The organism is Flavobacterium sp. 316, from assembly GCF_000967805.1.
In the GTDB taxonomy this organism is placed as follows: Bacteria; Bacteroidota; Bacteroidia; order Flavobacteriales; family Flavobacteriaceae; genus Flavobacterium; species Flavobacterium sediminilitoris.
In genome coordinates this window covers 86,443-143,686 of sequence record NZ_JYGZ01000003.1, presented here as the reverse complement: position 1 = coordinate 143,686, position 57,244 = coordinate 86,443, and the positions used below count along the sequence as shown (strand labels likewise).

Genomic DNA, 57,244 nt, shown 5'->3' with positions numbered 1-57,244 from the left:
TGATAATGTAATGACTGCACCTTTACTAGAACTATAAGCGGCTAATCCTGCAAATTTCATGCTTCCTTGAATACCACCCATTGAGCTGATAGTTATTACGTGGCTTCCTATTGTCATAAACGGAATGCAAATACGTGTTAGTTCTGCAACAGCAAAAACATTTACTTTATAGATGTTTTGAAACTCTTTTGATGTAGTTTGTTCAAACGGTTTATGTAATAAACTTCCAGCATTATTAATAAGAATATCTACTTTCTTCCATGAATTTGAAATAAATTCTTCCGCTTTTTTTAATTCATTTTCATTTGAAATATCAATAGATAAACATGTGATGTTTTTATGTTCAATTAACATCTGAGGTGTTTTTCTTGAAATAGCTAATACATTGTGACCTTCATTAGCAAATTGTAGTGCTAATTCATATCCTATTCCTCTTGATGTTCCTGTGATAACAATATTTTTCATCTAATCTAGATTTTTTGTAAAAGTAAGAAATAAAAAAATCCCGAAGAAATTTCGGGACTTATACCTGATGGATAATAATATATTTGTTAATGTTTGGTTTTTAATAATTTTAAAAACTACTTCTTTAGGACTATTTCCTTTGTTTCAGCATTCATCATTTCTTCTAAAACAGGAATCATTTTATTTACAACATTAGCCATATGAGTAGGGTTCATTAATTCAAATTCATCATCTGGTTGATGATAAAATTGAAAGTTTTCAAAATCAAAAGTAGATACAGTTTGCGCTGGTACTTCAAATTCGTTGAAAAAAGGATAATTGTCTGAAGCTCTAAATAGTTGATATTGTGTTTCTATTGGTAGATATCCTACTAGTTTTTCATTTGCATATTCGTTTATTTTTTGTGCCATATTGCTTTTTCCAAAACCAGTTATATACATTAACATATCACGATCTTTCATTGGAATTCCAATCATTTCGAAATTAAACATGAAATATAAATTCATGTTTTGTTTTTTTAATTTTTTAGCTAAATGTTTTGAACCTAATAGCCCTTTTTCTTCGGCAGAAAAGAAAGCAAAGATTAGGCTTCGTTTATTGCTTTTACTTTTAGCAAAGTATTTCACAACTTCTGTCACGGCAGTAGTTCCAGATGCATTATCGTTTGCACCATTGCCTATATCGTCTCCGTTTACTGCTGCAATTTTACCTATATGATCGTAATGCGCACCTATAATAACAAATTCATTCTTTAATTTTGGATCGTTACCTTCAATATATCCAACAATATTGTAAGATGGTTTATCAAAGTTTGTAAGAGTGTCACGATAGGAATTGAAATATGGTTTTACACCATTCTCTTTTAAAATTCTTTCTAAAAAGATACTTGCTTTTTCAATACCTTCACTTCCAGAATCTCTTCCTTCTAATTCATCCGAAGCTAAAAAGGATAATGTCTTTGCTACATTTTCTGGTTTAGAAAAATTAGTTTCTTTTATTTCAGAAACAATTTGATTTTCAGATGATTGAATCATCTCTTTTTTAGTAGTACATGATAATACTAGGATTGCAGTAAAAGCTAAGAAAAGTCTCATTATTGTAGTTTTCGTAAAAATAGAAAAAAACTTGAAATGTTTTAATAATAGGATAAATATCTTTAGTGAGCTTATGTTGTAAATTTAAAATTTAGAAGATTATGTCTGTTTATATAAATTAAATAAAGACAACAAAAAAAGATAATTAGTGCTAATATGAAGAGTAAGCCGCCATCATTTTGTATTTCGACTCCTAAGAAAAAAAGATGAGAAAAAATAGCGCCTAAAATTGTTCCTAATCCTAAAATAGCACCTATTAATGTAGTTTTAGGAATTATGATTAAAATGGAAATAAGTAGTTCAATTATGCCGATACCAATTCTACCGTATGGTTCTAAACCTAATTCTGAGAAAATATAAACACTTTCTGGAGCTCCAGTGAATTTAAAAAATAAAGTTTGTAAAAGAAGTATGACTATAATTAGTTTTGTAATTAATGGAATATAGTTTTTTTTCATTTTGATTGTTTAATTAAGCTTTTCCAATTTTAAAATAAAAAACAGAATTGTAACCTTGAATAGCAACATTGTTTTCTAAATTAGATTGAGAATAGTTATTTAAAAATGTAAAAAAGAAATATAAGGAGTATAAGATATTGTTTCATAAGCTTTGTTTTTCTAAAACAAAGCTAGAAAGCTTATAATAAAATTATTGTTAGATGTAAAACATAACAAAAACAATTAAAGTACTGAATCTTTTCTTGGATTAATTTTTTTGACTTCTTTTTTAAAATTTTTACCTTTTAAGATATCTTTTTTTTCTCTATATCTCATATAAGTGTAATGGTGCTGAATTGTATTAATAAAGCTAAGAATCATTCCAATTCCAATTACAATATATAAAACCGTAAAAAGTTTTCCAGCATCTGTTTGAGGAGCAAAATCTCCATATCCAATAGTTGTTAATGTTACAACTGAAAAATAGAAAGAATCTATTACGCTCCATCCTTCTAAATAATGATAAGCTAATGTTCCAACTAATAATATGATGGCTGTGGTAATGAGTAAATCTCTATATTCATCATCTTGTAAAAAAGAAATTAGTGTTCTAAAGAAAAACATAAAGTTTAGTTATTTAATGTTCTAAATTACAAATTTTATTTAGATTTATGATTTGTTTAAGGAAATATAGCTTCTAAAAAGGTAAATTTGAAGTAAAAATAGCGATGAAAAAATATTTAATTTTTGGAATGTTTTGTGTGTTTTCAGTTTTAAATGTAAAATCTCAAACAAATAAAACACTCACTTTAAAAAAAGATGATAAAATGAAAGAAAATATATATCAATTTAAAGTTGAAGATATTGAAGGAAATGATTTTGATTTTTCTGCTTTAAGAGGAAAAAAAATCATGATTGTAAATACAGCGTCTAAATGTGGATTAACACCTCAGTATAAAGATCTACAATCATTGTATGAAAAATATAGTAAAGATAATTTTGTAATTATTGGTTTTCCAGCTAATAATTTTGGATCACAAGAGCCAGGAACAAATAATGAAATTGCAACTTTTTGTGAACGAAATTATGGTGTGAGCTTTCCAATAATGGGTAAAATTTCTGTTAAAGGAGATGATATGCATCCAATTTATAAATTTTTAACTCAGAAAGCTAAAAATGGACTTGTAGATAGTGAGGTAGAGTGGAATTTTCAAAAATATTTAATTAATGAAAAAGGGGAACTTGATAATGTGATCTCACCACGAGTATTGCCAACCGATGATTCAATTATTAATTGGATAGAAAACAAGAAATAGCAGCTAGTCTAAAAATAATTGCATTATTATTGAATTAAGCCATTTGTTAAATTTATACCCAGATTCTTTAATATTACCAACTATTTTGAAACCAAATTTTTCGTGAAAATTTATACTGTTTTGGTTTTCGGAATCAATAACTCCAATCATAGTATGGAGTTTTTGATTTTTGGCTAAACGAATAAGTTCAGATAACAAAAGATTACCAATTCCTTTTCCATGATATCTGTTTGAAACGTAGATAGAATGTTCAACGGTAAATTTATATGCTTCTCTAAAACGAAATTCACTATAATAACCAAAACCAATAACTTCATTATCAATTTCGGCGACTATAATGGGAAATTTTTTTTCTAATTTGTCTTCAAAAATCGCAATTTGCTGCTCTAGTGTTCTAACATCATAATCATATAAGGAAGTAGAATGTAAAATATTATAGTTTATAATGTCTAAAATTGATTGACAGTCGGAAATAGAGTAAGCACGTAAATTGACTCTCATTATGTAATAATTTATTTTAAGTAAAAGTATTAAAAACCTTTTCAACTTTATAACTTTGTATTTGAAATTCTTTGTTCACTTTTTTGAACTCTTAAAATATAACCTTGATAGAACAAAATAAATACCCAAAAATACCTTTAGCTCAAAGCTTAATAGAAATTTGTAAAGCCAAAGGATTAAAACATATTGTTATTTCTCCTGGTTCTAGAAATGCACCTTTAACTATTGGTTTTGTAAATAATTCTTTTTTTAAATGTTACAGTATTGTAGATGAAAGATGTGCAGCTTTTTTTGCGTTAGGTATGGCACAACAATTAAAAGAACCAGTAGCTGTGGTATGTACTTCTGGATCAGCAGTTTTAAATTATTATCCAGCAGTAGCGGAAGCATTCTACAGTCAAATACCATTAGTAATAATTAGTGCAGACAGACCTCAAGAGAAAATTGATATAGGAGATGGTCAAACAATTCGTCAAGAAAATGTTTTTGCTAATCATATACTAAATAGTGCTAATTTAACTGAATTAGCTTCAAGAGATAATGATGTTGCTATTCAATACGCGTTACATTTAGCAAAAAATAAAAAAGGTCCTGTACATATAAATATACCATTTGAAGAACCTCTGTATGGGATAATTTCAGAAGTTAGTGTGAATCCAGAATGGGTTGATTTTGATGAGGAAGATGAGAATTTTGTTTTAGGCCAAGAATATATTCAAAAGTGGAATACTAGTGAGAAGAAACTGATTCTTATTGGTGAAAGTAAACCAAACGCAATAGAACAGTCTGTTTTAGAAAGTTTAGCTAATGATAGTTCTGTAATTGTAATGACAGAAAAAACGTCAAATTTACATCATGAGCGTTTCATTTCTAATATTGATACTATAATTACACCTTTTAGTGAAGAAGAGTTTGAGTATTTTAAACCAGATATTTTATTAACTTTTGGAGGAATGGTTGTTTCAAAACGAATAAAAGCATTTCTTAGAAAGTATAAACCTAATGAACATTGGCATGTAGATGAACTAAGAGCTTATGATACTTATGGATGTCTTACTAAGCATTTTAAAACTGATATTGAAGGCTTTTTGAAGCAAATAACCGTAAAAAGAAATAGTTTAGAAGGGTTTTATCAAGCTAAAATGTCTCAAATTGTAAAAGATAGAATGTCAAAATCAGAAATTTATTTAAAAGATATTCCTTTTTCTGATTTTAAAGCTTTTGAAATTATAACTAAAAAACTACCAAAGGATATTCAATTACAAGTAAGTAATAGTTCTGCAATTCGTTATTTGCAACTTTTGAATGTAGATAGATTAGTAACAGTTTATTGTAATAGAGGCACAAGTGGAATTGATGGGAGTACTTCAACAGCAATTGGAGCGGCATTAGCTAGTGAAAAACAAACTATTTTAATAACGGGCGATGTTAGTTTTTTTTACGATAGTAATGCACTTTGGAATCAATATATTCCAAATAATTTTAAAATAATTTTGATTAACAATAGTGGAGGAGGGATTTTTAGAATTTTACCAGGCCATCAAGAAGAAAACACATTTAATACTTTTTTTGAAACCTCTCATAATCTAAAAGCAAATCATTTAGCAAAGATGTTTAATTTTAATTATGAAATTGCTGATAATTCAATAGATTTAGAAATAAAGTTAGAAACGTTTTTAAAATTAGATAATAGACCATCTTTGTTAGAAATAAGTACTCCTGAGAAATTAAATGACAAAATTTTATTGGAATATTTTAAAAAGTTAAAATAAAATTATAATTTTATAAGGATATAATACGTTTTATATAAAATAAAGCGATTGGTCTTAACATTTAAAAACAACATGATTATGAGTAAAAGAGACGAACTGATTACAAAGTACGCAGCAGATTTAAAAGACAAATGCGGTGTAACTGCCGATATGGATTTATTAACTAAAGTAACTATTGGCTGCGGTCCATCAATTTACAATGCTGACTCTTCAACAGTATCAGGTACTGATGAAAAAGAATTAGCAACAGTAAAAAATAATTTTTTAATTAAAAAGTTAGGACTAAAAGATGGTCCAGAACTAGATACTGCAATTGCGGCTGTAATTGATCAATATGGTAAATCGAATAAAAATAAATATAGAGCTGTTTTTTATTATTTATTGACAAAGCATTTTAAAAAAGAATCTGTTTATAAATAGGAATCATTTTATACTAGAATCCCGCATAAGCGGGATTTTTTTATGCTTTTTTTTAAAACAATTGAGTTTGTTAGTTTGAATTCATAACTTAGCAATTAAATTACAAAAATAAGATGATTTCAGAAGCACAATTTCAAAACGAATTAGAGTTGATAATAGAGAATGCACTACGTGAAGACATAGGAGATGGTGACCATAGTTCTTTAGCATGTATTCCTAAAGAAGCACGTGGAAAAGCAAAGTTATTAGTAAAAGATGAAGGAGTAATTGCAGGTGTTGAATTTGCAAAAATGGTTTTCTCACATGTAGAAAAAGATATGATTGTTGAAACATTCATTAATGATGGAGAAAGTGTAAAATATGGAGATGTAGTATTTAATGTTTTCGGAAGTTCTCAAGCTATCTTAAAAGCAGAAAGATTGGTTTTAAATGCTATGCAAAGAATGAGTGCAATAGCAACTAAAACAAAATATTTTGTAGATTTATTAGAAGGAACTCCAACAAAAATTTTAGATACTAGAAAAACAACTCCAGGTATTAGAGCTCTTGAAAAATGGGCAGTAAAAATAGGAGGAGGAGAAAATCATCGTTTTGCTTTGTATGATATGATAATGCTTAAAGATAATCACATTGATTTTGCAGGAGGAATAACAAACGCAATCAATAAAACAAAGAAATATCTTCAAGAAAGTAATAGAGATTTGAAAATAATTGTTGAAGCAAGAGATATAGATGAAGTAAAAGAAATATTAACTTGTGAAGGTGTTTATAGAATTTTATTAGATAATTTTACTTATGATATGACTAAAGAAGCAGTTCGTATGATAGGAGATAAATGTTTAACAGAATCTTCTGGAAATATTAATGAAAAGACTATTCGACAATATGCAGAATGTGGAGTTAATTATATTTCTTCAGGAGCTTTAACACACTCTGTTTATAATATGGATTTAAGCTTAAAAGCAATCTAATGTCTGAATTGATTGAAAATAAGCTTAATAAAATTCCTTTAGTGAAACAATTAGTTGGTTTTGCTAAAAGTATAAGTTTGTCATCTTTGCAAGGGTTGACCCTGTATGATATTATTGAACTCTATTTTTTAGGAATTTTAAGAGGTGCATTTTCAAATAGAGCAAGTGCAGTTGCATTTAGTTTCTTTATGGCATTATTCCCTTTTGCTTTATTTATACTGAATTTAATTCCGTATATACCTATTGATAATTTTCAAGATGATTTTTTGTTTTTTGTAGAAAAGGGAGTACCTCCAAACACATACGAAGCAATAGAACTTATCCTGAAAGATATAATGAGTACTAGTTATAAAAGCTTATTGTCTTCGGGGTTTATTTTATCTATTTTTTTAATGACAAATGGAGTTAATGCTATATTAGGAGGTTTTGAAATGTCAACACATATAACCATAACAAGAGGTTTTTTTAAGCAATATTTTATAGCTTTAGCAATATCAATAGCTTTATCTTTAATCTTAATTGTTACGGTGGCATCAATAGTTGTTTTTGAAGTAATAATTCAAAAAATTAACTTTCAAGGACTTATAAGTAGTGATGTCTACTTAATTGAATGGGGTAGGTATCTGTTTGTTATTTTAATGATTTTAATTACAGTTTCTATTCTATATAAATTTGGAGCAAAAGAAACTCAAAATATATCATTTATAAGTTATGGAGCGGTTTTTACAACGTTATTAATTATTTTAACATCTTACATTTTTGGTATATATGTAGAAAAGTTTGCAAGGTATAATGAATTGTATGGTTCTATAGGTACACTACTTGTATTGATGTTTTATATTTGGATTAATTGTATGATTCTTTTACTTGGTTTTGAATTAAACGCTACAATTAATAAATTAAAAAGAAAAAATTTATATATTTAACAAAAAATTAATACAATTATAAATTATGAGAAAACTTTACTTACTATTAATGTTTTTGATATTACCTATAACTTTTTGTTTTGCTCAAGAGAAAGTCTCAGGAGTAAGTATTTATGAAACCCTTTCGTTTGGAGGTAACAAACTTGTTTTAAATGGAGCTGGAGTTAAGGAAAAAATGTGGATTGATTTGTATGTAGTATCATTGTATTTGCCTAAAAAAAGTACAAATGCAGATGAAATTATAAACAGTGATGATGCATCTATTATTAAAATGAATGTAGTTTCAAGTATGGTTTCTTCTGAAAAAATGATTGAATTGTTAGATGAAGGTTTTTTGAATGCTACAAATGGAAATTTGTCAGCTATAAAGCCAAAAGTCGATAAATTTAAATCTTTTTTTAAAGATGAAATTAAAGAACGAGATGAGTTCATGATTGTGTATAATCCAAAATCAGGAGTTACGGTTTTTAAAAATGGGATAAAAAAAGGAACTATTGATGGTAAGGATTTTAAAAAAGCATTATTTGGAGTGTGGTTATGTATTAAACCGGCTGATGAAAAATTAAAAAGAGCAATGTTGGATAGTTAATATTAATTTATTACTTTTATAAGATTGAATAAAGAAAAAACTATGAAAAAACAATTTTTTACATTTTTAATGGTGGCTATTTTAACATCATTTTCGATTAATGCACAAAAAACAGTTTCAGGAGTTAAATTAGATAACTCATTGACTGTTGAAGGTCGTAACTTAACATTGAATGGAGCAGGAGTTAGAGAGAAGTTTTGGATAGATCTTTACGTAGGATCTTTATATCTTCCTAAAAAAAGTACAAATGCAAATGAAATTATGAATAGTACAGATGCAGCTGTGATAAAATTGGATATTGTTTCTGGAATGATTACTTCAGAAAAAATGATTAATGCCGTTAATGAAGGTTTTGAAAACTCTACAGGAGGAAATACAGCACCACTTAAATCAAAAATTGATAAATTTAAATCTTTTTTTAAAGATAAATTTAATAAAGGAGATTCATTTACAATTGCAAATCTACCAGAAGTTGGGATTGTAGTTTATAAAAATGGTACAAAAAAAGGGACTATTGAAGGGCAAGATTTTAAAAAAGCGCTGTTTGGAATCTGGTTGTCAGATAAGCCAGCAGATAAAAAATTAAAATCGAGTATGTTAGGGAAATAAACTTCCAATAAATAAAAGTAAAAAGCACTTCTATAGAAGTGCTTTTTACTTTTATTTATTGTTCTCTTCAATTAAGAAGTTTTCAATTTCATTTATCACATTCTTATCTCCTAATATTTTTCGATGTCCTAAGTTGGTAGTCAGTATTAACTTACTATTTTTTATGTGCTTTTCTATGTTTTCTGAAGCAGTATATGGCACATCTTCATCATATTTATCGTGAATAATAAGAGTTGGAATGTGAACATCTTTTGCAGCTATATAAGCAGAGAAGCTTTCCATTGGTATTTGTAGGTCTTTCTCAAAAGATTCTCTCATTTTTACTGCAATTATTGGTTTTAAATTTAACTTAGATACAAAATCAAATAATATGTCATTAACACTATCTCCACTTCCTATTATTACAGCTTTTTTTACTTGTAAACCTTTCTTTATTGCATTTAAAATAGACATACTTCCAAGAGAATGACCTATTGCAAATTCAAATGGGCCAAATTTCTTTTCTAATTCTAAGATGCTTTCAATAAACTCTATCATTAATGATGATTTCCCTGATGATTTCCCATGAGCTGGTGCATCAAAACTTATTGTTGAAAATCCTAATTCTAATAATCGATCTGCAATTTTTACAAGTTGAGTTCCTCTTCCAGACCATCCGTGAACAAGAAGGATTTTTTTAGGACTATTACCATAATGGTATACCATAATTTTTTTATCTATTGATGGGATATGAAATAATTCTTGTTTAGAATTATTATCCATTTCAAATTCTCTTTTTGGAATTTTATATTTTATAGGTTTTGTAAAGAGTTTTTTAGCAAATTTAACAGTAAAAGTGTGTGAGATTCTCTGTAATGAACCTGCTAAAAATAAAATTGATGATGGAATTGAATTACTTGAAATATTTTTTCGTCTTTTTGACATTTTTTTAATTGCGAAATTACTATTTATAAAAAAGATTAATTATTAATATTATCTTAAAAATATTTTTTGGGCTAATATTTGATATGATTTTTTAAATGTATTAACTTTGTATAAAATAGAATGTGATGAATAATAAAATAAAAATTGTTTTAGTATTGTTTTTTGGGCTAGTATTATCGTGCGCAAAAAATCCATTTACAGGAGAACGAACTATGGCATTTGTACCAAATAGTCAAATTTTTCCATCTGCTTTTCAACAATATGGACAATTTCTGTCTGAAAATAAGGTTGTCAAAGGAACAACTGATGCAAAGAGGATTGAAAATATAGGAATGAAGATAAAGACAGCTGCAGAAAGATGGCTAAATGCAAATGGAAAATCAGATTATTTAGAAGGGTATGCTTGGGAGTATAATTTGGTAGAAAGTAAAGAATTAAATGCATGGTGTATGCCTGGAGGAAAAATTGTTTTTTATACAGGAATATTGCCAGTCTGTAAAGATGATGCAGGAATTGCGTCCGTAATGGGACATGAAGTTGCTCATGCATTAGCAAATCACGGACAACAAAGAATGAGTGCAGGCTTATTACAACAATTAGGAGCTGCTGGAGCACAAGTTGCAGTAGGGAACAAAGATCCTCAGACTCAAGCGTTAGTTATGCAAGCTTATGGAGTTGGTTCTCAAGTAGGAGGTATGTTACCATTTAGTAGAAAACATGAAAGTGAAGCAGATATGATTGGCTTAACTTTAATGGCAATTGCAGGATATGATCCTGTTAATGCTGTAAAAGTATGGGAAAGAATGTCTGCATTGTCTTCAGGTTCTGCTCCACCAGAAATATTAAGTACACACCCAAGTAATGAAACAAGAATTAGAGAAATAACATCTTTAATTCCGCAAGCAAAAGCAGAAGCGGCAAAGTTTGGGGTTACTTTTAAATAATTTAAATATAATATGTATATTCGAAGTCCTGCAAAGCAGGACTTTTTTAATTTATTATTTATGACTAAAACATTACAAAAAGGAAGTAAGAAATTGCTAAATTCTTGGGCATTTTATGATTGGGCTAATTCGGTATATTCATTAGTGATTTCATCATCAATTTTTCCATTGTATTTCGGATTTATATTTCCTAAAGATGGTCCAGATTTAGAATTCTTAGGAATGCTGTTTAAGCCTACTTCTTTAATAAGTTATGTAACGGCTTTTGCTTTTTTAACAGTTGCTATATTGTCTCCATTACTTTCAGGTATTGCGGATTATGTAGGTAATAAAAAGCGTTTTATGCAATTTTTTTGTTATTTAGGAGCGTTTTCATGTATTGGATTATATTGGTTTTCTGAAGAGAATATTTACTTTGGAGTTGTCTGTTTTTATTTTGGATTAATAGGTTTTTGGGGAAGTTTAGTGTACTATAATTCATACCTGCCTGATATTGCTTATAAAGAACAACAAGATAGTTTAAGTGCTAAAGGATATTCATTAGGATATATAGGAAGTGTTTTGTTGTTGTTAATTTGTTTGTATTTAGTGTTAGGGAAAGAAGGAGGAGAGGCATTAGATGCAATGCGATTGTCTTTTGTTCTTACAGGGATTTGGTGGTTATTGTTTAGTCAATACACTTTTTATTACTTGCCAAAAGGAAATCATTCAAAACAAAAAGTTACTAGAGAAATTTTATTTAATGGATTTAAAGAATTAAAAAAAGTTCAAAAACAATTGTTTCACAATATCCGATTAGAAAGATATTTAGTCGCTTTTTTTGTTTACAGCATGGCAGTACAAACAGTAATGCTTGTAGCTACATATTTTGGAGAACAAGAGATAAACTGGGCAACAGATAGTGAGAAAACAACAGGATTGATAATAAGTATTTTAGTTATTCAATTGGTAGCAGTTGCAGGAGCATATATGACATCTAAATTAGCTGCTAAGTTTGGAAATATAAAAACACTTTTGTTTATTAATATTATTTGGGCAATAATATGTGTTTTTGCGTTTTTTGTAACTGAACCTATACATTTTTATATTACTGCTGCTTTTGTAGGAATAGTAATGGGGGGAATTCAGTCATTATCACGATCAACTTATTCAAAATTTTTACCAGAAACAGAGGATACAGCTTCTTATTTTAGTTTTTATGATGTAGCTGAAAAAATAGGAATTGTTATTGGAATGGGGATATTCGCAACAATAGATCAAATATCTGGGTCAATGAGAAATGCTATTGTGTTTTTAACATTATTTTTTATTATAGGGGTCTTTTTGCTTTTAAGAGTGCCTAAAAAATAAAATATTATGTTATTTTTGAAAAAATTATTAAAATTAACCTTGATGAAAAAAATAAATTTACTTTTTGCTTTTACTGTATTAGCAACTCTTTTTACATTAAATTCTTGTAATATAGAACCATTAGATCCAGCTTTGTCAAATCAAATTGATAATGGAAATGGAGGAGAAGATAATGGAGATGGAGGAAATAATTCTGGGGCTAGTGTTTTTAAAGTTGATTTTGATGGACAAACATGGAATAATGCTTCAACTATACAAGCGATAGTGAATTCAGATTACATATCTATTTCAGCAATGAAGAGTGATGGAAGTTTTTTTCAAATAACAATTCCTCAAGGAACTGTAGGAACTTATAATTGGGCTACGGCAACATCTATAACTTCTCTTGGGTTAGTTTATTCTGCTGGAAGTGGTCAAGTGCCATATGTTAGTCTGAGTAATTCTGATGCAACAAATCAAGGTTTTACAAATTATGCGGATACAGCTGAATTAGTTATTACTTCAATTAATACGACTACAAATATAATAACAGGAACTTTTAAGTTTACTGGTGTAAGGTATGATAGTACATTGACACAAACGCAGACAAAAGGTTTTACAAATGGTCAATTCTCAGTTCCTTTTACTGAAAACAATACTTCACCTTCAACAAATAGTTTTTTTTGTAAGTTAGATGGTTCAGATTTTATTCCTACAAATGTTGATGGTATACAATTTAATAATTCTATAACAATAATTGGTAGAAGAGGAAATATAGAAAATATTTCTTTGAGCTTAGTAGGAGGAATGACTCCAGGTACATACGATTTAGAGGATTTGCCTTTAGGTACCAATAATATAGGATTGTATAATCAAGATGCTTCTGGAATGAATTCATTTGGTGCTAATCCTGGTACGGTAACGATTACTACTCATGATGTTGGAGCAAAACATATAGTTGGTACATTTCAGTTTACTGGAACTAGTCTTACTAGTGCTACAAGTCATAGTATCTCTCAAGGAGCTTTTGATGTTTATTATCAGTAAGAAAATCATAAAAAGAAAACCGAAATCCCGAATTTATACTTCGGGATTTTTTTTATGGCATAAATCTTGATTTCATATATAGCTTATAAATAATGAATTCTTTTATTAGTATTGATTTTCAGTCATTTAATAGTGGTTTTGAAAGAATATATAAGCCTAGTTTTAATATAATTAATGACAAAATGACCCTTTTATAGTTATGCCAAATCAAAAAATAATAACACTTGACAACTTGTCACTTCAAGAAATAAATAGTGATGCTGAATTAATTCCTTTATTGACACCTGAAGATGAAGAGGAAATGAATAATGAAGTGTTGCCAAATGATCTACCAATACTTTCCTTGAGAAATACAGTTTTGTTTCCTGGAGTTGTAATTCCTATTACAGCAGGAAGAGATAAATCAATTAAATTGATTAATGATGCTAATGCTGGAGGAAAAGTAATTGGTGTAGTAGCACAAAAAGATGAGAATGTAGAAGAACCTACTCCAAATGATGTACATCATATAGGAACAGTAGCTCGTATAATTAGAGTCTTAAAAATGCCTGATGGAAATACAACAGTAATTCTTCAAGGTAAAAAAAGATTTGAAATTGATGCATTTACTCAAGAAGAACCTTATTTAAAAGCAAGAATAAAAGAAGTAAGCGAGGTTCGTCCAGAAAGTAATGATGCTGAATTTAATACAATAGTTGAATCAATAAAAGATTTGGCTATTCAAATTATTAGAGAAAGCCCAAATATTCCTACAGAAGCTACTTTTGCAATTAAAAATATAGAAAGTAATCCGTTTTTAATCAATTTTGTTTCTTCAAACATGAATTTGTCTGTTACTGAAAAACAAGATTTACTTTCTATTAATAATTTGAAAGAAAGAGCATTGGAAACGCTACGTTTTATGAATTTAGAGTTGCAAAAGCTCGAATTAAAAAATGATATACAATCTAAAGTTCGTTTTGATTTAGATCAACAGCAAAGAGAATATTTTCTGCATCAACAAATGAAAACTATCCAAGAAGAATTAGGAGGAGTTTCTTATGAGGCAGAAATTGAAGAAATGCGTGAAAAAGCAAAATCAAAAAAATGGAATGAAGACGTAGCAAAACATTTTGAAAAAGAAGTGTCAAAATTGCAACGATCTAATCCTAATTCACCAGATTTTGGAATACAAAGAAATTATCTAGAGTTGTTTTTAGATTTACCATGGAATGAATATTCAAAGGATAATTTCGATTTAAAAAGAGCGCAAAAAATATTAGATAGGGATCATTTTGGTTTAGAAGATGTTAAAGAGCGAATTATTGAACACTTAGCTGTTTTAAAACTTCGAAACGATATGAAATCCCCTATTTTATGTTTATATGGTCCTCCAGGAGTTGGTAAAACATCTATTGGGAAATCAGTAGCAGAGGCATTGGGTAGAGAATATGTTCGTATTTCTTTAGGAGGAATGAGAGATGAAGCAGAAATTCGCGGACATAGGAAAACATATATTGGTGCAATGCCAGGACGTATTATTCAAAGTATTAAGAAAGCAAAAACATCAAATCCTGTATTTGTTTTAGATGAAATCGATAAATTGTCAAGTAGTTTTAATGGAGATCCATCTTCTGCATTGTTAGAAGTTTTAGATCCAGAACAAAACTCGGAGTTTCATGATAATTTCCTTGAAATAGGTTATGACTTATCTAAAATAATGTTTATCGCTACTTCAAATAGTTTGTCAACCATTCAACCTGCACTTAAGGATAGAATGGAAATTATAAACATGTCGGGTTATACAATTGAAGAAAAAGTGGAAATTGCTAAAAAACATTTACTGCCTAAGCAATTAAAAGAGCATGGATTAACAACCGATGATTTGCAAATAGGGAAAAAACAATTAGAGAAAATTGTTGTAGGTTATACGCGTGAATCAGGTGTTCGTGGTTTAGATAAAAAAATAGCGCAAATGGTTCGTAATGCTGCAAAATCAATTGCAATGGAAGAACCTTATAATAAAGTATTAACGGATGAAGATATAATTGAGGTGTTAAAATCACCAAGATTAGAAAGAGATAAATACGAGAATAATGATACAGCAGGTGTTGTTACAGGTTTGGCTTGGACTTCAGTAGGAGGTGATATTTTATTTATAGAATCTACTATTTCAAAAGGGAAAGGAGCTATGACTATGACAGGGAATTTGGGAACTGTAATGAAAGAATCAGTTACGATTGCGTTAGAGTATATAAAATCTAACAATGAATTATTAGGAATATCAAATGAAATATTAACAGGGAATAATATTCATATTCACGTTCCAGAAGGAGCTACTCCAAAAGATGGACCAAGTGCAGGAATTGCAATGTTGACTTCTATGGTTTCTACTTTTACGCAAAAAAAAGTGAAGAAAAATTTAGCCATGACTGGAGAAATCACATTAAGGGGAAAAGTATTACCTGTTGGTGGAATTAAAGAAAAAATATTAGCAGCAAAAAGAGCTAATATTAAAGAAATTATTCTATGTCATGAAAACAAGCGTGATATTGATGAAATAAAACCTGAATATTTAAAGGGATTAACATTTCATTATGTTGATAAAATGAGTGAAGTGCTTAATATTGCAATAATAAATCAAAAAGTAAAGAGTGCTAAAAAATTAGATAATTAAGTTTTTTTGAGTTGATAATCTTTGTTTTTTAACATTTAACTAGAAATATATGGTTAACTTTGGTAAGTAGTCTGAATTTACTTATTGTTTTTTCAGTAATATTAATCTATAATCTATTTTTATTATGTTAAAAAAAATCTTAAATCAAAAGGGAACTAAAGAATTGTCTAGGATGGATAAAAAAAGTGTAAAAGGAGGAGGGCATCCTACTTTGTGTGCTGACTATGTGATTTATTGTCAAAACCTTCGAACATATGATCCATGTGAACCAATTACAGATACTAATTTCCCTTGTTAATAAGGAGTATTGGAGTTTGCAATAAATGTAATTATGTTGATAAAATGAGTGAAGTGCTTGATATCGCAATAATAAATCAAAAAGTGAAGAGTGCTAAGAAATTATAGTGTTAATCATTTTCAAAATAATAAAATTCCGATTTAGAAATAAGTCGGAATTTGTTTTTAATATATTCGTATATAATTTTATCTTCGCAAAAGCGTTTATAGCTTATATATAAAAAATAATGTTTAAAAAAAGTGTACTGTTCTCTTTGTTGTTATTTTCTACTGTTCATTATGGGCAAATAGGAGGTAAATATGTATATCAGTTTTTAAACTTAGCGCAATCACCGCGTCAAGCAGCATTAGGAGGAAAAACAGTTACTGTGGTTGACTATGATGTAAATCAAGCATTTTATAATCCAGCAACAATAAATCCTGAAATGCATAAAAGATTATCTACAAATTACGGAAGTTATTATGGAGAAGTTTCTTATGGAACTGCTGCCTATGCTTATACTTGGGATAGACATGTGCAAACTTTTCATGCAGGAATAAGTTATATTAATTACGGAGATTTTGAAGGAAGAGATGAATTAGGGAATTTAACTTCTAATTTTACAGGAAGTGAAGCTGCTTTATCTATGGGTTATGCTTATAATATTCCATGGACAGATATGTATATTGGAACTAATGTGAAATTAATTTCTTCCACATTAGAATCGTATAATTCATGGGGAGTTGCTACAGATTTAGGTTTTTTGTATGTTGATGATAAAAATGATATTAATTACGGATTCACTATTCGTAATATAGGGTTTCAAATAACACCTTATCAAGATGTGAGAGAGAAATTACCACTTTCAATAGATGCTGGAATTTCTCAATTGGTTGAAAATGTTCCTATTCGATGGCATCTTACTTTAGAAAATTTACAACAATGGAATATCGCTTTTTCAAACCCAAATAGAGCAGAAAATACTTTAGATGGGGAAACCAATGAAGAGAAGGTATCCTTTTTTAATAATGCATTGCGACACGTTATTATTGGAGCAGAATTATTTCCAGAAAAAGGATTTAATGTTCGTTTAGGATACAATTTTAGAAGAGGGCAAGAATTAAGTATTGTAGACCAAAGAAGCTTTTCAGGAATCTCAGCAGGATTTGGATTGCGATTTGGAAAAATTAAATTTGATTATTCCTATTCAAGATATACCGTTGCTGCAAACACAAGTTTATTTGGATTAATGATAGATTTAGAATAAATTTTTAGAAAAAAATAGAGAAAAACGAATAGATTTTCTAAGAAAATTAAAATGAAAAAAATTACAATAGCAATAGACGGATTTTCGTCAACAGGAAAAAGTACGTTGGCTAAGCAATTAGCAAAAGAATTAGGTTATGTATATGTAGATACAGGTGCTATGTATAGAGCCGTGACTTATTTTGCAATGCAAAACGGTTTTGTTGGTGAAAATCATTTAAATAAAGAGGGTTTAATTAATGAATTACTAGCAATTAAATTAGAATTTCGTTTTAACCCTGATTTAGGTTTTGCTGAGATGTATTTAAATGGTGAAAATGTAGAACAACCTATTCGTACTATTGAAGTTTCTCGAAACGTAAGCCAAATAGCTGAAATTTCTGAAGTGAGAGCTAAATTAGTAGAACAACAACAAGCTATGGGTAAAAATAAAGCTATTGTGATGGATGGTAGAGATATTGGAACCGTAGTTTTTCCAGACGCCGAATTAAAATTGTTTATGAATGCTTCTGCGGAAACAAGAGCGCAAAGACGTTTTGATGAATTAGTAGAAAAAGGACAAAACGTGACTTATCAAGAAGTACTAGAGAATGTACAGCAACGCGACTATATTGACACACATAGAGAAGATTCTCCTTTGGTAAAAGCAGATGATGCTATTGAGGTTGATAACTCTGCGATGAATAAAAAAGAACAATTTGAATTAGTTATGAAGTTAATAGAAGAGAAAATTTAATTAATAGATCTAATTTAAAAAATGTTATTCTGAATTTATTTTAGAATCTTTTTTATCTTCTTTAATAAGAGTCTTTTTTTTACAAATGTTTGGTAGTTAATAAATTATTCGTAATTTTGCACACCTTTTGACGGAATTGGGTTTCCATTAGGTATCAATCATTTATGTAAACACTGTTGCTGTTTTTAATCTGTATAAGAAACCCTATAAGAACAGAGCATACAAATTTTTAAATCAGCATGTCTGAAATTAACAAAACACAAGAAGAGTTTTTAGCAAATTTTAACTGGCACAATTACCAAGAAGGTATTGATGTAGTAGATGAAAAAAACTTACAAGAATTTGAAGAATTAGTATCTAAAACTTTCATCTCTACAAAAGACGAGGAAGTTGTAGAAGGAATTGTAGTTAGAATTACAGATAGAGACGCTATCGTTGATATCAATGCTAAATCTGAAGGTGTTATTTCTTTAAACGAATTTCGTTACAATCCAAATTTAAAAGTTGGTGATAAAGTAGAAGTACTTATCGATATTCGTGAAGATAAAACAGGTCAATTAGTATTATCACACAGAAAAGCGAGAACTATCAAAGCATGGGATAGAGTTATTGCTGCTCATGAGTCTGGTGAAATCGTTAATGGTTTTGTAAAATGCAGAACTAAAGGAGGAATGATCGTTGATGTATTTGGTATTGAAGCTTTCTTACCAGGTTCTCAAATTGACGTGAAACCAATCCGTGATTACGATCAATATGTAAACAAAACTATGGAATTCAAAGTTGTGAAAATCAACCACGAATTTAAAAACGTAGTAGTTTCTCATAAAGCGCTTATCGAGGCTGATATTGAAGAACAAAAGAAAGAAATCATTGGTCAATTAGAAAAAGGACAAGTTTTAGAAGGTGTGGTTAAAAACATTACTTCTTACGGTGTGTTTATTGACTTAGGTGGTGTAGATGGATTAATCCATATTACAGATCTTTCTTGGTCTAGAATTAATCACCCAAGTGAAGTTCTTGAATTAGATCAAAAATTAAATGTTGTAATCCTTGATTTCGATGATGAGAAAACAAGAATTCAATTAGGTTTAAAACAATTAAATGCTCATCCATGGGATGCTTTAAGTGCTGATTTAACTATTGGTGATAAAGTAAAAGGTAAAGTAGTTGTTTTAGCTGATTATGGTGCTTTCATTGAAGTTGCTGAAGGTGTTGAAGGATTAATTCACGTTTCTGAAATGTCTTGGTCAACTCATTTAAGAAGTGCACAAGATTTTATGAAAATTGGAGATGAGGTTGAAGCGGTAGTTTTAACTTTAGATAGAGATGAAAGAAAAATGTCTTTAGGTATTAAGCAATTAACGCAAGATCCTTGGACAGATATCACTGCTAAATATCCAGTAGGTTCTAAGCATACAGGTATCGTTAGAAACTTTACAAACTTTGGTATCTTCGTGGAATTAGAAGAAGGTATTGATGGTTTAGTTTATATTTCTGACTTATCTTGGACTAAGAAAATTAAGCATCCATCAGAATTTGTGAATGTTGGAGATAACATGGAAGTAGTAGTTTTAGAATTAGATGTAGATGGTCGTAAACTATCTTTAGGTCATAAGCAAACTACAGAAAATCCATGGGATAAGCATGAAGATGCTTTCGCTGTTGGTACTATTCATAATGGTGTTATCGGTGAAATCGTTGACAAAGGTGCAACTGTAGATTTCGGTGATGATGTTGTAGCATTTATTCCTACTCGTCATTTAGAAAAAGAAGATGGTAAAAAATTGAAAAAAGGTGAATCTGCTGACTTTAAAGTTATTGAATTTAATAAAGAATTCAAAAGAGTAGTGGCTTCTCATACAGCTATCTTCCGTGAGGAAGAAGAAAAAGCAGTTAAATCTGTAGAAACAACTTCTTCTAACAATAATGTAGAAAAATCAACTTTAGGTGATATTGATGCATTAGCTGAATTAAAAGCAAAAATGGAAAAAGGAGAAAAATAATCTCTAAATTCTTTTAAATACTAAAAAGTCCTGATGAAAATCAGGACTTTTTTTATACTATATTTTGTAATTTCATTATTATATCGTAATATTGCAATATAATAATAAATTTATGGGAGTTTCAAAAACCGAATTCTTTACAGAAGATCAAAACGAAATGGCGAGTTTGTTTAAAGCGATGTCTCATCCAGCGAGAATTGCAATTGTTCAATATTTACTAAGTGTAGATTCTTGTATCTGTGGAGATATTGTAAACGAATTGCCATTGGCTCAGCCAACAGTTTCTCAGCATTTAAAGGAATTAAAGAATGCAAATATTATAAAAGGAACTATAGAAGGAACAGCAATTTGTTATTGTCTTAATCCAGAAATAATTAAGAAAATTGAATCTTATTTTGGAAATATTTTAAATCATTTGAGTCAAAAATGTTGCTAACGATATAATTATTAATAACTAATTTTAAATAAAATGAAATTATCAGAAATAAATGAAGTGTTGAAAAAAGTAGAAACAATTGCTTTTCAGCTTCCAAATGGAAATTTAGTTCCTTCGCATTTTCATGTTACTGAAGTGGGAAAAATAACAAAACACTTTATTGATTGTGGAGGAACAACTCGTTTAGAAGAAGTGGCAAATTTTCAGTTATGGGAAGCAAATGATTATGATCATCGTTTACATCCAGAAAAATTAATTCATATTATAGAACTGTCTCAAAAGGTATTACAAATTCCAGATTTAGAAATAGAAGTAGAATATCAAATGAAAGATACTATAGGTAAGTTTAGTTTGGATTTTGATGGAATTAATTTCTTGCTAATTTCAAAATTAACAAATTGTTTGGCTCAAGATAAATGTGGGATTCCATCTGGAAAACCAAAAGTTAAAATAGGAGAATGGAAATCAAAAGCAAGCTCATGTGAGCCAAATTCTGGGTGTTGTTAGAGAATCATTTTACCTCTACCTGAGCTAAAACTAAAAACATGATAACAAAAATATCTGAAACTATTGAAAAATTTCAACTTTCATTAATTTCTAAAGAGAGAAAAGAAATACTTCAACCATTAATTGATTATATTCAGTTAAAGCTAGATAAGAAAGAAGCAATAAATTTAAATTTCATTTGTACACATAATTCAAGAAGAAGTCATTTGTCTCAAATTTGGGCACAAACAATAGCCTTTTATTATGGTGTTCAAAGAGTAAAGTGCTATTCTGGAGGAACAGATGTAACAGCGATATATCCAAAAGTTATTGAAACTTTACAGAATCATGGTTTTGAAATTCAAAAATTAAGTCATGAAAAAAATCCTATTTATGCTATTAAGTTTTCAGAAAATGAGTTGCCAATTATAGGGTTTTCAAAAGTTTTTGATGACAATTTTAATCCAAAGTCAAATTTTGCAGCAATAATGACATGTTCACAAGCAGATGAAGGCTGTCCGTTTATTATGGGTGCAGAAAAACGATTCCCTATTCGTTATGATGATCCAAAAGAATTTGATGAAACAATTCTAATGAATGAAAAGTATGAAGAAAGAAGTTTACAAATAGCCTTGGAAATGACGTATGTTTTTTCAAATCTAAAAAATGAAGAATAGCAAGCATTACTTTAGTGAATTTATTGGTACATTTTTGTTAGTCTTATTCGGAACAGGCTCAATAATCATTAGTGAAGAATACAACGGAATCATTCAAGAATTTGGAATAGGAATTGTTTTTGGGTTAACCGTTTGGATGCTTGTTCATTTCCTTGGTAAAATATCAGATTGTCATATAAATCCAGCAGTTACAATCGGTATGATGTTGGATAAAAAAATAACAATTAAAAAAGCATCTTGGTATATTTTATTTCAATTAATAGGTGCTTTATCAGCAAGCTGTTTTTTATACGTGTTATTTCCTGACAATCTTAAATTAGGAAATACATTGCCTAGAAATCTGTGGCAAGAAGCTTTTCTTTATGAACTCTTCCTTAGTTTTATTTTAATGTTAGTCATTCTAATTTCAACAAATCGTTCTTTTTTAATAAAAAGAGCTTCATTTTTAATTGGTTTTACTGTTTTTCTAGAAGCATGGTTGGCAGGACCAGTTTGTGGTGCTTCAATGAATCCAGCCAGAACATTTGGACCTGCTATTGTTTCTGGAAATAGTAGTGTTTTATGGTTGTATTTTGCAGCACCAATACTTGGAATGGCTTTGGCAATGTATATTTTTAAATTTAAGTTGAGTGTATTAAAATGAAGAGTCTTTATTATTCTTTTATAATTTTAATAGTTTTAGTTTCATTATCATTCTCTAATGAAATAAAATAAATTCCCTTTGCATAATTAGATAAATCAATTTTATTTTTTGTAGAAGCATTTGTGTTGACTCTAATTTCAAGTAATTGACCTAGTGTTGTATATAAACTCATTTTTGTGAAATGAATATTTTCAATATTTAAAATATCTTTAACAGGGTTAGGATAGAAAACAATACCTGTGTCTTCAAAAGAATTTGTAGAAAGTGTTGTTGTAATTGAGAAATTATATGGAGTTTGATAATCAGAATTAGTAGGTGAAAGACTAGAAAGCTTTAAATAATAAGTTCCAGAGCTTAAAACATTATTCACAATCAAAGAAGAGCCATTGTTGTTTTCTATAGTTCCAATTAAAATTCCAGATTCATCCAAAATTGAAGCTTCCATTTGACTTGTACTAATATTGCTAACTTCAACAGTAGATAAAATATTTTCAGTAACATTAAATCTGAAATAGTCATTGTCAATAAGGGAATTAGTGTCTTCTTGAACGGTAGTAAATCCTGTATAATTTACATTTGTGTCAATTTCATAAGCTAATTCTTTAAAATTAGGTTCATCTAATCCTTGAATTAAAAGTGAGTACTGGCTAGGTAAAGTAGTGTGTACTTCAAGACCAGAAGAGGTGTAATAAAAATATTTAGTAGGATATGTTAACCCAGTTATAAAATTATCCATAGTTGCAGATTCTTCGGTAACAACGCCATCGGTTGGATTTCCATTTAATCGTCCAATGATACTAGAAAAATCAATTAAATTATCAATAGATTTTTGATTTAAACCAATTATGTTATCGCCAATAGTCCCATTGCAATTAACATCAATATTAAAAAAATCACTTCCAAATAAGTGTTCGTTCATATTTGAAGAATTATTGATTTCAATACCACCAAATAAATAGCGACCTGGATCACTGCTATAATAATAAGTTGTTTTTAAATCTCTAATAGCTTCTGAATGTGTATCAATACCTACAAAAACGCCAATACCAGAATCGCTGGAATTACTACCTCCGTTTGGTGTGCCGACTGTTAATAATTTGGCTACATGATGAGCATTATCTGCTTGCCAGTTAGAAGAATTTTGGATATATTCTCTAGAAGCTAATCCACCCATACTATGACCAACAAGTATTACTTTGTTTTTACCTGTTAATTCTAATACACGCTCAATGGCTTTTTTTAGTGCAACTCCTTGTTTTGTTATAGCGCACTGATTGCTTAATGCATCTGTTCCTATTGTTCCATCCGGATTCACATTAAAGTTCACATAATAATAATCGCCATTTTGCATTATTGTGGTTTCAAATGCAGCAATATCAGCTCCAGAAACAGGATAGAAATTAGTGTTTGCTATAGTATTGTCATTGTCAGCATTTAAGCAGAAATCAAATCTGCCTCCAAATGTAAAAGAATACTGAGAATCTAAATAATTAGAAGTTGTGTTCCATGTTTCAGAACTAGAATTAAGACCATGAATAAAAATTATAGGATATGGTAGTTTGTTAGAGGTTGTTACTCTTAATGAATTAGTAGTAGCTATTGGCATTTTTATAGAAAGAACGCTATCTCCTAATTTTCCTATTGATTCAAATTCGATAGGTCTTGGTTTTATTTGATACTCTTCATTTTGTGAAAATAAGTTTAAAAATGAAAAGAAAAATATTGAGCTAAGTAGTAGAGTAGTTTTATTCATATATGAAAACGGGTTAATGTTGTACAATATATAAATAAAATGTTAAAAAAATATAAAATATATGTTTTTTTGTTATAAAAAAGCTCTCATGTTTTGAGAGCTTCAATTATTCTTTATCAATAGATCCGAGAACACGTTTCATAAAATTATTTAGTGCTGTTTTTTTATCAGCACCTTCTTTAATCAATTTTTGAACTTCGAGAGCTCCATACATATTTGAAATTAATTCGCCTATAACATCCAGCTCTTCATCTTTTAATGATGAAACCTCTGTAAGGTTTTCTAAAACCTCAATGGTTTCAATAAGATAATCAGCGTCATTGTCTTCAATAAATTGAGTTAATTGTTTTATTACGGGTAATTTCATAAAATATTAGATTACTTCGTTTATTAATTCAGTTAAGACTTCTAATTTATTAGTTTGCGTTTGATTAACTAATTTTCCATTTTTAAAAGTTGCAAAAGTAGGTAAATTATCAACTTTTGCTAATTTTCTCGATTCAGGAAATTGTTCAGCATCTACAATATAAAATGCAATCGATTCGTTTTCTGAAGCTAGTTTTTTAAATTTAGGTTTCATTATTCTACAATTTCCACACCATGAAGCTGAGTATTGTACAATTATGGTATCATTTGAGTTTACAATCTCTTGTAAATTATCTTGGTTTAATTCTTGTATCATTTTTTTTGTTTAAAAAAGGCAACCGTAATATAAATTAATTCATTACGATTGCCTTAAGTAATTATTTAATAAAATTAGTTTTGGCTTAAGTATGCAGCAGTACTTAATCTATCAGCATTCATAGCCTCTTTCCCTTCTTCCCAATTTGCAGGACAAACCTCACCTTTTGTTTGAACATGAGTATAAGCATCAATTAAGCGTAAATATTCGTTTACATTTCTACCTAATGGCATATCATTTACACTTTCATGGAAAATTTTTCCATCTTCGTCAATTAAATATGTTGCTCTAAAAGTTACGTTTGAACCTTCAAGGATTTCTTCTCCTAAATTTTCATCATAAACCCATTCAGCATCAAGAATCTCTAAAGCAGCAGATAAATTTCTTGTAGTGTCAGCAATTAAAGGATATGTAACGCCTTCAATTCCACCATTGTTTTTCGGAGTGTTTAACCAAGCAAAGTGCACTTCATTTGTATCACAAGAAGCACCAATTACAATTGTGTTTCTTTTTTCAAATTCACCTAAAGCAGCTTGGAAAGCATGTAATTCAGTAGGGCAAACAAAAGTGAAATCTTTTGGATACCAAAACAATAAAACTTTCTTGTTGTTTTTTGTAGCTTCTTCTAAAACGTTGATTCTTAAGTTATCTCCCATTTCAGAGATTGCATCAACTGTAATGTTTGGAAATTTTTTTCCTACTAATGACATAGTTTAAAATATTTAATGGATTATTAATTCTAATATTATGTGGCAAAAATAAGCTCTATTTTAGTATTGTTGAATAGGTTTTGATTGTAATTTTCTATTGTATTATAAGTATTATCTTTTAATTATTTTTTTAGGATTTTTTTTAATAATTTATTAATAAAATTTTAAAATAAAAAAATTAAATTTATAACAGCTTTTAATTCAAGTATAGTTTTTATCTATTATAAAAATAATTTCAATAGTTTTTAATAACTAATTTAGCATGGAAAGTTAATCAATAAAAAACAATAGTATTATGGAAAACAACAAAAAACTGAATGGTGAAAGTAAGTGCCCATTTTCTGGAGGAGCGATGAAACAAAGTGCTGGTTTTGGTACAAAGAATAGTGATTGGTGGCCTAATCAATTAAAAATTAATATTCTAAGACAGAATTCGGCTTTATCTAACCCGATGGGAGAAACATTTAATTATGCTGAGGCTTTCAATAGTTTAGACTTAAAAGCAGTAAAAAAAGATTTATTCGAATTAATGACAGATTCTCAAGATTGGTGGCCTGCTGATTACGGGCATTACGGGCCGTTTTTTATTCGTATGGCTTGGCATAGTGCGGGAACTTATAGAATTGCAGATGGTAGAGGAGGAGCGGGTTCAGGAACACAACGATTTGCACCATTAAATAGTTGGCCTGATAATGTTAATCTTGATAAAGCTCGATTATTGCTTTGGCCAATTAAACAAAAATATGGTAAGAAGATTTCATGGGCAGATTTAATGATTTTAGCAGGAAACTGTGCTTTAGAATCTATGGGACTTAAAACTTTTGGTTTTGCAGGAGGAAGAGAAGATGTTTGGGAGCCAGAAGAAGATGTGTATTGGGGGTCAGAAAAAGAATGGTTAGGAGATAAACGTTATAGTGGAGATCGTGAATTGGAAAACCCATTAGGAGCTGTACAAATGGGATTGATTTATGTGAATCCGGAAGGGCCTAATGGAGTTCCTGATCCACTTGCTGCTGCTAAAGATATTCGTGAAACTTTTGGCCGTATGGCAATGAACGACGAAGAAACAGTTGCACTTATTGCAGGAGGACATACTTTTGGTAAAACACATGGTGCTGCTGATCCAAATAAATATGTAGGGAAAGAACCTGCAGCAGCAACTATTGAAGAGCAAGGTCTTGGTTGGAAAAACACATTTGGTAGTGGTAATGGAGAAAATACAATTAGTAGTGGATTAGAAGGAGCTTGGACTACTACTCCAACAAAATGGAGTAATAATTTTTTTGAAAATCTTTTTGGATTTGAATGGGAATTAACTAAAAGTCCAGCAGGAGCACATCAATGGAGGCCAAAAAATGGAGCAGGAGCTGGTACGGTTCCTGATGCACATAATTCATCTAAGAGTCATGCTCCATTTATGCTAACAACTGATCTTTCTTTAAGAGTAGATCCTGTTTATGAAAAAATATCAAGGCATTTTTATGAAAATCCTGATAAATTTGCTGATGCGTTTTCAAGAGCATGGTTTAAATTGACACATCGAGATATGGGGCCAGTTGAACGTTATTTAGGACCTGAAGTTCCTAAAGAAGAATTAATTTGGCAAGATCCTATACCTGTAGTTAATCATGAATTAGTTAATGATGAAGATATAGTTGAACTTAAAGTTAAGATAACAGAATCTGGATTATCTATTTCTCAATTGGTTTCAACTGCTTGGGCTTCTGCATCTACTTTTCGTGGTTCAGATAAAAGAGGCGGAGCAAATGGAGCTCGTCTTCGTTTAGCTCCACAAAAAGATTGGGATGTTAATAACCCAGTAGAATTATCAAATGTTCTAATGAAATTAGAGGCTATTCAAAAAGAATTTAATGCAAATCAGTCAGGAAATAAGAAGGTTTCAATTGCAGATTTAATTGTATTAGGTGGTTGTGTAGGAGTAGAACAAGCTGCTAAAAATGCAGGACATGATGTGAAAGTTCCTTTTGCTCCAGGACGTACAGATGCATCACAAGAGCAAACAGATATAGATTCTTTTGCTATTTTAGAACCAAAAGCAGATGGTTTCCGAAATTATATGAAAACCAAATATAGTGTGTCAGCTGAAGAAATGTTAATTGATCGTGCTCAACTAATGACGTTGACTGCTCCAGAAATGACTGTTCTTGTAGGAGGATTACGTGTTCTAAATGTTAATCATGGGCAAACTAAACATGGTGTGTTTACAAAAAATACAGGGTCATTGACAAATGATTTCTTTGTTAACCTTCTTGATTTTGGAACAACTTGGAAAGCAACTTCGGATGTTCAAGATGTATTCGAAGGGCGTGATCGTAAAACAGGTGAATTAAAATGGACAGGAACAAGAGTAGATCTTATTTTTGGGTCTAATTCGGAACTTAGAGCGCTTGCTGAAGTATATGGTTCTAAAGATTCTCAAGAAGATTTTGTGAAATATTTTATCGCTACTTGGAATAAAGTAATGAATCTTGATCGTTTTGATTTGAATTAATAATTTGATTATATAAACAAAATAGAGGTCTAAAAATTTTAGACCTCTATTTTGTTATTAGACTTATCACGTAAATGTTAGTTTTTTACACTAGAAGTTAATTGTTTAATTTTAATGTTGAATGCGGCAAAAATTAAAGTCATGAATGGACTTATAATATTAAAGAAAGCATAAGGTAAGTAATCAAATGTATCAACGCCCAATGTTCCAGATTGATAAGCTCCACAAGTGTTCCAAGGTATTAAAACAGAGGTAACCGTTCCAGAATCTTCTAAGGTTCTACTTAGATTTTCAGGAGCTAGCCCTTTATCTTTGTATGCTTTTGAAAACATCTTGCCAGGTACAACAATTGCTAGATATTGATCTGACGCGGTAATGTTTAGAGCTAAGCAACTTCCAACAGTTGAAGCAAATAATCCGAATGTAGATTTTGCCATTTTAAGAAGAGCTTGGCTAATTCTTGATAATGCTCCAATTGCATCCATAATTCCACCAAAGACCATAGCACATAAAATTAACCATATTGTGCCTAGCATTTTTTGCATTCCTCCAGATTTGAACAAGTCTGTCAATGTTTCATTTTTTGTAGGGATTACAGAGTCTGTAGTTATAGCATTTAATATTCCTTTATATGCATTTGCGAAATTTAAACTTTTCCCACCTGAAAGCATTAAAACAATTTCTGGTTGGAAAATAATTGCAAAAATTCCAGCTAAAAGTGTTCCAATTAATAACGCAACTAATGGTTCTGTTTTCTTTACAATTAGTCCTATTACAATAATAGGTACTAAGAATAACCATGGAGTTATATGAAAAGATTTTTGAATATCGTTTAAAAGAGTTGAAGAATCAGCAATTCCACTTGTTTCAATGGTTAATCCTAAAATGATAAATAAAATTAATGTTACTATATAACTTGGAACTGTTGTTAATGACATGTACTTTATATGTGTAAACAAGTCTGTTCCTGCCATTGCGGGTGCTAAATTAGTAGTGTCGGACATTGGAGATAGTTTGTCTCCAAAATAGGCACCAGAAATAACAGCTCCTGCAATCATTCCTTTATCGAAACCTAATGCTCCACCAATACCTATTAAGGCAATACCAACAGTAGCTGAAGTAGTCCATGAACTTCCTGTAGAAATTGAAATTACAGAGCAAATGATTAAAGTAGCAGGTAAAAATATTGCTGGACTTAGAATTTGTAAACCATAATATATCATAGATGGAATAATACCGCTAACTAGCCATGTTCCAGCAAGTGCACCAACCATTAATAAGATTAAAATGGCACCAGTTGTAGATTTAATGTTTTCAGCTACTTCATCAAGCATTTTTGAAAAACTTACTTTGTTGAAGTAACCAACTATTGCAGCTACTGTTGCGCCGAGTAATAATATGAATTGATTACTGCCTCCTAATGCGTTGTCTTCAAAAATATAAACATTATAACCTAACATTGTAATTAGAGCTGCAACAGGAATCAATGCTTCCCATATACTTAACTCTTTATTTGAATTTATTTTAGTGTCCATTTATTTTTTTTTGAGGATGCAATATAGAAAAAAGAGTTAGTAATGACAAAGTTGCGTGACATCAAAAATGATTTATTTTATAAGAACTTGTTATTTAGTGTCATTTGTTTTAATGATTCTAAGTATAATTTTATTTTCCTCTGTATTGTTGTTAAAAAAGCAAATTTTGTTTTTACTTAAAAGTGAAAATAATTATCTCTTTCTAAATGTCTCTTTGATAATATCATTAGGGAAGACTATGGGGCTTTCGTGACCATTTTTTCCTACTGTTGATACTCCAAAAAAATAATTATCAATAACAATACCTTCTAATTCGAAATTATCAATATTGCCAACAAATCGACTAAATTCCCATTGTGGAGAAGTTGTTAATCTCCAATATATTTTGTAGCCTAATATACTAGTGTCTGAATTTTTTTCCCAACGTAGTTTTACATTTGGTTTTACAATTCCACCAATTAAAACATTTTTTGGAGCAGGAGGAGACCAAGCAAGAGCTGCTAAATTAATAGCATTCACAGCAGTTAGTTTTTTTACATATTCAAAATTAACACCTTCTAAAACATCTCCATATTTTATTCCGTTTTCTTCTCTGATATTTTGATGTTGACGATTATAATTTTCATGTGCTTCCATTATCCGAATACCTGCAAAACCTAAATCATTAAAAGGTCTGTGATGACCACCTCTTCCAAATCGATCTAATCGATATATCATCATTGGGTTCATTTCGGGCATATAAGTTTTAGTTGTTCTTTCAATATATCGAGCTAATTGTCTAGAAATACCGTCAACTTCACCTCCATAAAAGCGTCTCATATTACGTTCTTTTTCGGTTTCAGTTGTGGATGTTGGTTCTGAAAATATTCTAAAAGTTCTATTGTCAATTACTCCATCAATGCCTTCAATATTACCAATCATATCATTATTTAAAACGCCTATAATTTCCCAGTTTTTATTTTTTGCATAATTAGCTAGCCCTTTTCCTCCAAATAGTCCTTGTTCTTCTCCAGAAAGACCTACGTAAATAATACTGTTTTCAAATTTATGTTTAGATAAAACTCGTGCAGCTTCAATTGTTCCAGCCATTCCAGAGGCATTGTCATTTGCACCAGGAGCGTCAGTAGTAAAGTCCATTGTGTCTGAATTTCGACTATCAATGTCACCACTCATTATAATATATCGATTTGGGTATTTTGTTCCTTTTTGTATCGCAACTACATTTACAATCCAAGTATCTTTTGGAACGCGTTCTCCATCATTAGTTGTTACAAAATCTTTTTGATAAAATACGTCTAAGCAATTTTTGCATTCTTTTGAGATTGTTTCAAATTCAGATTTAATCCATCTTCTAGCTGCTCCAATTCCTCTTGTTTTAGAGATAGTATCGCTAAATGTGTTTCTTGTGCCAAAATTTGTTAATGTTGTAATGTCTTTTTGTATTCTTTCAGATGATATTTGGTTGATGATGTCGTAAATTCTAGAGTCGGTTTGTGTAAATCCTAAAAGAAAATGGAATAAAGTTAAAATTAAAAGGGATTTTTTCATTTTTAGTCTTTCTTTCAAAGGTAAAAAAAATCCAACTACATATTCTGTAATTGGATTTTATCACAAATTTGCTTTTATTTATTATAAAATGTGTAATTCTTTCATGCAATCTTTCATCATACTATACGTTCTTTCAATGTTATTGTCTAAACCAACTGAAAAGCGTATTAAACCATCGGTTAATCCCATTTCTACTTGTTCTTCTAGTGGAATTTCAGAAGAAGTAGATGTTCCAGGTGCGCTAAATAATGTTTTGTAAAACCCTAAGCTAACTGCTAAATATCCTAAGTTACGTTCCTGCATTAATTCCATTAATTCATTAGCCTTATTTAAAGAACCCACATCAATAGTCATCATTCCTCCAAAACCATATTCTGGATTTATCATGTTTTTATATATTTCATGACTAGGATGACTTTTTAATCCAGGATAAACTGTTTTAATTCCGTCTTTTTCAAATTTTTCGGCTAAATAAGCTGCATTAGTACTATGTTGTTTGATGCGTAAGTGTAATGTTCTTAGGTTTTTCATTATACTAGCGCTACGCATACTGTCCATTGTTGGACCTAATAGCATACTTGCTCCAGAATTTACATTTTTTAAGTCATTTATAAAGTCTTGTGAAGCACAAATTACTCCACCTACAGTATCACTACTGCCATTTATATATTTTGTTAAGCTGTGAATTACAATGTCAGCACCTAGTTTAATTGGAGAAACAGATAATGGTGAAAAGGTATTATCGACTACTAATTTTAAATTGTGTTTTTTTGCAATTTTAGATAAACCAGTTAAATCTGCCACTTCTAATAATGGGTTACTTACAGTTTCACAATATAGAACCTTTGTGTTTGGTGTTATTGAAGCTTCTACTGTTTCAAGTTTTGTAATATCTACAAAAGTGGTTTTGATTCCCATTCTTGGAGCAAAATTCTTAAGAAAAGCGTATGTTCCTCCATAAATAGTTCTACTAGAAACGATATGATCTCCGTTTTCACATAATTGTAATAGAGTAGGGGTAATAGCTCCCATTCCAGATGCAGAAACGTTTGCAGATTCTGTTCCTTCCATTGCTGCAAGAGCTTTGTCTAAATATAAATTACTAGGAGATGAGTGTCTGGAATATAAATAACAGCCTTCTGCGTTACCTTCAAAAGTATCAAACATTGTTTTTGCAGAAAGGAATGTATAAGTTGAAGAATCAGATATAGAAGGATTTACTCCTCCAAATTCTCCAAAATATTGTAAATCTTGTATTTTGTCAGCGGGATTAAATGAATTCATGATTTTGATTTTAGGTTTATAAATCAAATATCATTATTCGGCTTCATATTTTCAACATAATTACTAAAAAACAGTTTTTAATTCTTTATATTTTGTTTTTATTAGATTTTTATTCTTAATTATTGTAATTTTGTCAAAAACAAACAAAAATGAAGTTAGATAAAATTGATGAGAAATTATTAGAATTATTACAAGAAGATACAAAAAAGACAACAAAAGAATTGTCTTTAAAATTGAATCTGTCTGTAACAGCGGTCTATGAAAGAATTAAAAAATTAGAACGTGAGAAGGTTATAAGTAAATATGTTGCTGTTTTAGATAAAGCAAAGATAGAAAAAAACTTTGTTGTTTTTTGTCATGTGAGATTAACACAGCATAATATAGATCTTATTTCGCAATTTGAAAAAGAGGTTGTTAAATTAGATGAGGTATTAGAATGTTTTCATGTAAGTGGAGATTATGACTATATTTTGAAAATCTTTGTAAAAGATATGGAAGCATATCGGGAATTTATGGTTACCAAGTTAACAACTATTCAGCACATTGGAAGTACTCATAGTACGTTTATGATTAGTGAAGTTAAAAATACAACATCATTTAGACTAAATAAATAATTCTGTATATTAGTTATTATTAACATAAATAACAAACGTATCATGAAAAGTAAATTACTAAACATTTCAGAAATTAAAGTTTTAACTAGAGAAAACTAAAAACAAATTTTTGCTAGAATTTCTGATTCTATAAATTTGTCAAAATGTGGATGTTCTTGTAGTGGATTAGTAACAGGCCTTTTTATTGTAGTAAATACTTTGCATGTCCTCAAGTATATACTTGTTAAGATAAATTTATTGTATTGTTTATTATATAATATATTTAGGTAATTGATCCGTCCTAAATATTCAATACAGATTATTATATAAAAATAATTAATTAAACACTTGTGAAAATGTTTTACAAGTGTTTTTTTAGTTTAATTTGGTTATTATTTTTTATATTTGATAATATTTTAACACAAATAGATGAAATTATGAAATCAAAATTATTAAGTATCTTAGAAATTAAAGTTCTAACTAGGGAAAATCAAAAACAAATTTTTGGAGGCATTTTGGAACCTGTAGACTTGTCAAAATGTGGATGTTCTTGTAGTGGATCAGTAACAGGACCTTTTTACTGTCGTAGACATATATATTGTCCGCAAGTTTATACATGTAACGAGTAAATGTCCTTAGATTAATTTTGAAATTGTTTTATTTTTTTAAATAAATAATGATTATGTGTGTTAAAATTTTTATATTAGACGTTATTTTAACACAAAAACAAACAAAATTATGAAAAGCAGATTATTAAGTATTTCAGGAATTACTAAATTGACTAGAAAGAATCAAAAACAAATTTTAGGAGGGATTTCTGGTCCTGTAGATTTATCAAAATGTGGATGTGATTGCGCAGGTTCTGTAACTGGACCATTTTATTGTAGTCAATATATTGGTTGTCCTCAAGTTTATACATGTAAAGACGAACAAGAAATGTAATTAACAAACGAATGTTTTGTATGAAACCATTTAATTTAAATTAGATGGTTTTTTTGTAAAGTATTTTTTACATATTAAAAGGGAAAATATGAATATTTAATTTGTTTGGTTATTATTTTTTTCTATATTTGATAGAATTTTAACACAAAAACAAACTAAATTATGAAAGCTAAATTTTTGAACATTTCAGGAATAGAAGTATTATCAAGAGAAAACATGAAGCAAATTAAAGGACAAGCTAAATTGGATTTTTCAAAATGTGGATGTGATTGCAGAGGTTCTGTAACAGGTCCAGATTATTGTAGAATTTATTTTGCATGTGCTCAAGTGTATACTTGTCAAGAAGAAATGTAATTTCTAGAAATAAATTTTAAAAGTAGCCTTGATTATTTCAAGGCTATTTTTTTGTTCTTTGTAAGGAATTATTTGAATAAGAAAAAGTGTTATATTTTCAAAATAAACTAAAGTCGTGTAAACTTAATTCCTTAATTTTGTACCACAATTTATTTAAACACAACATTAATAAAGATAAATACTATGAGTTCATTTGACGTAGTTATTATAGGTTCAGGTCCAGGAGGATATGTTTCAGCAATTCGTTGCGCTCAACTAGGGTTGAAAACAGCTATCATTGAAAAATATTCTACACTTGGAGGTACATGTTTAAATGTAGGATGTATTCCTTCTAAAGCATTATTGGCTTCATCACATCATTATCAAGAATTACAACATTTTGCTGATCACGGAATAGAAGTTTCTGGTGAGGTTAAAGTAAATCTGGAAAAAATGATTGCTCGTAAACAAGCGGTAGTTGATCAAACCTCTGGTGGGGTCAAATATTTAATGGATAAGAATAATATTACTGTTTTTGAAGGGATTGGTTCATTTGAAGATGCTACACATGTGAAAGTGTCTAAAAATGATGGAGCGTCTGAAATAATTGAATCTAAAAATATAATTATAGCAACAGGTTCAAAACCATCTTCTTTGCCATTTATTACATTAGACAAAGAACGAGTAATCACATCTACTGAAGCTTTAAAGTTGCCAGAAGTGCCAAAACATTTAGTGATTATTGGAGGAGGAGTTATTGGTATTGAGTTGGGCCAAGTGTATTTAAGATTGGGAGCTCAAGTTTCTGTTGTAGAGTATATGGATAGAATTATACCAGGAATGGATGCTGCTTTATCGAAAGAATTGACAAAAGTGCTGAAAAAACAAGGAATGAAATTTTATACTTCTCATAAAGTTCAATCTGTTGATAGGAATGGAGATGTTGTAACGGTAAAAGCGGAAAATACAAAAGGAGAAGTAATCACTTTAGAAGGAGATTATTCATTAGTTTCTGTTGGTCGTCGTCCTTATACTGATGGATTAAATGCTGATAAAGCTGGTGTTAAAATTTCTGATAGAGGGGTTGTTGAAGTAAATGATCATTTGCAAACAAATGTGTCAAATATTTATGCGATAGGTGATGTAGTTAGAGGAGCAATGTTAGCTCATAAGGCAGAAGAAGAAGGTGTTATGGTAGCTGAGATTTTAGCAGGTCAAAAACCTCATATTGATTATAATTTAATTCCAGGTGTGGTTTATACATGGCCAGAGGTTGCTGCTGTTGGTAAAACAGAAGAGCAATTGAAAACAGAAGGAGTTGCTTATAAAAGCGGAAGTTTTCCATTTAAAGCATTAGGAAGAGCTAGAGCAGGTGGAGATGTTGATGGTTTTGTGAAGATTTTGGCAGATGCTAAGACAGATGAAGTTTTAGGAGTTCATATGATAGGCGCTCGTTGTGCAGACCTAATTGCAGAAGCAGTAACTGCAATGGAGTTTAGAGCAAGTGCGGAAGATATTTCAAGAATGAGTCATGCACATCCTACATTTGCAGAAGCGATTAAAGAAGCAGCATTAGCTGCAACAGATAATAGACCACTACATGTTTAGTTTTAAGCTTTTTGGTATGTAGTAAAAATAGAAAAACCGAGAAAATGATATTCTCGGTTTTTTTATGTAATGATATTTTAAGTTAGGGTGAAGATATAAAAAAAGTCGCAATAATATTGCGACTTTTTTATGAGACAGAAATAGAAGATTATCTTCTTCTTTTTTCTTTGATTTTTGCTTTTTTACCAGTAAGTTCTCTGAAGTAGAATATACGAGCTCTACGAACTTTACCTCTTTGGTTAACTTCAACTTTTTGTAAAGCTGGCATGTTCACTGGGAAGATACGCTCTACACCAACAGCTCCAGACATTTTACGAATTGTAAAAGTTTCAGTTAATCCTGCACCTCTTTTTTGGATTACTACACCTTTGAAGAACTGAGTTCTAGTTTTTTCACCCTCTTTGATTTCATAATACACAGTAATTGTGTCTCCAGCATTAAATTCTGGGAAATCTTTTTTTGTTACAAATTCGTTTTGTACGAAATCTACTAAATTAGCCATTTTGAATAAAATAATTGTTTGATTTAGAGCAACATACACGTCTATCGCTAGAGGTTGGTCCAAATATGGCTGCAAAATTATAAAATAATTATGAATTATAAACCATAAAAAAAGATTATTTACTTTAATAAGATATAATTATGATTGTAAAGACGTAATTGTTATTCATTTAATAAATCGGGCCTTCTGTTTTTTGTGTGTTCGTATGCCTTTTGTTCACGCCATTCTTCAATTTTAGGAAAATTACCACTTAAAAGAATCTCAGGAACTTTCCAACCTTTGTAATCTGCTGGTCTAGTGTAGATAGGTGGAGATAATAAATTATCTTGAAAACTATCTGTTAATGCCGATGTTTCATTGCTTAATACTCCAGGAATTAAACGGATAACGCTATCGCAAAGTATTGCTGCTCCTAATTCGCCACCACTTAAAACATAATCACCAATTGAAATTTCTCTTGTAATGAAATGATCACGTACTCGTTGATCTACACCTTTGTAATGTCCGCATAGAATAATAATATTTTTTAACAATGACATTCCATTTGCAATACTTTGATTAAGCGTTTCTCCATCAGGTGTCATGTAAATAATTTCATCATATTCGCGCTCATTCTTTAATTTAGTAATACAATCGTCTATTGGTTGTATATTCATAACCATTCCAGCTCCACCTCCAAATTGATAATCATCGACACTTTTTTGTTTGTTAGTAGTGTAATCCCTTAAGTTGTGAAAATGCACTTCTACTAGTCCTTTTTCAATAGCTCTTTTCAGAATAGAAGCTTCAAATGGACTTTTAATTAATTCAGGTAAAACAGTTATGATGTCAATGCGCATTTTTACTTTTATTAGAAGTTTAGTTTTTCAAGTATGAATATAAGGTGCAAATTTAGTTAACTTTAAATCTGAAACAAAATTAAACTCTAAACTGTATTGTCGTTTTCATCAAAAATACTTTCATTTTGAATCATTGTTTTATGGGAATAGCTTCATTAGTTCTTTTTATAAACTTTTGATTAGGATCAAAATATAAATACAGCGGTTTTTTATCTAAAATTATTTTAAAGTCAAGATTGTTTTTAAATAATGCTGTTTGTATTGTTTTTTCGCTTCCATCTATAAAATGAAAGAATATTTCAACATTGTCATTAAAAAATGTTTTAGATATATTGCCCTTACCGTCTTCATAAAATTTATTTGCAATAATTTCAAAAGATACTTCGTAAAGACCCTTTTTCTCTTTTACAATTATGTCTTTGGTTTGAAAATCGTAAATAGTAATTTTCTTGAACAAATCATCGATTTTTGGGTGCAAATTTTTGTCAGTAATTGCATATAATTCATTAATAAAATCTGTAGAAATAGGATTTAAGTTTGGATAGGTATTTTTTTCTAGGAAGTTTTGTAACGCTAAATTTATTTTTTGTTCTCCTATTATTTCGCTAAGTTGATACATAATAACCAACCCTTTTGAATAATTAATATGCGTATCATAATGATTTACTTTGTATAATGGCTGTTCTATAGTGAAACTTCTTTCATCAAGATAGATTCCTAAGTGTAAGTCGACATTTTCTAAAACTCTTTTTTTACCATACATTTTTTTTACCAACATCAATTCGGTATACATGGCTAATGTTTCTGTTAGCATCGTATAGCCTTCTCTATCGTCAGGATTAATTTGATTATTTCCCCACCAAATATGGGATAATTCGTGGCCGGCTAATTCGTTAATAACATCTTGTTGTTTGTCTGCTTTTATATTAGTATGAAATACTATGTCTTCTGTCATAAAGGTGCTTCCTGGATAAGCTGTAGCGGCAAAACCTTTAGTAAAAGCGGAAACTTCAGCAAAACGAATTGTTTTAAAAGGATATTCTTTAAAATTGGTTTCACAATAATCTAATGTTAACTCAATATTCTTAAGTAAATGTTCTACATTTTCATAATGTGATGGATGATAATAAACTTCAATTTTTTTACCATTATGAGTTGTTGTTTTTGTAGCATATTTAGCTGAAGAAACTGCAAAACGAAAAGGAATAGGAGAGGTTGTTTCGTAAATAAAATAATTTCGCCCTTTATCTTTCCATTGTTTGATTAGTTCTCCTACACCAATAACTGTTTGATTTCCTTCGGTAGAAATAGTCATTTTTAAGTTAATAAAATCATCAACTAGAGTCTTTGCTTCATCAAGTTTACGAATTGTAGTAGCATTTTGAAGCTGGAATTTTTTTCTATCTTCTTCTTTTTCTATTTCGTTTTTAGATAAATATCCAAATTGCGGATAATATCTGCTGATTCGCATAAAAGAACCATTTTCTACGATTGAATTAAAGGATTTGTGTCCATTAACAGGAACCCATTGGTAATTTAAAATAAAATAAAAATGGGCCTTTTCATTTGGTAATAAGGGTTGTTTTAAGTTTAATATTTCATATTGTTTTGTAGTATTATATACTTCGTTATTATGATTTAAAGTTGCTTTTTTAATAGTGAAACCTTCTTCAAAATTTATCAAAATTTGAAAAATAGGTTGTTCAGTTTTGTTTTGAAGAGTATAAGTTCCATTTATTTCATAGTTATTTTGAAGTGGAAATAAAGCTATATTAGTAACGACATCTGTAATAGATGGTTGGGGAATGTTTTCAAATTTGCGATATTTTCTTTCATAGTTAGCTTGTTCTTCTAGTTTCGTTTTTGGATTTTCAAATACATAGCCATTTGTAAAAATTATACCAGAAATATAAGCTACTGGAAGTAAGAGTAGAAATAAAATTAATGAGGTAAACTTTAATTTTATTCTTTTTGTTTTTAGGTTAAGTATAAAAAAGATTAGTATAATGGCTAAACCAAATAGATTGCGCAAACAAAATGCAGAAAAGTAAGTTCCATATTCATTCATGTCACTATAAATTCCTTTGAAAGGCAATTGAAAACGAAGTAAAGGATGAATTAAAATTGATTTTCCAACAGGAGTTGCAGTAAGAAGAATAAAAACTGATGAAATAGTAAGTCCAATATATTTGTTGTTAATCCATTTTTGAATGATACAAATAAGTCCAGCACTTAAAATTAAAGGGAAACTAACAAATATATATATACCTAAATAAGCTTGCCAATCAAAGTATGGATAAGTGTACAAGAATTGGAAAACTACACCTAATAAAAGCATTAATGTGCTTAAAAACACTATGATTATTGATAATGAGAGCCATTTAGACAGAAAAATTGTGGTTTCATTTAGAGGAGTTGTATTTTCAATAAGATGAAAATTACTATTTCTGCTTCTCCAAATAATTTCATGAGCATAAAAAAGAATAACTATTAAACCCAGAAGAGGGAATGTGTCAATAATTGCATTAGCCATTAATCCAGATGATGCATATTTTTGAGGTAAACGAATTCCTTTTTCAATAGCATCATAGATTTCCATAGAAACACTAAATAACAATCCAAAACATATTAAAATGAAAGGAATTCCTTTAGTGATATATGTTAAGTCTAAATGTACGAAAGACAGCAGTTTTTTTAGTGTGTTTCTTTTATTAAAGATTGGGGATATAGGTTTTAATGGAATAGTTTTATTTGTATTAGTGTCATTTAATTTTAACGTGTCTTTTTTGGTTCTCTTTTCGGAATTGCTAAATGAAAATAGTTTAAAAGCAATAAGTAAAAAGAGTAGTGAAATTCCAATAACGCCTAATCTGTTTATTAAAAATAAATCAGTTGGAAATAATAAATCAGTATTTTTTTGAAGAATTGAATAATGATTTGTTTGCGAAAAGAAGCCAGAAAGTCCAAAAGGATCTAAAATAGCAGAAATTTTCATGGCTTCTTTTGATTGTGGCATTGATTTAGCCATTAAAGGTGAGCCAGAAAAGAGTAACATTACCATGTATAAGATGTAAATGAACAAACCAGAAATGTAAGTTGTTAATTTATTTTGGGTTATCCAACTAACACTGCAAATTACAGCACTGCAAAATAGAGTATTAATAAAGCCAAACAATAAAAAAGGTAAAAGATAAAATGATAGAACGAAATTAGAATAATTAGATTCGTTTAATTTTAACGATTGACCTATTCCAAAACCTAATATAACAAGAATAAGAAAGAAGACGCTTAATCCAAAAATTAGAAAAAAACGATTCCATAAGTAACTTGTTTTTGTTATAGGTGTTGCATATAATATCAAACTAAAGTTGGCTTCTTTCTCTTTAAATAAAATTTGTGAAGCTAAAAGAGTTGTAAAAAGTATGGATAAGAGACTTAGAAAACCTATCATATAAGCAATTGTATATGATGAGTTTTTATAGATATCAGGGCTAAGTGAAATTGAAAAAGTAGAACCAGTAAGGATTCCTATTCCAATTAGAAAAACGACTGTTACATAGAATCCTATTTTCTTAAAATAAGATTGTAATTCAAAATATAATAAGGTATTCATGTGATTATTTATTTTGATTTAGAATGGAAAAATAGACGTCTTCAAGATTAGGTCGAATTAATTCAAAACTGTCATCTGGTTTGTTTTTAGCTCTTACATGAATAGTAGATTTGCCCATGTTTAACTGAGTTAAAATAACATCATGTTTTTGTTCATATTCGAGAATTTCTTTCTTGTCAATTGTTTTTTGCCATAATTGTCCGTTTAGAACTTCAATAAAATCATTTGGTTTGCCTTGAGCTAAAACAGTTCCTTTTTCAATAATTGCCATTTGTGTACAAAGATTTTTCACATCTTCTACTAAATGAGTTGAGAGAATAATAATAATATCTTCACCTATTTCATTTAGTAAATTATTGAAACGATTTCGTTCTTCAGGATCAAGTCCTGCTGTTGGTTCATCAACAATAATAAGTTGCGGGTTTCCTAATAAAGCTTGTGCAATACCAAATCGCTGACGCATTCCTCCAGAAAAAGTATGTACTTCTTTATTTCTATGTGAAGTAAGATTTACTTTTTCTAATAAAATGTTTACTTGTTCTTTTCGCTCATTTTTATTAGTTAATCCTTTTAAGATAGCAATGTGATTTAATAAATCTGTAGCATTAATTTTTGGGTAAACGCCAAAATCTTGAGGCAAAAAACCCAATTGCTTTTTAATAAAAGAAGGGTCTTTGATAATATCTACATTGTTAAATAAAATAGAACCACTATCTGGACTTTGTAAACCTGCAATAGTTTTCATTAAGGAAGATTTTCCAGCTCCATTTGGTCCTAATAATCCAAACATTCCATTTGTTATATCAAGCGATATGTTGTTAGTAGCTGTGACTCCATTTTTATATGTTTTTTGGAGATTTTTAATTTTTAAACGGTTCATTTTTGATTGATTTTGATGATTTTTATTTTTAAATTTTAAACAAAAGAATTCCTGTCGACGGTTTTTTGTCGAAAAAAATAGAATTATTTTAAGTAGTAATTATTCTGTAACGAATTCCAAAATATCACCTGGTTGACATTCTAGAACTTTGCAAATAGCTTCTAAAGTTTCAAAGCGAATACCTTTCGCTTTTCCTGTTTTTAGAATGGATAAATTGGCTTGAGTTATTCCAAGTTTTTCTGCCAACTCTTTACTTTGCATTTTACGTTTAGCTAGCATAACATCAATGTTTACAATAATTGGCATATCTAAATAATTAAGTCTTGATCAGTTTGTAAATTTACACCTTGTTGGAAAATAGCTGCAATAAAAAAAGCAAAAATTCCAATGATGGCATGAGCAACTATCATAGCTAAATAAGGAAAATCTTCTTTGGGTTGTATACTTATAATTCCAAAAACAATAGGAGCTATTAGAAGATTGGTTATGTAAAATGTTTTCAAATGAAAAACTCCTTTACACGTAAAAAGTTTTGTCTGTTTGAATGCTTTAAAAACATTACTTAAACCAAAGAAAAACAGACTGTAAAAAGCTAGTGTGACAACCATTTCAATGATGTAAGCAAGATTATATTCGCTACCTAAAATAAAATTCTTATTAGTAAATGGATAGCATACAGCAAAACGATTGTTTTCTAATATCCTTAAAGCAGTTGTTTTTAAGCTAGTTACAATAATAATGTAAAGAGTAGTTGCAAAATAAAAAAGTGAAATTATTCTTACTAAGTAGAATAAAAATGCAGAAATGATTCTAGTAGTTTTCATAAAACGAATAAATTATTACTGTAAATATATAAATAATTATTGTTTTACGATAATTAATCGCTTTTTTTATGAAATTATTTTTTAGAGCATTTTAAACTATACATCATTGGGATTCTATTTTCTAAATGTTTTATTCTGAATTTTCTAGGTTCAAACTCAACTGTTTCGTTGAAACAATCGTAATTGGAATAATCATATTCATTAAAATGTTCTATTTGTAAACCATTTTTTAATAAGGCTTGAAATACTTCTGAAAGAGAATGATTCCAACCTATATAATTGGTGGTAATTTCAGCTTCTTTGTTGGCATATGTTCCAGTGTATTCTTCAATTATAGGTTGCTCATTGTGATAATGGTACTGAATTTTGGTAAAATTGTCATCAAACATCCACAAAACGGGATGAAATTCTACAAAAACAAATTTTCCATTGGGTTTCAAAGCTCCAGAAATAACTTCTGCCCATTTATCTAAATCAGGTAACCAACCAATTGTTCCATAACTGGTATAAACGATATCAAATTTCTCTTTTAAATGTTTTAAAGTTTCATAAACATCACAACAAATAAAAGAAGCATCTAATCTTAATTGGTTATTTAATTCTCTTGCTTTTTCAATAGCTTTGTCTGATAAATCTATTCCTGTAACTTTGGCTCCTAGTCTAGCTAAAGAAAGAGAATCTTGACCAAAATGGCATTGTAAATGCAAAATACTTTTTCCGTTGATATCTTCAAGTAGTGTTATGTCTATTTCTGGAAGAGAGTTTTTACCTTTTAGAAAATTTTCCATATCGTAAAATTGAGAATCAATATGAAAAGGAACTTTATTATTCCATGTTTTTTTATTGATTTCAATGTAATTTTCAACTTTCATCTGTGTTTATATTAAGGTCTTAAATGATTTTTCAATTTACAAAAAAAACAGATAACTAAAGATATGTTTTTAGTCATCTGTTTTTATTGAAAATTTTGTCTTAAAACTATGGGTTAGTTGACCATAATGATGCGCTTTTTAACATGGCTCTTCTAGGTAATTGTAAACTTGTTACAATTAGTTCAGCAAAATCGTCAGGTTGTAAAACAGTCTCTGTAGAATCTTTACTCGCAATTCCTAGTTCAATTGACATATCTGAAGCAATAGTGCTTGGTGTTAATGTACAAACTCTAATGTTATTTTTGCGTACTTCTTTCATTAATGATTCAGACATGCCTATAACTGCAAATTTTGAAGCAGAATAAGCAGATGTGTTAGGGTTTCCACTTAAACCAGCAGTTGAAGAAATATTAATAATGTCTCCTTGGTTTTTTTCAATTAAAAAAGGAAGTACTTCTTTGGTTACATAATACATTCCCATAACATTAGTCTGTATGATTTCGTTCCATTTACTTACTTCCATGTCATTAAATGATCCAAAAGCGGCAATTCCTGCATTATTAACTAGAATATCTACAGAACCAAGAACGCTAATAATTTTTTTAATTCCATTTTTAACCTCTTCATAATTACTTACATCAAATATTGCATAGGTTGCATTTACACCTAGAGCTTTTAATTCTGAAACAGTTTCTAATAATGTTTGTTCATGTCGTCCTGTGATGGCAACATCTATCCCTTCTTTTGCAAAAGCAATAGCAGTTGCTTTTCCTAAGCCTCTACTTCCTCCAGTAATAATTGCTTTTTTTCCTTTTAATTTTCCCATTTTAGTAATTTTATTTGGGGTAAAATTAAGTATTTAGCAGTTAATAGATCGGATTGTAGTTTAATTTTAAAATAATTTTATGATTGAAAAGGATATGCGATTTAAAAATTGAAGTTTATCTGGTTTTAAAATAAAGAATAAAATACTTTTAAAAATGTATTCAATTTATAAGTTTTAGGGTAATTTTTTTTCTCTAATAAAATCACTAATTTTGTGACATATAATTTAAATTCAATAAAATGCAAGACGGAATTTACGCAAAGTTTAATACTCCAAAAGGGAGTATTTTAGTAAAGCTAACACATGATAAAACCCCAGGAACTGTAGGTAATTTTGTAGGACTAGCAGAAGGACAGTTAGAGAATAAAGCAAAATCAATGGGAACACCATATTACAACGGATTGAAATTTCACCGTGTAATTCCTGATTTTATGATTCAAGGTGGTTGTCCATTAGGAACAGGAACAGGAGATGCAGGGTATAAATTTGATGATGAGTTTCATCCAGAATTAAAGCACGATAGACCAGGTGTGTTGTCAATGGCAAATGCAGGTCCTGGTACAAATGGATCTCAATTTTTTATTACACACGTTGAAACAGGATGGTTAGATGGTAAACATACTGTTTTTGGACATGTTGTTGAAGGACAAGATGTGGTTGATGCTGTTGCTCAAAATGATGTGATTGAATCTATAGAGATTGTTAGAGTTGGTGATGAAGCTAAAAACTGGAATGCAATTGAAGCATTTAGAACTTTTGAAGGATCTAGAGAAAAAAGGTTGGCTGATCAAAAAAGGTTGGCTGRAGAAGCATTAGAGAAATTAGCAGCAGGTTTTCAAAAAACTGAAAGTGGATTACGTTATCAAATTATTCAAAAAGGAAATGGTACTCAAGCAGAGAAAGGAAAAAAAGTATCTGTTCACTATCAAGGTGCATTAGAAAATGGACAAGTTTTTGATTCTTCATATAAAAGAAAACAACCTATTGATTTTCAATTAGGAGTTGGACAAGTTATTGAAGGTTGGGACGAAGGTATTGCTTTGTTAAAAGTAGGAGATAAAGCACGTTTTGTTATTCCATCATATTTAGGATATGGTTCACGTGGAGCAGGAGGAGTTATTCCACCAGATGCAACTTTAGTGTTTGATGTTGAATTAATGGATGTAAAATAAATTTATTATACTAAATTCGTTAAACCGCCTTTTAGGCGGTTTTTTTTGTTTTTATACTGCATTTGTTCTAGAAAAATAACGCAAAAAATATGTAAAACTCTTTTTTTTATAGAGTTATATAAATTTTATTTTTTATTTTAACGTTTTATTATGATTTTATTGTGAGTTTTTTCCGTAAAAAAATACTAAATTCGACATCAGTTATTTGCAAATAAACTAAAAATTAAAATTAACTTTAAAAAACAAAAACATGAAGAATCAAAATTTGAAAAAGCCATTTTTCGCAAATTTTTTAGAAAGCCAATTGACTAAAGAAGAGTCAAATGAAGTACAAGGTGGAGCAAAAGTTACTTCTATTTTAGAAGATGTAGCTCATACTTTAAAATATCCTTCAGATTCTGATGATGATACTACTACTCCATTATCAGACCAAGTTCATACAATGAAGCACCCTTCAGATTCTGATGATGGTGGACCAGTTGATTTACTTTAAAAATTATAAGAGTAACGGTTTAACCGTTACTCTTTGTTTTTTTAATTTATTAAAAACAAACAATAAATAATATGCAAATTTTTCTGATTCTAAATAAATTATTATGATTTTATGTATAAGTCATAGTAAAGATTACTATACAATTGATATTGTAATAAAACGATTAAAAGAATTAGGTGAAAGTGTTTACAGATTAAACTCAGATGATTTTTCTAGTAAATTGTCGATGTCTTATAGAAACACATCAGGTAAGCCAGTATTAGAAATAATTGATGGGACAAATCGTTTTACTTCAGATTCTATTGAAGCGGTTTGGTATAGAAAATTGTGGGGAATTACTATTCCTGAAGATTTAGATAAAACATATCAATCAATATATCTACAGGAATATAATACTATGAGAAGATTGTTTTTTGAATCTTTAAAAGATAAAGTTTGGATTAATCCAATAGATATAGACCATAGTATAGGTGAAAATAAATTTGAGCAATTAAGATTAGCTCAAAAAGCAGGACTTACTATTCCAGAAAGTGTTTTTACTAACAATGAGGAGGTAGTTAAGCATTTTTTTTATGATGTATGTGATAAGCAAGTTATTGCTAAATTACATGGTTCATTGTCTAGAAGTATGAAAGGAAATACTTCTTTTTTTCCAACAACACTTCTTGTTGAAGATCATTTGCAACAATTAAAAAATAGTTTAGAATATTGTCCAATGATTTTCCAAAAAAAGATTGAAAAACAATATGAATTAAGAATAATTTATATTGATGGTGATTTTTTTGTGGGTAAAATAAATGCAACATTGTCGGAAACAGGTAAGATAGATTGGCGAGCAACAAAAGAAAAAAATGTAGGTTGGGATGTTTATGAGCTACCAAAAAATGTTTGCTCTTCAATTACTGAGATGATGAAAAGCATGGGATTGTTTTTTGGAGCAATAGATATGATTAGACAAAAAGATGGACAATATGTTTTTTTAGAAGTAAATCCACAAGGAGAATGGGGAATGCTTCAAAGGGACTTAGGTTATCCTATAGGTGAAACAATTGCCGAAAAACTAGTGAATAGAAAAAATAATAGAAATACATAAAATAAGAAAGTGTGATTTTTTTTATTTATGGGAATTCTGTTTTCTAATAAAATTTGATAATTTTTTAATTTAAGATATATGAAAAAAGTATTGATTATTACCCATACTAGGGATAATGAATGCATAACCGTTATTTCTAATAAGATTAAAGAGATGGGAGGATATCCTATTCGCTTTAATGTAGACGAGTATCCTACTAAATATTCATTAAGTTCTTGTTATGAGGATAAACAATGGAAAGTTTTTCTAGATTATGAAGGACATAGAGAATCTATACATGATATTGAAGCTTTGTGGTATAGAAGAAGTCATCATTTAGCTCAAGGATTAAACTCTATTCTTGAAGGAGAATATTTAAGTAGTGTTCATGGGGAAGTTCGAGTTACGTTGTATGGTATGCTAGAAAGCTTGAATTGTTTCCAAATAGGAAAATATAGCTCTTATAGACGATTAGATAGTAAAGAAGAACAAATGAAAATAGCTTCATCTTTAGGTCTGCTTGTTCCTGAAACATGTATAACAAATAGTCCAGAAGAAGCTAAAAGATTTGTGAAAGCACATCCAAATGGAGCTATTGCTAAGATGCAAAGTTCTTTTGCTATTTATCAAGATGGTTTAGAGAATGTTGTTTTTACAAATATAATTAAAGAAGAAGATTTAGAATCAATAGATACTCTTCAATATTGTCCAATGCAATTTCAGGAGAAATTAGAAAAAGCAGTTGAGTTAAGAATTACTATTGTAGGAGATGAAGTTTTTGCCTTTGCAGTAGACTCTCAAAAATTATCAAATGCAAAAGTAGATTGGAGAAGAGAAGGAACTACATTGTTGAATGATTGGGTTCCTTATGAATTACCATCAGATATTGAAAATAAATTGTTAGAGTTGATGGATGTTTATCAAATAAATTACGGTGCGATAGATATTATTGTAACGCCTGATGGTCAACATTATTTCTTAGAGATTAATTCAGCAGGTGAGTTTTATTGGCTAGATTTATTAGTTGATGGAGCTATAACAACTCAGTTAAGTAAGGTGTTGTTAGGAGAGAAGCCTAGACGTTATAAGCCAGTCTTAGAAACGGCTGTTTATTAATTTAGTCATTATATAAAGAGAGAAAACCACTTATTAATTCTTTTAACAAGTGGTTTTTGTATATAAAAGATGGTATTATTTTTGATTTTGTATTTTTACCAATATTATTTAATTTATGAAACGTTTATATTCTTCTTTTTTTCTTCTTTTTTCTTTAATTACATTTAGTCAAATCCAACACTGTGGTTATGATTTCACATCGTATATAGTAGTAAATGTGCATGAAAATGGTAAGACGGAAAATGAAAAAGATTTGAAAATAACAATTGTTAATGAAAACGAAATTGAAGTTATTAATATAAACAATATGTATAGTTGGAATAATAGCAATCAGCCTCTTACTTTTAAACAAAATTATTTGATTAATAAAGAAGAAGAAAAAGATCGTTATTTTTTTCCATATGCAAAGGATAATTATTTTATTTCTGTGAGTAATACATTTCCTGCTAGCACTTTTAGTATAAAAATTGAAGATGTTTCAGGAATATTTAAAACTCAAATAATTCCGTTGCAGAGTTATAATATGTATATTTTGTGTTCTAGCGAAAACGAAAAACAATCACGTCAATTTGGTCCAAGAACAAATAGACCTATTGAGGTTATCTTGGAAAGAAAATAAAACTTATTTTTTATTATTCACTGAAATAAATTACTTCCATTTAATATTGCAACCAATACTAGGTTTTTGAGGTTCAACTACTTTTCTGTTATAAATAATGGCATCAATAGCATTTCTTAAATCACTTCCACTTACAGGAATTGCATTTGCTGGACGAGAGTCGTCTAACTGTCCTCTATAAACTAATTGATCACGGTTGTCAAACAAATAAAAATCTGGAGTGCAGGCAGCATTATAAGCTTTAGCTACTTCTTGAGTTTCATCAAAGAGATAAGGAAAATCTATTTTATTTTCTAAAGCAAAATCAGCCATTTTTTCTGGTGAATCTTGTGGATATTTTATAATATCATTACTTGAAATAGCAACAATTCCTAATCCTTGTACACGATAATCATTGGAAATCATGACAATTTCATCAATTACATGAAGTACAAACGGGCAGTGATTGCAAATAAACATAACAAGAGTCCCTTTATTTCCTCTACATTCATCAAAATTAAAATTTGTATTAAAATTAGTAGCAGGTAATAAAAAATCAGGAGCTTTTGTTCCTAATGGTAACATGTTTGAAGGTGTTTGTGCCATGATGAGGTTTGTTTTAAGGATATAGACTTTAAAATGTTACATCTATATTAGTTATACGTTATAAAACCTAAATATGTTACAGAATGTTTGAAAATTCTTATTTTTGAAAAAAAACAAAAAACATGAAACCAGAAATTACTTGGAACGATTTTGAAAAAATAGATATAAGAGTAGGAACAATCATTGAAGTTAACGATTTTCCTAAAGCTAGAAAACCAGCATATCAGTTGCAAATTGATTTTGGAGTCGAAATAGGGATTAAAAAATCATCTGCTCAAATAACAGATCATTATAAGAAAGAAGATTTAGTAGGGAAACAAATTATTGCAGTTGTTAATTTTCCTAGAAAACAAATCGGAAATTTTATGAGCGAATGCTTGGTATTAGGACTATTAGGAGAAACTAATGATGTTGTGTTGCTTTCTCCAAATTTTAAAGTAGAAAATGGTCAAAGAATGGCATAAAAAAAGCCTGAAATAAATTATTTCAGGCTTTCGTATTTTTAAAGTATGCGATTAAATATCGTCAAAACTTACATTTGTGAAACTATCAGTAGATGGTGTAGTATCATCTGAATCGTTGTAAACTTCTTTCTTGAAGTCTTTTTGATGTCTTTCAGAAATTACTTCTTCTCCCTTTTGAGATACTACAAAATCAGTCATTTCATCTAAAATTTCTTTAAAAGCCACAAAATCTTCTTTGTATAAATAGATTTTATGTTTTTTAAAATGGTAAGATCCATCTTCTTCTGTAAATTTTTTACTTTCAGTAATGGTAATGTAATAATCATCAGCCTTTGTAGCTCTTACATCGAAGAAATAAGTCCTTCTTCCAGCTCTTAATACCTTAGAAAAGATATCTTCTTTTTCTAACATTTCATTTTCTCTCATAATCCAACTGTCAATTTATTGTTTTATAGTTTACCAAAAGTCTAAAAAAAAAATGTATAAAGCAATAGTTTATACATTTTCTTTTTCTGAAAGTTGTTTAAAATAGAGTTCTTTGTAATATCCATCTTCAACTATTAATTGATTGTGAGTACCTTTTTGTATTATTTTCCCTTGCTCTAATATTATTATTATGTCTGCATTTTTTGCAGATGATATTCTGTGACTTACAATAATTGTTGTTTTATTTTGACAAAAAGACATTAAATTATTTAAAATTGCTTCTTCTGTTTCTGTATCAACTGCACTTAAGCAATCATCTAATAATAAAATAGGAGCATTCTTAATTAAGGCGCGAGCAATAGAAACACGTTGTTTTTGGCCACCAGAAAGCGTTATGCCGCGTTCTCCTAACACTGTTTCATATTGATCGGTAAAAGCTTCTATGTTGTGGTGAACTACTGCTTTTTTTGCAACGTCTATTATTTCATTGTCAGAAGCATTCTCGTTTCCAAATTTTATGTTATTCTTTATAGAATCAGAAAATAAAAAAGCATCTTGTGGTACAACTCCAATATGATTTCTTAAATCATTAAGATTTACTTTTTGAATAGGTTTTTCATCAATCAAAATTTGTCCATCTGTTACATCGTATAAACGACTAATTAAGGAAAGAATCGTTGATTTTCCTGAACCAGTATTGCCAAGTATTGCTAATGTTTCCCCAGGATTTACAGTAAAATTAATGTTTTTTAAAGCTTCAATATTTGTATCATCATAAGTGAAAGAAACATTTTTAAATTCAATCTTACCTATTATTTCACTTCTAGTGCTTATTTCATTTGTAATTGAAGGTTCAATTTTTAAAAATTCATTTATTCTTTTTTGTGAGGCCTCAGCTTCTTGAATTAAAGAAGAAACCCAACCTAATGATGCTACTGGCCAAGTTAGCATATTTATGTATAATATAAATTGCGCAATAACACCTATGTCAGGAATAGTGCCTTTAATGTACATCATTCCACCTACATAAATTACCACTAAATTACTTAATCCAATAAGTAAAATCATTAAAGGTCCAAAAAGCGAATTGGTTTTGGCTAAACTCATTGCTTTTTTGTTACTGTCATCTGTTAGTGTTGAAAATTCATTTAATTTATGTCCTTCAATTGCATAAGCTTTTATCACTCTTATTCCAGAAAACATTTCTTGTGCAAAAGAAGATAATGTGGATAAGTTTTGTTGAAACAAACTACTCTTTTTATGAATTTCAGAACTTATTTTAAAAATGCCATATGATAAAAGAGGTAATGGTAGTAATGAATATAGTGTTAATTTCGGTGAAATATTATACATGTATATAATAACTACTGTAAATCGAATTAATGTGTTGAATGAATACATTATTGCGGGACCAACATACATTCTTACTTTACCAACATCTTCACTAATACGATTCATTAAATCACCAGTACGATTTTGCTTGTAAAAGCTTTGACTAAGTTTTTGATAATGATTAAAGATTTCGTTTTTTAAATCAAATTCAATATATCTCGACATTACAATGATAGTCTGACGCATTAAAAAAGTAAAAAAACCAGCAATTATTGTAGTTACTAAGATAAGTAATATGTTTTTATAAAGAGCGGCTTTTATTACATCAATAGAAGTGTCTTTATGTTGTGTGTATTTTTCAATTGCTTTTATTGAATTACCTATCAACTCAGGAGTGAATAGTGAGAATATTTGTGCAGCAATTGTTATAAGGATACCAAGTAAAAATCGGTATTTATATTTTGCAAAATATTTATTTAAGTATTGTAGTTCTTTCATTTAAAAGTGCAAAGATGTAAATATTTGTGTAAATAAGATAAAATTTTATGATTTATTTAAAATATTGTAAATGTCTGATTTATAATAATTAATTATCAAATCATTAAAAAAAGCATAAAAAAACAATTCATTTTAATTTTATTCGTAATATTGTGATTAATTATTGAATAATTTTCAACACAAATTACATGTCAACAGATTTATTACTAGCAAAAGAGCTACATAAAGTTGATCCTGTTTTTGGTCAAATCTCATTTGACGGACATGAGCAAGTTGTATTTTGCCATGACAAAGATACAGGATTAAAAGCAATTATTGGAATTCATAATACAGTTTTAGGACCAGCTCTTGGTGGAACTAGAATGTGGAATTACACTAATGAATGGGAAGCGTTAAATGATGTTTTACGTTTGTCAAGAGGAATGTCTTTTAAATCTTCAATTTCAGGTTTAAACCTTGGAGGAGGAAAAGCAGTTATCATTGGAGATGCTAAGACACAAAAAACGCCAGAATTAATGAGACGTTTTGGACAGTTTGTAGATTCTCTATCAGGGAAATACATTACTGCCGAAGATGTAGGAATGGAAACTAAAGATATGGATACTGTTCGTGAGGTTACAAAATACGTAACAGGTATTTCAGAAGAAAAAGGAGGATCAGGAAATCCATCTCCTATTACTGCTTATGGTGTTTTTATGGGGCTTAAAGCGGCAGCAAAATATCAATTTGGAACAGATAATTTAGAAGGTAAAAAAGTATTAGTCCAAGGAATTGGTCACGTAGGTGAAGTCTTAGTACAACATCTAACCGAAAATGGAGCAATTGTGACTATTTCTGATATTAATGAGCAACGTCTACATGATGTAGGTGCTAAATATGGTGCTAAGATTTTTACAGGAGATGATTTATATGGTGCAGATGTTGATATTTATGCTCCTTGTGCTTTAGGTGCAACTATTAACGACGATACTATTGGTAAATTAAAAGCAAAAGTTATAGCTGGAGCTGCAAATAATCAATTGGCAAATGAAGTAGTTCACGGAAATATCTTGAAAGAGAAAGGAATTCTTTATGCGCCAGATTTCTTAATTAATGCTGGTGGAGTAATTAATGTTTATTCTGAATTGGCGAATTTAACAAAAGCTCAAGTAATGGAAAAAACAGAGAATATTTATAATACTTCTCTTGAGATTTTTGATTTTGCTACTAAAAACAATATTACAACTCATCAAGCAGCAATGTCAATTGCACAAAAGCGTATTGATGATAAGAAAAACGAAAGTTTAAAATAAGACGATTGTAGAATAATAATAATTTCTGATTTCAGAAATTGTATATTCTAAATCTTTATGAACTTTCAACCTAAAATAAAAAAAATATGTATTTTTGCAAAGCGAAAGATTTTCTTTCGCTTTCTTAATTTTTAAAAGTTCTTAAATTAGTATGTTAAATAGAAGACATATACGAGTTAAAGTGATGCAAAGTATATATGCAATGCACCAACATCAAGGAGAAAGTCTTGATAAAGAGGAAAAATTCTTGTTTCAAAGTATTGATAATATGCATGATTTGTATCTTTTGATATTGTCTGCATTAATTGAAATCAGAGAAAAAGAACTAGAATATTTAGAATTAGCTTCTAAAAAACATTTGGCTACTAAAGAAGAGCGCAATCCAAGCAAAAAGTTTACTGAGAATAGAGTTTTAAAATTGTTATCAAATAGTAATTCATTGATTGATGCTATAGATAGTAGATCTATTACAAATTGGAAAAGAAATGATGATATTATTTTATTTCTACTTGAAGCTATAAAAGCAAGTAGTCTCTATTTAGAATATATGTCTTCTCCAGAGAATTCGTTTAATGAAGATAAAGATTTTATTGCTGATTTATTTACAGAAGTGATTGCTCCAAATGAAAAATTATATGATTATTTAGAAGAGCATAAATTAACATGGTTAGATGATTTACCTTCTGTGAATACATTGATTTTAAAACAATTGAAGAAATTTAGAGCAACTGATGATGATTTTCTGATTTCTAAATTATATAAAGATATTGATGATAAAGAATATGTGAAAAGTTTATTTAGAAAAACGATTTTAAATGAAACTGAATTATCAAAAGAATATCTTGACAAAACACCAAATTGGGATTCAGATAGAATTGCAGAAATAGACACAATCATTTTAAAAATGGCAATTTGTGAGTTATTAAAATTCCCATCAATTCCAGTTAAAGTAACAATTAATGAATATTTAGAAATTGCAAAAGAATATTCTACACCAAAAAGTAGTATTTTTATAAACGGAATTTTAGATAATTTAATTAAAGAATTTGAAAAAGACAATCGCCTAAATAAAGCGGGAAGAGGATTATTATAAACAATTAATTTTTATAGTTATGTTGAAAAAAACGTTAAGCTTAGTCACTTTATCATTTTTATTTTCAGTCGTTTCTTGTAAAGAAAACGCGAATTTAAAAATAACAGACGAAGACATGAAAGTTGTGGAAGCAGAAAAAGCAATGGTTGGTAAATTACCGAAAGTTGAATTTGATAAAGCAGATCACGATTTTGGAACTATTAAATCTGGTGATAAAGTTAGTACTGAATTTATAGTGAAAAATATAGGTGAAAGCGATTTAATTATTTCAAATGCTGAGGCTACATGTGGATGTACTGTTCCAGATTATCCTAAGCAACCTTTAAAGCCTGGAGAAACAGCTCCTATAAAAGTAACATTTGATTCATCAGGTAAATCTGGACAACAAAGTAAAACAGTTACGTTAACAACTAATACAGAATCTGGAAAAGAAACTTTCACGATTAAAGCAAATGTATTAGGTAAAGAAGCTAGTCCTATAGTAAATAAATAATAAACACATAATTAAATAAGAGAAATATGGATGCTATGGTAATAGGACAAATATTGTTAATGATTGCAATATTTTATTTTTTAATGATAAGACCAAATCAGCAAAGAGCAAAAAAGGAAAAAGCTTTTGAAGCGGCTTTAAAAATAGGAGATAAAATAATTACTAAAGCAGGGATTCATGGCAAAATAGCTGAATTATCTGAAACAACAGTTATAATTGAAACAATGGCTGGAAAAATTAAGATGGAAAAGTCAGCAATTTCTTTAGAGATGAGTGCAAAACTTGCAGAAAAAAAGTAATAAAAAAGTAATAAAAAAGTATTACTAAATGAAAAACCTCAAATTTTGAAAAAAAATTGAGGTTTTTCATTTATAAGAAATGATACTATCTGTATTTGTCATTTAGTCCAATGTTCGCTAATATCATTGGTTTAATTTTTTCAAATCTTGAAAGCTTCGTTTTTTCTTGTTTAGCAGTTTCAATATATTCAATAAATTCATGCTGTTTATATGGAGAAAATTTTTCAAATGCTATTTTTAAATTTAAGTCTGATTTAAATTCATTTTGTAAAAAAGCAGAAACTAATTGTTCTTTTTTTTTGAGGCTTTATAGAAAGACCATTTTCTTCTACTTTAATGGCTTCTGTAAGATACTCTAGAATAATTTTTTCATTAATATCTGCTTTAGACTGAAAACGCATTTGGCGAAGTGATTTTGTAGTCCCTTCTTGAGCATTTATTAAAAGATTGTGCTCGTCTTTTAAAAATACACCATTAAAAAACCAAAGTCCAAAATAAGATTTAAAACCTCCTATGCCAATAATGTTTTTATTATTATGTGTATAGACAGATGTTCCCCATTTTGTAGTTTCAATTAAATTAGTAGTATTAATAATAGATTTTAGAAGTTCTAATTCTTCATTCCATTGATTCGCTTTATCCCATATTTTTTTATCAGTCATATACTTTATAAATAATAAAGCGGAAATTAATTTCCGCTTTATTATTAATTATTTGCTGTTAATTCTGCAATTTTTACAATTACTTGGGTTGCTTTTATCATACTTTCTACCGGTACATATTCATATTTACCATGAAAATTATGTCCTCCTGCAAAAATATTAGGACAAGGTAATCCTTTGTAAGATAATTGAGAACCATCTGTTCCTCCACGTATTGGTTTAATAATAGGAGTGATATTTAATTCTTTCATTGCTTTTTCTGCAATTTCTACAATATGATATACAGGTTCTACTTTTTCACGCATATTGTAATATTGATCTTTTACTTCGGCAATACAAATATCTTCTCCAAATTGTTTTGCATATTGCGTATTTATTTGATTAGCAATTGTATGAATTAGCTCCTTTCTAGCTTCAAATATTTCTTTATCATGATCTCGGATGATTAATTCTAAAACAGTTTCTTCAAGTGTTCCATTTAAATGATGCACATGGAAAAATCCTTCATAATCAGTTGTTTTTTCTGGAACTTCATTAGATGGAAGAGAAGATATAAATTGATTTGCTAAAAGCATAGAATTAATCATTTTTCCTTTTGCATAACCAGGATGAACACTTTTTCCTTTGAAAGTTATTTTTGCTCCTGCTGCATTGAAATTTTCATATTCAAGTTCACCTATTTGGCTTCCATCCATGGTATAAGCCCAGTCACAACCAAATTTTTCTACATCAAATTTATGTGCACCACGTCCAATTTCTTCATCTGGAGTAAAACCAACACGAATTTTACCATGTTTTATTTCAGGATGTTGAATTAAGTATTCCATGGCGCTCATTATTTCAGTAATACCAGCTTTATCATCTGCTCCAAGTAGAGTTGTTCCATCAGTAGTAATGATAGTTTGTCCTTTATATAGTAATAAGTCTTCAAAATAATTTGGAGATAAAACTATATTCTGTTCAGCATTTAAAATAATATCTTTCCCATCATAATTTTCAATAATTTGAGGTTTTACATTGGCACCTGTAAAATCTGGAGTAGTGTCAAAATGTGAAACGAAACCAATAGTTGGAACTTCATGGTCAACATTACTTGGTAAAGTAGCCATTATATAAGCGTTTTCATCAATGGTAACATCTTGCATTCCCATTGCTTTTAATTCTTCAACTAATTTATTAGCTAAATCCCATTGTTTTTCAGTACTAGGAGTTGAACTTGAGTTTGGATCAGATTCTGTATCTATAGTT

Annotated in this window: 62 protein-coding genes (2 of these 62 running past the window's edge); 35 read left to right on the top strand and 27 right to left on the bottom strand. The window is 29.3% G+C overall.

The annotated features are described in order from the left end of the window. The 4 genes from SY27_RS06970 to SY27_RS06955 all read right to left on the bottom strand — a co-directional run. Nucleotides 1-465, bottom strand: the 5' portion of a protein-coding gene (locus SY27_RS06970; RefSeq protein WP_045968599.1) for an SDR family oxidoreductase. Its footprint begins 213 nt before the window's first position; the window shows 465 of its 678 coding nt (coding positions 1-465); the start codon lies at nt 463-465; its stop codon lies off the left edge, out of view. A gap of 116 nt (nt 466-581) precedes the next feature. Continuing rightward, nucleotides 582-1,559 (bottom strand): M20/M25/M40 family metallo-hydrolase, encoded by a 978-nt coding sequence (locus SY27_RS06965; protein ID WP_045968597.1) that lies wholly within the window; start codon nt 1,557-1,559, stop codon nt 582-584. 71 nt (nt 1,560-1,630) lie between these two features. Next, nucleotides 1,631-2,017 (bottom strand): DoxX family protein, encoded by a 387-nt coding sequence (locus SY27_RS06960; RefSeq protein WP_045968595.1) that lies wholly within the window; start codon nt 2,015-2,017, stop codon nt 1,631-1,633. Between the two features lie 222 nt (nt 2,018-2,239). Beyond that, nucleotides 2,240-2,620, bottom strand: a complete 381-nt coding sequence (locus SY27_RS06955; RefSeq protein WP_045968593.1) for a potassium channel family protein — start codon at nt 2,618-2,620, stop codon at nt 2,240-2,242. A 104-nt stretch (nt 2,621-2,724) separates the two neighbouring features. Between SY27_RS06955 and SY27_RS06950 the strand changes: the two genes are divergently transcribed. After that, nucleotides 2,725-3,312, top strand: a complete 588-nt coding sequence (locus tag SY27_RS06950; protein ID WP_045968591.1) for a glutathione peroxidase — start codon at nt 2,725-2,727, stop codon at nt 3,310-3,312. 3 nt (nt 3,313-3,315) lie between these two features. On the opposite strand, the gene SY27_RS06945 is transcribed toward SY27_RS06950, so the two are convergent. Continuing rightward, complete coding sequence (locus SY27_RS06945) at nt 3,316-3,813, bottom strand: GNAT family N-acetyltransferase (protein ID WP_045968589.1); 498 nt, start codon at nt 3,811-3,813, stop codon at nt 3,316-3,318. A 104-nt stretch (nt 3,814-3,917) separates the two neighbouring features. On the opposite strand from SY27_RS06945, the gene menD reads away from it, so the two are divergent. The 6 genes from menD (at nt 3,918) to SY27_RS06915 (ending at nt 9,100) form a co-directional block, all read left to right on the top strand. Beyond that, nucleotides 3,918-5,585 (top strand): 2-succinyl-5-enolpyruvyl-6-hydroxy-3-cyclohexene-1-carboxylic-acid synthase, encoded by a 1,668-nt coding sequence (menD, locus tag SY27_RS06940; protein ID WP_235270925.1) that lies wholly within the window; start codon nt 3,918-3,920, stop codon nt 5,583-5,585. A gap of 78 nt (nt 5,586-5,663) precedes the next feature. Further along, nucleotides 5,664-6,005, top strand: coding sequence for a DUF2853 family protein (locus tag SY27_RS06935; protein WP_045968587.1), 342 nt, complete (start codon nt 5,664-5,666; stop codon nt 6,003-6,005). Nucleotides 6,006-6,118: 113 nt separating this feature from the next. Further along, nucleotides 6,119-6,976, top strand: a complete 858-nt coding sequence (nadC, locus tag SY27_RS06930; RefSeq protein ID WP_045968585.1) for a carboxylating nicotinate-nucleotide diphosphorylase — start codon at nt 6,119-6,121, stop codon at nt 6,974-6,976. Beyond that, nucleotides 6,976-7,902: a YihY/virulence factor BrkB family protein gene (locus tag SY27_RS06925; protein ID WP_045968583.1), complete on the top strand. Its 927-nt coding sequence runs from the start codon at nt 6,976-6,978 to the stop codon at nt 7,900-7,902. The genes nadC and SY27_RS06925 overlap by 1 nt, the downstream gene beginning before the upstream one ends. Nucleotides 7,903-7,927: 25 nt before the next feature. Continuing rightward, the gene (locus SY27_RS06920) at nt 7,928-8,491 is read left to right on the top strand and encodes a chalcone isomerase family protein (protein WP_045968581.1); all 564 of its coding nucleotides are present in this window, start codon (nt 7,928-7,930) and stop codon (nt 8,489-8,491) included. 42 nt (nt 8,492-8,533) lie between these two features. After that, nucleotides 8,534-9,100: a chalcone isomerase family protein gene (locus SY27_RS06915; RefSeq protein ID WP_045968579.1), complete on the top strand. Its 567-nt coding sequence runs from the start codon at nt 8,534-8,536 to the stop codon at nt 9,098-9,100. A 51-nt stretch (nt 9,101-9,151) separates the two neighbouring features. On the opposite strand, the gene SY27_RS06910 is transcribed toward SY27_RS06915, so the two are convergent. Continuing rightward, nucleotides 9,152-10,024, bottom strand: coding sequence for an alpha/beta hydrolase (locus SY27_RS06910; protein ID WP_045968577.1), 873 nt, complete (start codon nt 10,022-10,024; stop codon nt 9,152-9,154). A gap of 125 nt (nt 10,025-10,149) precedes the next feature. On the opposite strand from SY27_RS06910, the gene SY27_RS06905 reads away from it, so the two are divergent. From SY27_RS06905 to SY27_RS06855, 12 genes are all read left to right on the top strand, one after another. Further along, nucleotides 10,150-10,968, top strand: a complete 819-nt coding sequence (locus SY27_RS06905) for a M48 family metallopeptidase (protein ID WP_045968575.1) — start codon at nt 10,150-10,152, stop codon at nt 10,966-10,968. A gap of 60 nt (nt 10,969-11,028) precedes the next feature. Then, nucleotides 11,029-12,318 carry an MFS transporter gene (locus tag SY27_RS06900; RefSeq protein ID WP_045969281.1) on the top strand — a complete coding sequence of 430 codons (1,290 nt, stop codon included), beginning with the start codon at nt 11,029-11,031 and terminating at the stop codon, nt 12,316-12,318. A 42-nt stretch (nt 12,319-12,360) separates the two neighbouring features. Beyond that, on the top strand, nt 12,361-13,344 hold the full coding sequence (locus SY27_RS06895; protein ID WP_152640719.1) for a DUF6252 family protein: 984 nt from the start codon (nt 12,361-12,363) through the stop codon (nt 13,342-13,344). 199 nt (nt 13,345-13,543) lie between these two features. After that, entirely contained in the window at nt 13,544-16,000 is a 2,457-nt protein-coding gene (lon, locus tag SY27_RS06890) for an endopeptidase La (protein WP_045968571.1), read from the top strand. Between the two features lie 124 nt (nt 16,001-16,124). After that, the gene (locus SY27_RS18820) at nt 16,125-16,298 is read left to right on the top strand and encodes a hypothetical protein (protein ID WP_161794130.1); all 174 of its coding nucleotides are present in this window, start codon (nt 16,125-16,127) and stop codon (nt 16,296-16,298) included. A 226-nt stretch (nt 16,299-16,524) separates the two neighbouring features. Then, nucleotides 16,525-17,544 (top strand): type IX secretion system protein PorQ, encoded by a 1,020-nt coding sequence (gene porQ / locus SY27_RS06885; RefSeq protein WP_045968569.1) that lies wholly within the window; start codon nt 16,525-16,527, stop codon nt 17,542-17,544. A gap of 51 nt (nt 17,545-17,595) precedes the next feature. Then, a complete protein-coding gene (cmk, locus tag SY27_RS06880) occupies nt 17,596-18,279 on the top strand; it encodes a (d)CMP kinase (protein ID WP_045968568.1) in 684 nt (227 codons plus the stop codon). Between the two features lie 239 nt (nt 18,280-18,518). After that, nucleotides 18,519-20,282: a 30S ribosomal protein S1 gene (gene rpsA, locus SY27_RS06875; protein WP_045968566.1), complete on the top strand. Its 1,764-nt coding sequence runs from the start codon at nt 18,519-18,521 to the stop codon at nt 20,280-20,282. Nucleotides 20,283-20,394: 112 nt separating this feature from the next. Then, a complete protein-coding gene (locus tag SY27_RS06870; RefSeq protein WP_045968564.1) occupies nt 20,395-20,718 on the top strand; it encodes a helix-turn-helix transcriptional regulator in 324 nt (107 codons plus the stop codon). Between the two features lie 33 nt (nt 20,719-20,751). After that, complete coding sequence (locus tag SY27_RS06865; RefSeq protein WP_045968562.1) at nt 20,752-21,225, top strand: DUF6428 family protein; 474 nt, start codon at nt 20,752-20,754, stop codon at nt 21,223-21,225. A 38-nt stretch (nt 21,226-21,263) separates the two neighbouring features. After that, nucleotides 21,264-21,881, top strand: a complete 618-nt coding sequence (locus tag SY27_RS06860) for a low molecular weight phosphatase family protein (RefSeq protein ID WP_045968560.1) — start codon at nt 21,264-21,266, stop codon at nt 21,879-21,881. Next, complete coding sequence (locus SY27_RS06855; protein ID WP_045968558.1) at nt 21,871-22,524, top strand: MIP/aquaporin family protein; 654 nt, start codon at nt 21,871-21,873, stop codon at nt 22,522-22,524. Before SY27_RS06860 ends, SY27_RS06855 begins: the two co-directional genes overlap by 11 nt. 10 nt (nt 22,525-22,534) lie before the next feature. Here the strand turns inward: SY27_RS06855 and SY27_RS06850 are convergent, their stop codons facing one another. From SY27_RS06850 to SY27_RS06835, 4 genes are all read right to left on the bottom strand, one after another. Further along, the gene (locus SY27_RS06850; RefSeq protein WP_045968556.1) at nt 22,535-24,277 is read right to left on the bottom strand and encodes an alpha/beta fold hydrolase; all 1,743 of its coding nucleotides are present in this window, start codon (nt 24,275-24,277) and stop codon (nt 22,535-22,537) included. Between the two features lie 106 nt (nt 24,278-24,383). Next, a complete protein-coding gene (locus SY27_RS06845) occupies nt 24,384-24,644 on the bottom strand; it encodes a hypothetical protein (protein ID WP_045968555.1) in 261 nt (86 codons plus the stop codon). Nucleotides 24,645-24,650: 6 nt separating this feature from the next. Further along, nucleotides 24,651-24,959, bottom strand: coding sequence for a co-chaperone YbbN (locus tag SY27_RS06840; RefSeq protein ID WP_045968553.1), 309 nt, complete (start codon nt 24,957-24,959; stop codon nt 24,651-24,653). Nucleotides 24,960-25,033: 74 nt separating this feature from the next. Continuing rightward, the gene (locus tag SY27_RS06835) at nt 25,034-25,669 is read right to left on the bottom strand and encodes a peroxiredoxin (RefSeq protein WP_045968551.1); all 636 of its coding nucleotides are present in this window, start codon (nt 25,667-25,669) and stop codon (nt 25,034-25,036) included. A 295-nt stretch (nt 25,670-25,964) separates the two neighbouring features. On the opposite strand from SY27_RS06835, the gene katG reads away from it, so the two are divergent. Continuing rightward, nucleotides 25,965-28,181 carry a catalase/peroxidase HPI gene (gene katG / locus SY27_RS06830; protein WP_045968549.1) on the top strand — a complete coding sequence of 739 codons (2,217 nt, stop codon included), beginning with the start codon at nt 25,965-25,967 and terminating at the stop codon, nt 28,179-28,181. Nucleotides 28,182-28,258: 77 nt separating this feature from the next. Here the strand turns inward: katG and nhaC are convergent, their stop codons facing one another. From nhaC to SY27_RS06815, 3 genes are all read right to left on the bottom strand, one after another. Next, on the bottom strand, nt 28,259-29,716 hold the full coding sequence (gene nhaC, locus SY27_RS06825) for a Na+/H+ antiporter NhaC (RefSeq protein ID WP_045968547.1): 1,458 nt from the start codon (nt 29,714-29,716) through the stop codon (nt 28,259-28,261). A gap of 192 nt (nt 29,717-29,908) precedes the next feature. Beyond that, a complete protein-coding gene (locus SY27_RS06820; protein WP_045968545.1) occupies nt 29,909-31,264 on the bottom strand; it encodes a M28 family peptidase in 1,356 nt (451 codons plus the stop codon). 81 nt (nt 31,265-31,345) lie between these two features. Beyond that, on the bottom strand, nt 31,346-32,548 hold the full coding sequence (locus SY27_RS06815) for an aminotransferase class I/II-fold pyridoxal phosphate-dependent enzyme (RefSeq protein ID WP_045968543.1): 1,203 nt from the start codon (nt 32,546-32,548) through the stop codon (nt 31,346-31,348). A gap of 149 nt (nt 32,549-32,697) precedes the next feature. On the opposite strand from SY27_RS06815, the gene SY27_RS06810 reads away from it, so the two are divergent. From SY27_RS06810 to lpdA, 5 genes are all read left to right on the top strand, one after another. Next, nucleotides 32,698-33,162 carry an Lrp/AsnC family transcriptional regulator gene (locus SY27_RS06810; protein WP_045968540.1) on the top strand — a complete coding sequence of 155 codons (465 nt, stop codon included), beginning with the start codon at nt 32,698-32,700 and terminating at the stop codon, nt 33,160-33,162. Between the two features lie 416 nt (nt 33,163-33,578). Then, the gene (locus SY27_RS18505) at nt 33,579-33,770 is read left to right on the top strand and encodes a hypothetical protein (RefSeq protein ID WP_082084327.1); all 192 of its coding nucleotides are present in this window, start codon (nt 33,579-33,581) and stop codon (nt 33,768-33,770) included. Nucleotides 33,771-33,879: 109 nt separating this feature from the next. After that, a complete protein-coding gene (locus tag SY27_RS06805; RefSeq protein ID WP_045968538.1) occupies nt 33,880-34,083 on the top strand; it encodes a hypothetical protein in 204 nt (67 codons plus the stop codon). A 162-nt stretch (nt 34,084-34,245) separates the two neighbouring features. Beyond that, nucleotides 34,246-34,437 (top strand): hypothetical protein, encoded by a 192-nt coding sequence (locus SY27_RS06800; RefSeq protein WP_045968536.1) that lies wholly within the window; start codon nt 34,246-34,248, stop codon nt 34,435-34,437. 183 nt (nt 34,438-34,620) lie between these two features. Further along, a complete protein-coding gene (lpdA, locus tag SY27_RS06795) occupies nt 34,621-36,024 on the top strand; it encodes a dihydrolipoyl dehydrogenase (RefSeq protein ID WP_045968534.1) in 1,404 nt (467 codons plus the stop codon). 148 nt (nt 36,025-36,172) lie between these two features. Here the strand turns inward: lpdA and rplS are convergent, their stop codons facing one another. From rplS to SY27_RS06755, 8 genes are all read right to left on the bottom strand, one after another. Further along, complete coding sequence (gene rplS, locus SY27_RS06790; protein WP_045969279.1) at nt 36,173-36,526, bottom strand: 50S ribosomal protein L19; 354 nt, start codon at nt 36,524-36,526, stop codon at nt 36,173-36,175. A gap of 161 nt (nt 36,527-36,687) precedes the next feature. After that, nucleotides 36,688-37,365, bottom strand: a complete 678-nt coding sequence (trmD, locus tag SY27_RS06785) for a tRNA (guanosine(37)-N1)-methyltransferase TrmD (protein ID WP_045968532.1) — start codon at nt 37,363-37,365, stop codon at nt 36,688-36,690. A gap of 130 nt (nt 37,366-37,495) precedes the next feature. After that, nucleotides 37,496-40,978, bottom strand: a complete 3,483-nt coding sequence (locus tag SY27_RS06780) for a M1 family aminopeptidase (protein WP_052705192.1) — start codon at nt 40,976-40,978, stop codon at nt 37,496-37,498. 4 nt (nt 40,979-40,982) lie between these two features. Continuing rightward, on the bottom strand, nt 40,983-41,858 hold the full coding sequence (locus SY27_RS06775; RefSeq protein ID WP_045968530.1) for an ABC transporter ATP-binding protein: 876 nt from the start codon (nt 41,856-41,858) through the stop codon (nt 40,983-40,985). Between the two features lie 99 nt (nt 41,859-41,957). Further along, nucleotides 41,958-42,164, bottom strand: coding sequence for a helix-turn-helix transcriptional regulator (locus SY27_RS06770; RefSeq protein ID WP_045968528.1), 207 nt, complete (start codon nt 42,162-42,164; stop codon nt 41,958-41,960). A 2-nt stretch (nt 42,165-42,166) separates the two neighbouring features. Further along, nucleotides 42,167-42,682, bottom strand: coding sequence for a DUF2975 domain-containing protein (locus tag SY27_RS06765; RefSeq protein ID WP_045968526.1), 516 nt, complete (start codon nt 42,680-42,682; stop codon nt 42,167-42,169). 74 nt (nt 42,683-42,756) lie between these two features. Next, nucleotides 42,757-43,554 carry a bifunctional 2-polyprenyl-6-hydroxyphenol methylase/3-demethylubiquinol 3-O-methyltransferase UbiG gene (locus SY27_RS06760; protein WP_045968524.1) on the bottom strand — a complete coding sequence of 266 codons (798 nt, stop codon included), beginning with the start codon at nt 43,552-43,554 and terminating at the stop codon, nt 42,757-42,759. A 106-nt stretch (nt 43,555-43,660) separates the two neighbouring features. Next, nucleotides 43,661-44,380: a 3-ketoacyl-ACP reductase gene (locus tag SY27_RS06755; protein ID WP_045968522.1), complete on the bottom strand. Its 720-nt coding sequence runs from the start codon at nt 44,378-44,380 to the stop codon at nt 43,661-43,663. A gap of 239 nt (nt 44,381-44,619) precedes the next feature. Here SY27_RS06755 and SY27_RS06750 point away from each other — a divergent pair, with 239 nt between their 5' ends. From SY27_RS06750 to SY27_RS06730, 5 genes are all read left to right on the top strand, one after another. Then, nucleotides 44,620-45,552, top strand: coding sequence for a peptidylprolyl isomerase (locus SY27_RS06750; protein WP_045968519.1), 933 nt, complete (start codon nt 44,620-44,622; stop codon nt 45,550-45,552). Nucleotides 45,553-45,802: 250 nt separating this feature from the next. Beyond that, nucleotides 45,803-46,045, top strand: coding sequence for a microviridin/marinostatin family tricyclic proteinase inhibitor (locus SY27_RS06745; protein WP_045968517.1), 243 nt, complete (start codon nt 45,803-45,805; stop codon nt 46,043-46,045). Nucleotides 46,046-46,148: 103 nt separating this feature from the next. After that, nucleotides 46,149-47,138, top strand: a complete 990-nt coding sequence (locus SY27_RS06740) for an MvdC/MvdD family ATP grasp protein (RefSeq protein WP_045968515.1) — start codon at nt 46,149-46,151, stop codon at nt 47,136-47,138. 78 nt (nt 47,139-47,216) lie between these two features. Further along, entirely contained in the window at nt 47,217-48,233 is a 1,017-nt protein-coding gene (locus SY27_RS06735; RefSeq protein ID WP_045968513.1) for an MvdC/MvdD family ATP grasp protein, read from the top strand. 115 nt (nt 48,234-48,348) lie between these two features. Next, nucleotides 48,349-48,852, top strand: coding sequence for a hypothetical protein (locus SY27_RS06730; protein ID WP_045968511.1), 504 nt, complete (start codon nt 48,349-48,351; stop codon nt 48,850-48,852). A gap of 30 nt (nt 48,853-48,882) precedes the next feature. Here SY27_RS06730 and SY27_RS06725 read toward each other — a convergent pair whose 3' ends face one another. After that, nucleotides 48,883-49,437 carry a thioredoxin family protein gene (locus SY27_RS06725; protein WP_045968509.1) on the bottom strand — a complete coding sequence of 185 codons (555 nt, stop codon included), beginning with the start codon at nt 49,435-49,437 and terminating at the stop codon, nt 48,883-48,885. A 122-nt stretch (nt 49,438-49,559) separates the two neighbouring features. Here SY27_RS06725 and SY27_RS06720 point away from each other — a divergent pair, with 122 nt between their 5' ends. Further along, nucleotides 49,560-49,901 carry a tRNA-binding protein gene (locus SY27_RS06720; RefSeq protein ID WP_045968507.1) on the top strand — a complete coding sequence of 114 codons (342 nt, stop codon included), beginning with the start codon at nt 49,560-49,562 and terminating at the stop codon, nt 49,899-49,901. 51 nt (nt 49,902-49,952) lie between these two features. Here the strand turns inward: SY27_RS06720 and SY27_RS06715 are convergent, their stop codons facing one another. Both SY27_RS06715 and SY27_RS06710 read right to left on the bottom strand, forming a co-directional pair. Next, nucleotides 49,953-50,327, bottom strand: coding sequence for a PUR family DNA/RNA-binding protein (locus SY27_RS06715; RefSeq protein WP_045968505.1), 375 nt, complete (start codon nt 50,325-50,327; stop codon nt 49,953-49,955). Nucleotides 50,328-50,396: 69 nt separating this feature from the next. Continuing rightward, nucleotides 50,397-52,157 carry an ABC transporter ATP-binding protein gene (locus SY27_RS06710; protein ID WP_045968503.1) on the bottom strand — a complete coding sequence of 587 codons (1,761 nt, stop codon included), beginning with the start codon at nt 52,155-52,157 and terminating at the stop codon, nt 50,397-50,399. Between the two features lie 188 nt (nt 52,158-52,345). On the opposite strand from SY27_RS06710, the gene SY27_RS06705 reads away from it, so the two are divergent. From SY27_RS06705 to yajC, 4 genes are all read left to right on the top strand, one after another. Then, nucleotides 52,346-53,449 (top strand): Glu/Leu/Phe/Val dehydrogenase dimerization domain-containing protein, encoded by a 1,104-nt coding sequence (locus SY27_RS06705; RefSeq protein WP_045968501.1) that lies wholly within the window; start codon nt 52,346-52,348, stop codon nt 53,447-53,449. 151 nt (nt 53,450-53,600) lie between these two features. Continuing rightward, on the top strand, nt 53,601-54,542 hold the full coding sequence (gene nusB, locus SY27_RS06700; protein WP_045968500.1) for a transcription antitermination factor NusB: 942 nt from the start codon (nt 53,601-53,603) through the stop codon (nt 54,540-54,542). A gap of 19 nt (nt 54,543-54,561) precedes the next feature. Further along, nucleotides 54,562-55,035, top strand: coding sequence for a DUF1573 domain-containing protein (locus tag SY27_RS06695; RefSeq protein ID WP_052705190.1), 474 nt, complete (start codon nt 54,562-54,564; stop codon nt 55,033-55,035). A gap of 26 nt (nt 55,036-55,061) precedes the next feature. Further along, on the top strand, nt 55,062-55,334 hold the full coding sequence (gene yajC, locus SY27_RS06690; RefSeq protein WP_045968498.1) for a preprotein translocase subunit YajC: 273 nt from the start codon (nt 55,062-55,064) through the stop codon (nt 55,332-55,334). Between the two features lie 85 nt (nt 55,335-55,419). On the opposite strand, the gene SY27_RS19270 is transcribed toward yajC, so the two are convergent. The 3 genes in view from SY27_RS19270 to pepT are tightly spaced (at most 44 nt apart) and all read right to left on the bottom strand, a layout consistent with a single transcriptional unit that may run on beyond the window. Continuing rightward, nucleotides 55,420-55,569, bottom strand: coding sequence for a YdeI/OmpD-associated family protein (locus SY27_RS19270; RefSeq protein WP_369793058.1), 150 nt, complete (start codon nt 55,567-55,569; stop codon nt 55,420-55,422). Between the two features lie 25 nt (nt 55,570-55,594). Next, on the bottom strand, nt 55,595-55,996 hold the full coding sequence (locus SY27_RS06685) for a DUF1801 domain-containing protein (RefSeq protein ID WP_369793055.1): 402 nt from the start codon (nt 55,994-55,996) through the stop codon (nt 55,595-55,597). Between the two features lie 44 nt (nt 55,997-56,040). Further along, nucleotides 56,041-57,244: the 3' portion of a peptidase T gene (gene pepT, locus SY27_RS06680; protein ID WP_045968496.1), read on the bottom strand. The gene runs 35 nt beyond the window's last position; 1,204 of the gene's 1,239 nt are visible here — the last part of the coding sequence; its start codon lies off the right edge, out of view; its stop codon occupies nt 56,041-56,043.

What these genes read in the sequence shown, in the direction of transcription:
- SY27_RS06965 (WP_045968597.1), bottom strand. Translation starts at nt 1,559, where the DNA reads ATGAGACTTTTCTTAGCTTTTACTGCAATCCTAGTATTATCATGTACT.
- SY27_RS06960 (WP_045968595.1), bottom strand. Translation starts at nt 2,017, where the DNA reads ATGAAAAAAAACTATATTCCATTAATTACAAAACTAATTATAGTCATA.
- SY27_RS06955 (WP_045968593.1), bottom strand. Translation starts at nt 2,620, where the DNA reads ATGTTTTTCTTTAGAACACTAATTTCTTTTTTACAAGATGATGAATAT.
- SY27_RS06950 (WP_045968591.1), top strand. Translation starts at nt 2,725, where the DNA reads ATGAAAAAATATTTAATTTTTGGAATGTTTTGTGTGTTTTCAGTTTTA.
- SY27_RS06945 (WP_045968589.1), bottom strand. Translation starts at nt 3,813, where the DNA reads ATGAGAGTCAATTTACGTGCTTACTCTATTTCCGACTGTCAATCAATT.
- SY27_RS06935 (WP_045968587.1), top strand. Translation starts at nt 5,664, where the DNA reads ATGAGTAAAAGAGACGAACTGATTACAAAGTACGCAGCAGATTTAAAA.
- nadC (WP_045968585.1), top strand. Translation starts at nt 6,119, where the DNA reads ATGATTTCAGAAGCACAATTTCAAAACGAATTAGAGTTGATAATAGAG.
- SY27_RS06925 (WP_045968583.1), top strand. Translation starts at nt 6,976, where the DNA reads ATGTCTGAATTGATTGAAAATAAGCTTAATAAAATTCCTTTAGTGAAA.
- SY27_RS06920 (WP_045968581.1), top strand. Translation starts at nt 7,928, where the DNA reads ATGAGAAAACTTTACTTACTATTAATGTTTTTGATATTACCTATAACT.
- SY27_RS06915 (WP_045968579.1), top strand. Translation starts at nt 8,534, where the DNA reads ATGAAAAAACAATTTTTTACATTTTTAATGGTGGCTATTTTAACATCA.
- SY27_RS06910 (WP_045968577.1), bottom strand. Translation starts at nt 10,024, where the DNA reads ATGTCAAAAAGACGAAAAAATATTTCAAGTAATTCAATTCCATCATCA.
- SY27_RS06905 (WP_045968575.1), top strand. Translation starts at nt 10,150, where the DNA reads ATGAATAATAAAATAAAAATTGTTTTAGTATTGTTTTTTGGGCTAGTA.
- SY27_RS06900 (WP_045969281.1), top strand. Translation starts at nt 11,029, where the DNA reads ATGACTAAAACATTACAAAAAGGAAGTAAGAAATTGCTAAATTCTTGG.
- SY27_RS06895 (WP_152640719.1), top strand. Translation starts at nt 12,361, where the DNA reads ATGAAAAAAATAAATTTACTTTTTGCTTTTACTGTATTAGCAACTCTT.
- lon (WP_045968571.1), top strand. Translation starts at nt 13,544, where the DNA reads ATGCCAAATCAAAAAATAATAACACTTGACAACTTGTCACTTCAAGAA.
- SY27_RS18820 (WP_161794130.1), top strand. Translation starts at nt 16,125, where the DNA reads ATGTTAAAAAAAATCTTAAATCAAAAGGGAACTAAAGAATTGTCTAGG.
- porQ (WP_045968569.1), top strand. Translation starts at nt 16,525, where the DNA reads ATGTTTAAAAAAAGTGTACTGTTCTCTTTGTTGTTATTTTCTACTGTT.
- cmk (WP_045968568.1), top strand. Translation starts at nt 17,596, where the DNA reads ATGAAAAAAATTACAATAGCAATAGACGGATTTTCGTCAACAGGAAAA.
- rpsA (WP_045968566.1), top strand. Translation starts at nt 18,519, where the DNA reads ATGTCTGAAATTAACAAAACACAAGAAGAGTTTTTAGCAAATTTTAAC.
- SY27_RS06870 (WP_045968564.1), top strand. Translation starts at nt 20,395, where the DNA reads ATGGGAGTTTCAAAAACCGAATTCTTTACAGAAGATCAAAACGAAATG.
- SY27_RS06865 (WP_045968562.1), top strand. Translation starts at nt 20,752, where the DNA reads ATGAAATTATCAGAAATAAATGAAGTGTTGAAAAAAGTAGAAACAATT.
- SY27_RS06860 (WP_045968560.1), top strand. Translation starts at nt 21,264, where the DNA reads ATGATAACAAAAATATCTGAAACTATTGAAAAATTTCAACTTTCATTA.
- SY27_RS06855 (WP_045968558.1), top strand. Translation starts at nt 21,871, where the DNA reads ATGAAGAATAGCAAGCATTACTTTAGTGAATTTATTGGTACATTTTTG.
- SY27_RS06850 (WP_045968556.1), bottom strand. Translation starts at nt 24,277, where the DNA reads ATGAATAAAACTACTCTACTACTTAGCTCAATATTTTTCTTTTCATTT.
- SY27_RS06845 (WP_045968555.1), bottom strand. Translation starts at nt 24,644, where the DNA reads ATGAAATTACCCGTAATAAAACAATTAACTCAATTTATTGAAGACAAT.
- SY27_RS06840 (WP_045968553.1), bottom strand. Translation starts at nt 24,959, where the DNA reads ATGATACAAGAATTAAACCAAGATAATTTACAAGAGATTGTAAACTCA.
- SY27_RS06835 (WP_045968551.1), bottom strand. Translation starts at nt 25,669, where the DNA reads ATGTCATTAGTAGGAAAAAAATTTCCAAACATTACAGTTGATGCAATC.
- katG (WP_045968549.1), top strand. Translation starts at nt 25,965, where the DNA reads ATGGAAAACAACAAAAAACTGAATGGTGAAAGTAAGTGCCCATTTTCT.
- nhaC (WP_045968547.1), bottom strand. Translation starts at nt 29,716, where the DNA reads ATGGACACTAAAATAAATTCAAATAAAGAGTTAAGTATATGGGAAGCA.
- SY27_RS06820 (WP_045968545.1), bottom strand. Translation starts at nt 31,264, where the DNA reads ATGAAAAAATCCCTTTTAATTTTAACTTTATTCCATTTTCTTTTAGGA.
- SY27_RS06815 (WP_045968543.1), bottom strand. Translation starts at nt 32,548, where the DNA reads ATGAATTCATTTAATCCCGCTGACAAAATACAAGATTTACAATATTTT.
- SY27_RS06810 (WP_045968540.1), top strand. Translation starts at nt 32,698, where the DNA reads ATGAAGTTAGATAAAATTGATGAGAAATTATTAGAATTATTACAAGAA.
- SY27_RS18505 (WP_082084327.1), top strand. Translation starts at nt 33,579, where the DNA reads ATGAAATCAAAATTATTAAGTATCTTAGAAATTAAAGTTCTAACTAGG.
- SY27_RS06805 (WP_045968538.1), top strand. Translation starts at nt 33,880, where the DNA reads ATGAAAAGCAGATTATTAAGTATTTCAGGAATTACTAAATTGACTAGA.
- SY27_RS06800 (WP_045968536.1), top strand. Translation starts at nt 34,246, where the DNA reads ATGAAAGCTAAATTTTTGAACATTTCAGGAATAGAAGTATTATCAAGA.
- lpdA (WP_045968534.1), top strand. Translation starts at nt 34,621, where the DNA reads ATGAGTTCATTTGACGTAGTTATTATAGGTTCAGGTCCAGGAGGATAT.
- rplS (WP_045969279.1), bottom strand. Translation starts at nt 36,526, where the DNA reads ATGGCTAATTTAGTAGATTTCGTACAAAACGAATTTGTAACAAAAAAA.
- trmD (WP_045968532.1), bottom strand. Translation starts at nt 37,365, where the DNA reads ATGCGCATTGACATCATAACTGTTTTACCTGAATTAATTAAAAGTCCA.
- SY27_RS06780 (WP_052705192.1), bottom strand. Translation starts at nt 40,978, where the DNA reads ATGAATACCTTATTATATTTTGAATTACAATCTTATTTTAAGAAAATA.
- SY27_RS06775 (WP_045968530.1), bottom strand. Translation starts at nt 41,858, where the DNA reads ATGAACCGTTTAAAAATTAAAAATCTCCAAAAAACATATAAAAATGGA.
- SY27_RS06770 (WP_045968528.1), bottom strand. Translation starts at nt 42,164, where the DNA reads ATGCCAATTATTGTAAACATTGATGTTATGCTAGCTAAACGTAAAATG.
- SY27_RS06765 (WP_045968526.1), bottom strand. Translation starts at nt 42,682, where the DNA reads ATGAAAACTACTAGAATCATTTCTGCATTTTTATTCTACTTAGTAAGA.
- SY27_RS06760 (WP_045968524.1), bottom strand. Translation starts at nt 43,554, where the DNA reads ATGAAAGTTGAAAATTACATTGAAATCAATAAAAAAACATGGAATAAT.
- SY27_RS06755 (WP_045968522.1), bottom strand. Translation starts at nt 44,380, where the DNA reads ATGGGAAAATTAAAAGGAAAAAAAGCAATTATTACTGGAGGAAGTAGA.
- SY27_RS06745 (WP_045968517.1), top strand. Translation starts at nt 45,803, where the DNA reads ATGAAGAATCAAAATTTGAAAAAGCCATTTTTCGCAAATTTTTTAGAA.
- SY27_RS06740 (WP_045968515.1), top strand. Translation starts at nt 46,149, where the DNA reads ATGATTTTATGTATAAGTCATAGTAAAGATTACTATACAATTGATATT.
- SY27_RS06735 (WP_045968513.1), top strand. Translation starts at nt 47,217, where the DNA reads ATGAAAAAAGTATTGATTATTACCCATACTAGGGATAATGAATGCATA.
- SY27_RS06730 (WP_045968511.1), top strand. Translation starts at nt 48,349, where the DNA reads ATGAAACGTTTATATTCTTCTTTTTTTCTTCTTTTTTCTTTAATTACA.
- SY27_RS06725 (WP_045968509.1), bottom strand. Translation starts at nt 49,437, where the DNA reads ATGGCACAAACACCTTCAAACATGTTACCATTAGGAACAAAAGCTCCT.
- SY27_RS06720 (WP_045968507.1), top strand. Translation starts at nt 49,560, where the DNA reads ATGAAACCAGAAATTACTTGGAACGATTTTGAAAAAATAGATATAAGA.
- SY27_RS06715 (WP_045968505.1), bottom strand. Translation starts at nt 50,327, where the DNA reads ATGAGAGAAAATGAAATGTTAGAAAAAGAAGATATCTTTTCTAAGGTA.
- SY27_RS06710 (WP_045968503.1), bottom strand. Translation starts at nt 52,157, where the DNA reads ATGAAAGAACTACAATACTTAAATAAATATTTTGCAAAATATAAATAC.
- SY27_RS06705 (WP_045968501.1), top strand. Translation starts at nt 52,346, where the DNA reads ATGTCAACAGATTTATTACTAGCAAAAGAGCTACATAAAGTTGATCCT.
- nusB (WP_045968500.1), top strand. Translation starts at nt 53,601, where the DNA reads ATGTTAAATAGAAGACATATACGAGTTAAAGTGATGCAAAGTATATAT.
- SY27_RS06695 (WP_052705190.1), top strand. Translation starts at nt 54,562, where the DNA reads ATGTTGAAAAAAACGTTAAGCTTAGTCACTTTATCATTTTTATTTTCA.
- yajC (WP_045968498.1), top strand. Translation starts at nt 55,062, where the DNA reads ATGGATGCTATGGTAATAGGACAAATATTGTTAATGATTGCAATATTT.
- SY27_RS06685 (WP_369793055.1), bottom strand. Translation starts at nt 55,996, where the DNA reads ATGACTGATAAAAAAATATGGGATAAAGCGAATCAATGGAATGAAGAA.